55 protein-coding genes (1 of these 55 running past the window's edge) are annotated in these 57,671 nt (G+C 42.9%); 28 read left to right on the forward strand and 27 right to left on the reverse strand.

Annotated elements, in window-relative coordinates:
- Positions 1–153: 153 nt before the first annotated feature.
- From asd to pncB, 3 genes are all read right to left on the reverse strand, one after another.
- Positions 154–1,005, reverse strand: coding sequence for an archaetidylserine decarboxylase (asd, locus tag J2Y37_RS14025; protein ID WP_121929078.1), 852 nt, complete (start codon positions 1,003–1,005; stop codon positions 154–156).
- Positions 1,002–1,850, reverse strand: a complete 849-nt coding sequence (locus tag J2Y37_RS14030; RefSeq protein WP_349033210.1) for a rhodanese-like domain-containing protein — start codon at positions 1,848–1,850, stop codon at positions 1,002–1,004. Before J2Y37_RS14030 ends, asd begins: the two co-directional genes overlap by 4 nt.
- A 381-nt stretch (positions 1,851–2,231) precedes the next feature.
- A complete protein-coding gene (gene pncB / locus J2Y37_RS14035) occupies positions 2,232–3,428 on the reverse strand; it encodes a nicotinate phosphoribosyltransferase (RefSeq protein ID WP_349033247.1) in 1,197 nt (398 codons plus the stop codon).
- Positions 3,429–3,579: 151 nt separating this feature from the next.
- Between pncB and dtd the strand changes: the two genes are divergently transcribed.
- Complete coding sequence (dtd, locus tag J2Y37_RS14040) at positions 3,580–4,020, forward strand: D-aminoacyl-tRNA deacylase (RefSeq protein ID WP_004673562.1); 441 nt, start codon at positions 3,580–3,582, stop codon at positions 4,018–4,020.
- Positions 4,021–4,069: 49 nt separating this feature from the next.
- Here dtd and J2Y37_RS14045 read toward each other — a convergent pair whose 3' ends face one another.
- From J2Y37_RS14045 to serB, 3 genes are all read right to left on the reverse strand, one after another.
- Positions 4,070–4,549 carry a hypothetical protein gene (locus J2Y37_RS14045; RefSeq protein ID WP_004673563.1) on the reverse strand — a complete coding sequence of 160 codons (480 nt, stop codon included), beginning with the start codon at positions 4,547–4,549 and terminating at the stop codon, positions 4,070–4,072.
- Between the two features lie 142 nt (positions 4,550–4,691).
- Complete coding sequence (gene aciT / locus J2Y37_RS14050; RefSeq protein ID WP_004673565.1) at positions 4,692–5,027, reverse strand: ciprofloxacin tolerance protein AciT; 336 nt, start codon at positions 5,025–5,027, stop codon at positions 4,692–4,694.
- A gap of 409 nt (positions 5,028–5,436) precedes the next feature.
- A complete protein-coding gene (gene serB / locus J2Y37_RS14055; protein WP_004673567.1) occupies positions 5,437–6,657 on the reverse strand; it encodes a phosphoserine phosphatase SerB in 1,221 nt (406 codons plus the stop codon).
- A gap of 81 nt (positions 6,658–6,738) precedes the next feature.
- Between serB and J2Y37_RS14060 the strand changes: the two genes are divergently transcribed.
- From J2Y37_RS14060 to glmS, 8 genes are all read left to right on the forward strand, one after another.
- Complete coding sequence (locus J2Y37_RS14060) at positions 6,739–8,013, forward strand: hypothetical protein (protein WP_004673568.1); 1,275 nt, start codon at positions 6,739–6,741, stop codon at positions 8,011–8,013.
- A 308-nt stretch (positions 8,014–8,321) separates the two neighbouring features.
- Positions 8,322–9,443, forward strand: coding sequence for a bifunctional 3,4-dihydroxy-2-butanone-4-phosphate synthase/GTP cyclohydrolase II (gene ribBA / locus J2Y37_RS14065; RefSeq protein WP_004673570.1), 1,122 nt, complete (start codon positions 8,322–8,324; stop codon positions 9,441–9,443).
- 11 nt (positions 9,444–9,454) lie between these two features.
- Complete coding sequence (gene ribE / locus J2Y37_RS14070) at positions 9,455–9,925, forward strand: 6,7-dimethyl-8-ribityllumazine synthase (protein ID WP_004673571.1); 471 nt, start codon at positions 9,455–9,457, stop codon at positions 9,923–9,925.
- 3 nt (positions 9,926–9,928) lie between these two features.
- Positions 9,929–10,378 carry a transcription antitermination factor NusB gene (gene nusB, locus J2Y37_RS14075; RefSeq protein ID WP_005194123.1) on the forward strand — a complete coding sequence of 150 codons (450 nt, stop codon included), beginning with the start codon at positions 9,929–9,931 and terminating at the stop codon, positions 10,376–10,378.
- A 15-nt stretch (positions 10,379–10,393) separates the two neighbouring features.
- Positions 10,394–11,311: a thiamine-phosphate kinase gene (gene thiL, locus J2Y37_RS14080; protein WP_349033211.1), complete on the forward strand. Its 918-nt coding sequence runs from the start codon at positions 10,394–10,396 to the stop codon at positions 11,309–11,311.
- Positions 11,289–11,810 (forward strand): phosphatidylglycerophosphatase A, encoded by a 522-nt coding sequence (locus J2Y37_RS14085; RefSeq protein ID WP_241323483.1) that lies wholly within the window; start codon positions 11,289–11,291, stop codon positions 11,808–11,810. Before thiL ends, J2Y37_RS14085 begins: the two co-directional genes overlap by 23 nt.
- 22 nt (positions 11,811–11,832) lie before the next feature.
- Positions 11,833–13,197, forward strand: coding sequence for a bifunctional UDP-N-acetylglucosamine diphosphorylase/glucosamine-1-phosphate N-acetyltransferase GlmU (gene glmU, locus J2Y37_RS14090; protein ID WP_349033212.1), 1,365 nt, complete (start codon positions 11,833–11,835; stop codon positions 13,195–13,197).
- Positions 13,198–13,209: 12 nt separating this feature from the next.
- A complete protein-coding gene (gene glmS, locus J2Y37_RS14095) occupies positions 13,210–15,048 on the forward strand; it encodes a glutamine--fructose-6-phosphate transaminase (isomerizing) (RefSeq protein ID WP_349033213.1) in 1,839 nt (612 codons plus the stop codon).
- A 71-nt stretch (positions 15,049–15,119) separates the two neighbouring features.
- Here glmS and J2Y37_RS14100 read toward each other — a convergent pair whose 3' ends face one another.
- From J2Y37_RS14100 to pncA, 3 genes are all read right to left on the reverse strand, one after another.
- Positions 15,120–15,758: a YitT family protein gene (locus J2Y37_RS14100; RefSeq protein ID WP_349033214.1), complete on the reverse strand. Its 639-nt coding sequence runs from the start codon at positions 15,756–15,758 to the stop codon at positions 15,120–15,122.
- Positions 15,759–15,971: 213 nt separating this feature from the next.
- The gene (locus J2Y37_RS14105; RefSeq protein WP_349033215.1) at positions 15,972–16,436 is read right to left on the reverse strand and encodes an Lrp/AsnC family transcriptional regulator; all 465 of its coding nucleotides are present in this window, start codon (positions 16,434–16,436) and stop codon (positions 15,972–15,974) included.
- Positions 16,437–16,528: 92 nt separating this feature from the next.
- Positions 16,529–17,203: a bifunctional nicotinamidase/pyrazinamidase gene (pncA, locus tag J2Y37_RS14110; RefSeq protein WP_349033216.1), complete on the reverse strand. Its 675-nt coding sequence runs from the start codon at positions 17,201–17,203 to the stop codon at positions 16,529–16,531.
- 252 nt (positions 17,204–17,455) lie between these two features.
- Between pncA and dapA the strand changes: the two genes are divergently transcribed.
- The 3 genes from dapA to purC are packed head-to-tail and all read left to right on the forward strand — an operon-like array spanning position 17,456 to position 19,724.
- Positions 17,456–18,349, forward strand: coding sequence for a 4-hydroxy-tetrahydrodipicolinate synthase (gene dapA, locus J2Y37_RS14115; protein ID WP_241323478.1), 894 nt, complete (start codon positions 17,456–17,458; stop codon positions 18,347–18,349).
- A gap of 12 nt (positions 18,350–18,361) precedes the next feature.
- Entirely contained in the window at positions 18,362–18,967 is a 606-nt protein-coding gene (locus J2Y37_RS14120; protein WP_349033217.1) for a lipoprotein-34 precursor (NlpB), read from the forward strand.
- Positions 18,968–19,004: 37 nt separating this feature from the next.
- Positions 19,005–19,724, forward strand: a complete 720-nt coding sequence (gene purC, locus J2Y37_RS14125; RefSeq protein WP_349033218.1) for a phosphoribosylaminoimidazolesuccinocarboxamide synthase — start codon at positions 19,005–19,007, stop codon at positions 19,722–19,724.
- 78 nt (positions 19,725–19,802) lie between these two features.
- Here the strand turns inward: purC and yddG are convergent, their stop codons facing one another.
- The 5 genes from yddG to J2Y37_RS14150 all read right to left on the reverse strand — a co-directional run bounded on the left by yddG (position 19,803) and on the right by J2Y37_RS14150 (position 25,006).
- On the reverse strand, positions 19,803–20,705 hold the full coding sequence (yddG, locus tag J2Y37_RS14130) for an aromatic amino acid DMT transporter YddG (protein WP_349033219.1): 903 nt from the start codon (positions 20,703–20,705) through the stop codon (positions 19,803–19,805).
- The gene (locus J2Y37_RS14135) at positions 20,705–21,985 is read right to left on the reverse strand and encodes a replication-associated recombination protein A (protein WP_349033220.1); all 1,281 of its coding nucleotides are present in this window, start codon (positions 21,983–21,985) and stop codon (positions 20,705–20,707) included. Before J2Y37_RS14135 ends, yddG begins: the two co-directional genes overlap by 1 nt.
- A gap of 83 nt (positions 21,986–22,068) precedes the next feature.
- Positions 22,069–23,256 (reverse strand): class C beta-lactamase, encoded by a 1,188-nt coding sequence (gene ampC, locus J2Y37_RS14140; RefSeq protein WP_349033221.1) that lies wholly within the window; start codon positions 23,254–23,256, stop codon positions 22,069–22,071.
- A 25-nt stretch (positions 23,257–23,281) separates the two neighbouring features.
- Positions 23,282–24,451 (reverse strand): PQQ-dependent sugar dehydrogenase, encoded by a 1,170-nt coding sequence (locus J2Y37_RS14145; RefSeq protein ID WP_349033222.1) that lies wholly within the window; start codon positions 24,449–24,451, stop codon positions 23,282–23,284.
- 102 nt (positions 24,452–24,553) lie between these two features.
- Positions 24,554–25,006: a YcgN family cysteine cluster protein gene (locus J2Y37_RS14150; RefSeq protein ID WP_349033223.1), complete on the reverse strand. Its 453-nt coding sequence runs from the start codon at positions 25,004–25,006 to the stop codon at positions 24,554–24,556.
- A gap of 187 nt (positions 25,007–25,193) precedes the next feature.
- Here J2Y37_RS14150 and J2Y37_RS14155 point away from each other — a divergent pair, with 187 nt between their 5' ends.
- The 7 genes from J2Y37_RS14155 to J2Y37_RS14185 all read left to right on the forward strand — a co-directional run bounded on the left by J2Y37_RS14155 (position 25,194) and on the right by J2Y37_RS14185 (position 30,369).
- Positions 25,194–25,352, forward strand: coding sequence for a DUF1328 domain-containing protein (locus J2Y37_RS14155; protein ID WP_004656956.1), 159 nt, complete (start codon positions 25,194–25,196; stop codon positions 25,350–25,352).
- A gap of 174 nt (positions 25,353–25,526) precedes the next feature.
- The gene (locus J2Y37_RS14160; protein ID WP_349033224.1) at positions 25,527–26,264 is read left to right on the forward strand and encodes a dienelactone hydrolase family protein; all 738 of its coding nucleotides are present in this window, start codon (positions 25,527–25,529) and stop codon (positions 26,262–26,264) included.
- 367 nt (positions 26,265–26,631) lie between these two features.
- Positions 26,632–27,681: an A/G-specific adenine glycosylase gene (gene mutY / locus J2Y37_RS14165; protein ID WP_349033225.1), complete on the forward strand. Its 1,050-nt coding sequence runs from the start codon at positions 26,632–26,634 to the stop codon at positions 27,679–27,681.
- 31 nt (positions 27,682–27,712) lie between these two features.
- Positions 27,713–28,249 carry a M23 family metallopeptidase gene (locus J2Y37_RS14170; RefSeq protein WP_349033226.1) on the forward strand — a complete coding sequence of 179 codons (537 nt, stop codon included), beginning with the start codon at positions 27,713–27,715 and terminating at the stop codon, positions 28,247–28,249.
- A gap of 9 nt (positions 28,250–28,258) precedes the next feature.
- Positions 28,259–28,504 carry a hypothetical protein gene (locus J2Y37_RS14175; protein ID WP_004673616.1) on the forward strand — a complete coding sequence of 82 codons (246 nt, stop codon included), beginning with the start codon at positions 28,259–28,261 and terminating at the stop codon, positions 28,502–28,504.
- Between the two features lie 251 nt (positions 28,505–28,755).
- On the forward strand, positions 28,756–29,310 hold the full coding sequence (locus J2Y37_RS14180; protein WP_349033227.1) for a DNA-3-methyladenine glycosylase I: 555 nt from the start codon (positions 28,756–28,758) through the stop codon (positions 29,308–29,310).
- A 33-nt stretch (positions 29,311–29,343) separates the two neighbouring features.
- Positions 29,344–30,369 (forward strand): NAD(P)-dependent alcohol dehydrogenase, encoded by a 1,026-nt coding sequence (locus J2Y37_RS14185; RefSeq protein WP_349033228.1) that lies wholly within the window; start codon positions 29,344–29,346, stop codon positions 30,367–30,369.
- Here J2Y37_RS14185 and J2Y37_RS14190 read toward each other — a convergent pair.
- Positions 30,366–31,793 (reverse strand): PLP-dependent aminotransferase family protein, encoded by a 1,428-nt coding sequence (locus J2Y37_RS14190; RefSeq protein WP_349033229.1) that lies wholly within the window; start codon positions 31,791–31,793, stop codon positions 30,366–30,368. The genes J2Y37_RS14185 and J2Y37_RS14190 overlap by 4 nt on opposite strands.
- Before the next feature lie 91 nt (positions 31,794–31,884).
- Here J2Y37_RS14190 and J2Y37_RS14195 point away from each other — a divergent pair, with 91 nt between their 5' ends.
- Positions 31,885–32,295, forward strand: coding sequence for a hypothetical protein (locus tag J2Y37_RS14195; RefSeq protein ID WP_349033230.1), 411 nt, complete (start codon positions 31,885–31,887; stop codon positions 32,293–32,295).
- Here the strand turns inward: J2Y37_RS14195 and J2Y37_RS14200 are convergent.
- Positions 32,243–33,145 carry a LysR substrate-binding domain-containing protein gene (locus tag J2Y37_RS14200; RefSeq protein WP_349033231.1) on the reverse strand — a complete coding sequence of 301 codons (903 nt, stop codon included), beginning with the start codon at positions 33,143–33,145 and terminating at the stop codon, positions 32,243–32,245. The genes J2Y37_RS14195 and J2Y37_RS14200 overlap by 53 nt on opposite strands.
- A 135-nt stretch (positions 33,146–33,280) precedes the next feature.
- Here J2Y37_RS14200 and dkgB point away from each other — a divergent pair, with 135 nt between their 5' ends.
- Positions 33,281–34,087, forward strand: a complete 807-nt coding sequence (gene dkgB, locus J2Y37_RS14205; protein WP_349033232.1) for a 2,5-didehydrogluconate reductase DkgB — start codon at positions 33,281–33,283, stop codon at positions 34,085–34,087.
- A 1-nt stretch (position 34,088) separates the two neighbouring features.
- Complete coding sequence (locus J2Y37_RS14210; RefSeq protein WP_349033233.1) at positions 34,089–35,276, forward strand: MFS transporter; 1,188 nt, start codon at positions 34,089–34,091, stop codon at positions 35,274–35,276.
- Positions 35,277–35,317: 41 nt separating this feature from the next.
- Here J2Y37_RS14210 and J2Y37_RS14215 read toward each other — a convergent pair whose 3' ends face one another.
- The 6 genes from J2Y37_RS14215 to J2Y37_RS14240 all read right to left on the reverse strand — a co-directional run bounded on the left by J2Y37_RS14215 (position 35,318) and on the right by J2Y37_RS14240 (position 43,422).
- Complete coding sequence (locus J2Y37_RS14215; RefSeq protein WP_004673632.1) at positions 35,318–35,968, reverse strand: START domain-containing protein; 651 nt, start codon at positions 35,966–35,968, stop codon at positions 35,318–35,320.
- Between the two features lie 98 nt (positions 35,969–36,066).
- Positions 36,067–36,888 (reverse strand): 4-hydroxy-tetrahydrodipicolinate reductase, encoded by an 822-nt coding sequence (gene dapB / locus J2Y37_RS14220; protein ID WP_005194172.1) that lies wholly within the window; start codon positions 36,886–36,888, stop codon positions 36,067–36,069.
- Positions 36,889–37,420: 532 nt separating this feature from the next.
- On the reverse strand, positions 37,421–38,536 hold the full coding sequence (gene dnaJ, locus J2Y37_RS14225) for a molecular chaperone DnaJ (RefSeq protein WP_004673636.1): 1,116 nt from the start codon (positions 38,534–38,536) through the stop codon (positions 37,421–37,423).
- Positions 38,537–38,680: 144 nt separating this feature from the next.
- Positions 38,681–39,058 carry a hypothetical protein gene (locus J2Y37_RS14230; protein ID WP_004673637.1) on the reverse strand — a complete coding sequence of 126 codons (378 nt, stop codon included), beginning with the start codon at positions 39,056–39,058 and terminating at the stop codon, positions 38,681–38,683.
- A gap of 132 nt (positions 39,059–39,190) precedes the next feature.
- Positions 39,191–42,319, reverse strand: a complete 3,129-nt coding sequence (locus J2Y37_RS14235; protein ID WP_349033234.1) for an efflux RND transporter permease subunit — start codon at positions 42,317–42,319, stop codon at positions 39,191–39,193.
- A gap of 2 nt (positions 42,320–42,321) precedes the next feature.
- The gene (locus J2Y37_RS14240; RefSeq protein ID WP_241323465.1) at positions 42,322–43,422 is read right to left on the reverse strand and encodes an efflux RND transporter periplasmic adaptor subunit; all 1,101 of its coding nucleotides are present in this window, start codon (positions 43,420–43,422) and stop codon (positions 42,322–42,324) included.
- Between the two features lie 163 nt (positions 43,423–43,585).
- Between J2Y37_RS14240 and J2Y37_RS14245 the strand changes: the two genes are divergently transcribed.
- From J2Y37_RS14245 to J2Y37_RS14260, 4 genes are all read left to right on the forward strand, one after another.
- The gene (locus tag J2Y37_RS14245) at positions 43,586–44,209 is read left to right on the forward strand and encodes a TetR/AcrR family transcriptional regulator (RefSeq protein WP_349033235.1); all 624 of its coding nucleotides are present in this window, start codon (positions 43,586–43,588) and stop codon (positions 44,207–44,209) included.
- A 164-nt stretch (positions 44,210–44,373) separates the two neighbouring features.
- Positions 44,374–47,055, forward strand: a complete 2,682-nt coding sequence (gene ppc, locus J2Y37_RS14250; protein ID WP_349033236.1) for a phosphoenolpyruvate carboxylase — start codon at positions 44,374–44,376, stop codon at positions 47,053–47,055.
- Between the two features lie 311 nt (positions 47,056–47,366).
- Complete coding sequence (locus tag J2Y37_RS14255) at positions 47,367–48,662, forward strand: solute carrier family 23 protein (protein WP_349033237.1); 1,296 nt, start codon at positions 47,367–47,369, stop codon at positions 48,660–48,662.
- A gap of 114 nt (positions 48,663–48,776) precedes the next feature.
- A complete protein-coding gene (locus tag J2Y37_RS14260; RefSeq protein WP_349033238.1) occupies positions 48,777–49,673 on the forward strand; it encodes a LysR family transcriptional regulator in 897 nt (298 codons plus the stop codon).
- A gap of 9 nt (positions 49,674–49,682) precedes the next feature.
- Here J2Y37_RS14260 and J2Y37_RS14265 read toward each other — a convergent pair whose 3' ends face one another.
- The 3 genes from J2Y37_RS14265 to ilvD form a co-directional block, all read right to left on the reverse strand.
- The gene (locus tag J2Y37_RS14265; RefSeq protein ID WP_349033239.1) at positions 49,683–50,414 is read right to left on the reverse strand and encodes a sulfite exporter TauE/SafE family protein; all 732 of its coding nucleotides are present in this window, start codon (positions 50,412–50,414) and stop codon (positions 49,683–49,685) included.
- Positions 50,415–50,567: 153 nt separating this feature from the next.
- Entirely contained in the window at positions 50,568–51,857 is a 1,290-nt protein-coding gene (locus tag J2Y37_RS14270; protein ID WP_349033240.1) for a hypothetical protein, read from the reverse strand.
- Between the two features lie 134 nt (positions 51,858–51,991).
- Positions 51,992–53,821 (reverse strand): dihydroxy-acid dehydratase, encoded by a 1,830-nt coding sequence (gene ilvD / locus J2Y37_RS14275; RefSeq protein WP_004637289.1) that lies wholly within the window; start codon positions 53,819–53,821, stop codon positions 51,992–51,994.
- A gap of 211 nt (positions 53,822–54,032) precedes the next feature.
- On the opposite strand from ilvD, the gene fmt reads away from it, so the two are divergent.
- Positions 54,033–54,995, forward strand: a complete 963-nt coding sequence (fmt, locus tag J2Y37_RS14280; protein ID WP_349033241.1) for a methionyl-tRNA formyltransferase — start codon at positions 54,033–54,035, stop codon at positions 54,993–54,995.
- Positions 54,992–56,299 carry a 16S rRNA (cytosine(967)-C(5))-methyltransferase RsmB gene (rsmB, locus tag J2Y37_RS14285; RefSeq protein ID WP_349033242.1) on the forward strand — a complete coding sequence of 436 codons (1,308 nt, stop codon included), beginning with the start codon at positions 54,992–54,994 and terminating at the stop codon, positions 56,297–56,299. The genes fmt and rsmB overlap by 4 nt, the downstream gene beginning before the upstream one ends.
- 58 nt (positions 56,300–56,357) lie before the next feature.
- Here the strand turns inward: rsmB and J2Y37_RS14290 are convergent, their stop codons facing one another.
- Together J2Y37_RS14290 and J2Y37_RS14295 are read right to left on the reverse strand one after the other, a co-directional pair.
- Entirely contained in the window at positions 56,358–56,474 is a 117-nt protein-coding gene (locus J2Y37_RS14290; protein ID WP_004673659.1) for a methionine/alanine import family NSS transporter small subunit, read from the reverse strand.
- A gap of 9 nt (positions 56,475–56,483) precedes the next feature.
- Positions 56,484–57,671, reverse strand: partial view of a sodium-dependent transporter gene (locus J2Y37_RS14295; RefSeq protein WP_004673661.1) — the 3' portion only. 291 nt of this gene lie beyond the right edge of the window; 1,188 of the gene's 1,479 nt are visible here — the last part of the coding sequence; its start codon lies beyond the right edge, outside the window — the gene reads right to left on this strand; it ends in the stop codon at positions 56,484–56,486.

The raw sequence follows: 57,671 nt of genomic DNA on the forward strand, positions 1-57,671 counted from the left end.
TGTTGGTTTTATTTTTATTGTTTATATCATCTTTTTTTCAGCTTTTGACCTTTTATAAGTATTTCTAAAATTAACATAATACGCCTTATGCGAAATATGTAAAAAAAGCCTCTTAATGAGTTTAAGGGGCTTTTTATAATTTAATTTTAAAACTTAAACCGAATGACCCAACCGCTCACCCATCACAACAGCCGAATTGGCTTTAAATTGTTCTTCCCACACCATCTTGTCTTTTTCAAACAATACCACTGCGGTTGAACCGAGATAGAAACGGCCAAGTTCTGCGCCTTTCTCAAGTTTCATTTGATGATGTTGTAACTCAACACGACCTGTAGGTTTTACTTTACCTGTTGCAACAGTCTCAATCCCTGCCACAATCATTGCACCCACTAAAACCACAGCCATACGACCAAGCTCAGTATCAAATAAACACACCATGCGTTCATTACGCGCAAATAAACCAGGAATGTTTTCCGCAGTCACTTGGTTCACTGAAAATAATTCACCCGGAATATATAAGGTTTCCGTCAATGTGCCTGCCAATGGCATATGCACACGGTGATAATCTTTAGGTGATAAGTAAACAGTCGCAAATTGACCTTCATGGAATGGCTTCGCCAATTGCGGATCACCAATCAATTTTTCAACAGAAAAACTCTGACCTTTGGCTTGAAAAATATCACCCGCTTCAATTTTACCAAGCTGTGAAATCGCACCATCCGCAGGGCAAACAACACTATCTGCTCGCTCATCTACACCACGTACACCATTTTTTAAGGCACGGGTAAAAAATTCATTGAAAGACTTGTATTGCAAGGCATTGCTTTGCTCAGCAATACTCATATCAATACCATATTTTGCTTTGAATGCTTGAATAACAGCAGTTTTCACCAAAACATTTTCACTTGCGGCAACCTTGCCAATAACACGACTGAGCTGATGTTGCGGTACTAAATTTTGTGCTTTGATAAAGAATTGTTTTTTTAAATCTGCTGCAAAACTCAAGACGGTGACTCCCCTGAAATAATAGGACTATCGAGGCGATTGCCCCATTCACTCCACGCACCATCGTAGGCTCTGACTTGCCAATTGAGCAATCTCGCCAAAATATACGCCAAGCCTGAACGGTGATGCGACTGACAATACACCACGACAGGTTGTTGTAAATCAAAGCCTAATTGCTCTAAACGTTGTTGAGTGCGTTCAAGCGAGTGTAATTTTAGATGATTTTCACGATTAAGGGCAGTACTCCACTCAAAATGCATTGCATTTGGGATGTGACCGCCGCGTCGCGCAGCTAAACGCAGACCTGTATATTCTTCATGGCTACGACAGTCCCACAACTGAATATTGTGTTCTTGAACCTGTGCTAATAATTCATTGTATTCAATACGGTGTTGTTGCACAGCATTCAAATCCACCTGTACACGTTCGCGAACAGGAATAACTGTTTCAACGTCAGTGGTCGTTGGCAAACTTGCACCTAACCAAGCGTGAATGCCGCCATTGATTAGACTGGTGCGAGTAAACCCAAGGCAATGTAAATTCCAGATCAAGCGCCCTGCCCAAGCCCCGCCTTCATCGTCATAAACCACTACATGATGCTGAGGTGAAATATTTAATTTTTCAATTAAGGCTTTTAAACCCTCTACATCGGGCAATACACCATTGGCTTGTTCATTTTGCGCAACTAAATATTTAGGCTGTAAATGAATCGCATGGGGAATATGCAACTGTTCATAAACCGATGCCCGACTTAAATCAATCACACGAATCAATTCATGCCCTAAATGCGGAACAAGTTGTTCAGGTTCAATCAGTAAACCGAGTTTAAAATCAATGTCAGTCATTGTTATGGAATCTTGTGATCACAGCATTGTGATTGATTTTAGCATAGCTCACTTTTTATCTTCGTCTGATTTTTTGCATTCATTGAGCTGGAAAGGAGATATGGGCTAAGAGAACCTCTTTTTTATTTAATAACTTAATTCCACTAAAAAATAAAACAATACTCACTCTTAAAAATCTAATCTGATATTTACTATCGAGACGGCGGCATGGATGCCGCTCGTTTGGCTGTGATACAAGGAAGTATCATCAGCCAAACAAATGGTTTTGCCTACTTTTCCCAAAAGAAAAGTAGGTCGAACCGAAGGTTTATCCTAATATTTAAATCATGCTTAGCAATAAACAGCAGTCACAATAATCTGAATGAGAAATTAACTTTTATTTTATTCAATCTCAAACACCTGACGCAAATACGCCAAGAACGTCTCGTTATCACTCATGGTTTTACCTGAACTATCCGAGATTTTGGCTACAGATTGGCGATTACACTCCACCAATTTCAACACAATATTCAACGGTGTCTGCCCCATATCATTGGTCAGATTGGTTCCTATTCCAAAACTAACTTGGAAACGATCTTTAAAATACTGATGTAATAACCATGCCTTTTCTAAATCAAGACCATCACTAAAGGTCAGCATCTTGGTCTTGGTATCAATTTTTAATTTACGATAGTGAGCATAAGCTTTGTCGCCCCACTCATACGGATCACCACTGTCATGGCGCAAGCCATCAAACAACTTGGCAAAATACAAATCAAAATCACGCAAGAATGCATCCATACCGACCACATCGGTCAAGGCAATACCAAGATCTCCCCGATACTCTTGTACCCATGCTTCTAGCGCCGCTTTCTGGAAATTGCGTAATCGCACATCCAATGCCTGAAAGGCTTGTAAAAACTCATGTGCCATGGTTCCGATGGGGCTAATACCGAGTTCTTTAGCTAACAGCACATTACTGGTTCCACGGAATACGGTTGGTGCAGCAGTATGAAACGCTTGTACCACATGCTTCTGCCATTCAAAACTATAACGGCGACGTGTTCCAAAATCTGAAACCAAAAAGGGTGGATCATTTTCTTGTTGTAATTCAGCATACTGTTGCAACTGAATCAACTTCTGCTGTAACCGACGCTCACCTTCAACCCAAACATCATCATGACGAATACGGCGGAAATACAGTTCATTGACGATGGCCAAGACAAAAATCTCAAACATCATCGCTTGGACCATGGGTCCTTCGATTCGAATATCTAAACGCCCAGCGTCATCAACACTGGCCTGAATAAAACGACGTTTCAGTTGGAATAGTTCTAGATAATCAACGAAATCACTTTTGATAAAACGCAATGAACGTAAATATTGCAGCTCATCTTCTGCAAATTTCAAATCGCAGAGCAAATCCAGTTGATGATTTAAATCAGCTAAAATTTCTGCCAAAGGATAAGCCGTATCTTTTAAATTTCGACAACGAAATAAATAAACACTATGCGTTTGCGGAAACTGATGTAACACCACTTGCAACATGGTGAATTTATATAAGTCGGTGTCGAGTAAAGATCGAATAATGGCAGACATAGGTGCTGGTTTTAACCCATTCTTTTGCAAATATATCTCGTTATACAACCAAAGCGCTGCTGTTGGATAGTAGACTTTTGCTGCAAAGTCACTTTTTAATCAAGCTTCTCTGCTAAAATCTCCTGTCTTTTTTCAATTCTCTTTCAATGTTATGCGCGCAGTTATTCAACGAGTCCTCGAAGCCAAAGTTGTAGTTGACGGTCAAACGACTGGTGAGATTCAACACGGTTTATTGGTGTTTTTAGGCCTCGGTAAAGAAGATACCTTAGAGAAAGGGCGAAAGTTGATTGATAAGATTCTAAAATATCGAATCTTTGATGATGAACAAGGCAAAATGGGCTGGAATGTCAGCCAAGCCAAGGGTGGGATTTTATTGGTATCTCAATTCACCCTCATGGCACAAACCCAAAAAGGCTTACGACCCGATTTTGGACCTGCTATGCCACCGACTGAAGCCAAAGCGCTGTATGAACAATTGGTTGAGTATAGCCGTCAACAATTTGAACAGGTTGAAACAGGGGTTTTTGCAGCGGATATGAAAGTGCACTTAATCAATGATGGTCCAGTGACTTTTAACTTAGAAATCGAATAATTCCAAACAATAAAAAAACGCCCAAATTGGGCGTTTTTTTATAGCTTTTTTATCTGCCCGTTTTTTCTTTAATAAATGCACGAACTTGACGAAGCTTCTGTTTTACAGGTTTTGGCACTTTAGGTGGAATTAATTTCGCAGCTTGGTTGAACCACACCAACAAACTAAAATCACCTTCCATTTTAATACTGCCATCTTGCATCCCAGTCATGAACGCAGTTGGATCACCTTTCACTAACGTTTTTACACCTTGCTCACTATCAGCAAATTGTAAAATAAAATCAGCTTTTTCTGGGCTACCTGCAACTGTCTCAATCTTGCCATGGTTCACAAGGATTTGACGCGCCAATCCTAGATCAGTTCCGATTTGAATACGGAATTCGCGATCATGTACCAACTCAATAAACTTCGGGCTAGTACGTGCTAATTGCTTCATACGTAACGCCAAACCTGCCACTAACAAATCAAGTGGATCAGTACTTACATCAACAATAGGTAGCTTAACCACAGGTAAAGAAGAAAGCTTCATGACATTTATGCCTACAGTATATGGTGGAAATTAAGACAATCCGTATCCTAGCACAATTGTAGAAAGGTCGGTAAAAGCTTTGTCACAGAATACAACAAAGGCATGCTGAGCATGCCTTTGTTGTTGTTCAAATTATTATAAATTATCGGCTAGAACATTGTTGCTGATCGTCCTTATATACTGGTGTATGTTCAATATACTGACGATTTGCTAACTGTTTTTGTGCTTGTTTGTCTTCACGTAAAAGGATAAATGTAACCGTCACCATCGCGAGGCTCAGGGCCGTCAGATAACTATAAGCGACTGATATTTCGAAGATGGTTTGCACACCAAAGCGTACCACTTCTAACAGTCCCCAACAGAGCATACCTGCCAACATAAAACCTAACCAACGACGATAAGGAGAAAAGAAAACAGCAATAACTGCGACAGCGATTAAGCCAAATCCAACCCACATGGTGAAATTCGCTGCTTCCATAGGAACCTCCGTCTTAAAAAAGATGGTCTGTATTCTTGTTCAGACCTCATCATAATTGTTCTGTATCTCTAACAGTACTTCGTATTGCATTTGCGTCTTTAAGCATTATGGAGTGTTTTTTTTAGAAAAAAAGAGCCTGAAATTAACCACACGACACAAGCTGTCGCAATATGCTTTTGTCATTACATTTTTTTAAATTACAAAAGTCCTGAATTTCCATATAGCATCAATTGCAGCGTGTCATTACAAAAAAATAGACCTCAATTCAGATGTATAAAAACTTTTTTCTGAATTTTTTTATCGTTGTTTTTCTATACATTTAGACATAAATATGAAGAAAAAAAGACAGGATAAAAATGCACAGTGCCGCTCAAAAAGCGGCACCATTTTAATGCAATTATCACTGTGTTTAAGCACGATTCAGATCTTTATCGTGCATTCCTAATAGATACAGCACCCCATCCAAACCCACACTAGAAATGGCTTGATTGGCATTTTGACGCACCAACGGTTTCGCGCGGAAGGCAACCCCTAGCCCAGCGATCGAAAGCATCGGTAAATCATTGGCGCCATCGCCTACCGCCATCGCTTGTTCAAGTGAGATCCCCATCCGTTCAGCCAATTGGCGTAACAATTCAGCTTTACGTGCGCCATCAACGATTGCGCCTTGGACTTCACCTGTGACGATGCCATCTTGTACATCTAAGATATTGGCGTGAACTTCATCAATTCCAAGTTTTTCTTGCAAGTATTCAGCGAAATACTGAAAACCACCAGATAAGATCGCAGTCTTATAACCCAATGATTTTAATGTCGTAATCAGGCGTTCAGCACCTTCAGTAATAGTCAAACGTTCTGCAATCTTAGGTAGAACCGAAGCATCTAAACCTTTCAATAAAGCAACGCGAGCACGAAAGCTTTGTTGAAAATCTAATTCACCTTGCATAGCACGCTCTGTAATTTCAGCAACTTGTGCGCCTACACCCGCTTCTAAGGCGATTTCATCAATCACTTCTTGCTCGATTAAGGTTGAATCCATATCAAAGCAGACTAAACGACGATTACGGCGATAAGCATTGTCTTCTTGCACTGCGACATCAATATTCAATTCGCCAGATAAACTTAAACAGGCAGCACGCATGGCTTGTGCATCTAGCATTTGGCCACTTAAACCAAACTGCACACAGGCACGACGAGGAAAATGACTTTCTTCTTCTAAAGCCAAACGACCTGACAGTCGGGTAACTGTTTCGATATTAAAGCCCTGACCTGACACAATATTTGTGACGGCTTGCAAGTGTTCTGCGGTTAATTCTGGCGCAAGCGCTGTGACAATATAACGTGTTCTACCACCTTCACTGACCCATTGCTCATATTCTGCGTTGGAGATTGGTTTAAATCGAACAGTTAAGCCAATATCATGTGCTAAAATCAGGATCTCTTTCATTGCTAATGCAGTTGCAGTCTCATTATCCGAAGCAACAACAATCCCTAAAGTGAGTTGATTGTGGATAACGGCCTGTCCAACATCGAGTATTTGCAAAGAATGTACGGATAGTACTTGCATTAATCGAGTAAACTGATTCGGTTGATCTGGTCCTAAAAAGGATATAAGAATGATTTCTCGCATGAATTGACTCGTGTTTGAGCGACAACTATTGTGTAAGAATCATAGCATAACCCATGAATCTATTTGCCTTGGAAATTTAACTTGAATGCGCCTCGCCAAGGGCTATTTGCTAGCCTACTGATCGTAAGTTTTGCATTGCATACCTTTTTATTGGTGATTGCAACGACTCATCAACTCAATGAAAATCGCGCCAGCCAAGGACAGCTGATGACCAGTCAGCTGGTGGCAGATAGTCTTGCAGAACTGGAACCCGCCAATACTGTTTCACTGGCATTGGTTGCCAATCGTTATGCCACCAATCCAAGCGTTGCATCGATTCGTATTTTGAATGCAAATCAGCAAGTGCTGGCGACCAGCGGCATGGCCAAAACACGTCAAGGCGAAGTATTCGTCCGTGATGCATTGCAAAATGAAAAGAAAGTTGGAACGGTTGAAATTACCTTAATCCAAGCCAGTATTGGTGAAATCCTACGTACCCAATGGTTGGCGATCTTTGCATCCTTATTTATACATTTCCTCATTTGGTTGGCTTATCGTGTCATTGCTCGACCAACACGCAGTGAATACCTAGCGCGTATCAATCAAGAAAATCATCTTAAACATGAGATCCAGCGTTTAACCCAAGCACTTGCGCTCGAAAAACAAAATACCATCACCTTAGTGGCTCAAGCGCAACAACAAACCAAAGCACAAGCCAAACCGCGTGTTGAAAAAACGCCAATAGATCCATCTCAAATGAATCATCAAGCTTTGGCGCTCAATATTCAGTTTTATGATCCAAAGCAGCTTTTAAATAGTGTCAACCAGTCTGTTTCGGTGCCTTATTTCAAATTGTGCCAATTGTTCTTAGATAAAAGTATCGATCTCTGCGCCAAGCATTATCAAATCGATGCAGCTCAAATTTGCGTGGTACAAGAGTTCAATGCCGAAGGTGCAACCTTATCGACCACCTCGGAACAACCACATGCACTAGAATGTTTGATGATGGTTGGTGCGGTATTCCAGTTATTGGCCGAAGTGCTTTACAAACGCTATCGTGAAGATAAACGCTTTGCGCTACAAACCCGTGGTGCTGTTGCTAGCGCTGTTGATGCAATGCAACTGGATGCAATCGAAGCCGCAAAACGTTTAACCCAACATTTACATGCCAAAGAAGCGGCCTTACACCTCAACCACGATCAGCTCAAAACCGTTCAACATCGCTATGAATTGGTTGCGATGCCGAATCCAAGCAATATCATGACGCGTCATGCTTTTATGATTAATGGTATGAATGAAGAATGTGCGACCTTGGCACAAACGATACGTACTGAAATCCTGATGGGGAAAAAAGCCAAAGCTGCGACAGAATCTTAATACGCATACTTCATATAAAGAACTGTCATCTCGTTTTATCCGCCATCATTCAAGACTTTGCGCCTCCCCTGACGCAAAGTCTTGTTCGTTTTACAATACCTGAGCAAGAGCAAAGCACTGCTTTGATCGCAGCGCAAGGCGAAGCTCGATGACAGAAATATTTTTTTTGCTGCAATGAGCGCTATAGCTCCTAAGGTGAAATATCAACAGCCGCTAAGAAGCACAGGCGAAATTTTTTAAAATGCGTTAAACTATGTCAGATTTATCGAATACTAGTGCCTTAAAAGGCAGCAAAAAGGTGAAAACGAATGCCGCTAAGTTGTGTTGAAGAGCTTGTCGCAGATATTCGTGCAGGCAAAATGGTCATTCTTATGGATGACGAAGATCGTGAAAATGAAGGTGATTTAGTCATCGCTGCGACGCATGTGCGTCCTGAAGATATTAACTTCATGATCACCCATGCACGTGGTTTGGTCTGCCTGACCCTGAGTCGCGAACGCTGTAAACAACTCAACCTCCCGCTGATGGTTGACCAAAACGGCGCACAGCATGCAACCAACTTTACGCTTTCAATTGAAGCGGCGGAAGGCATTAGCACTGGAATTTCTGCGGCTGAACGTGCCCATACCATTCACGCTGCAGTTGCTGCACATGCCAAACCAAGTGATATTGTACAACCAGGTCATATTTTCCCATTAATGGCTCAACCGGGCGGTGTACTTCATCGTGCTGGACATACCGAAGCAGGTTGTGATCTGGCTCGACTTGCAGGTTTAGAACCTGCCTCTGTCATTTGTGAAATTATCAATGATGATGGCACCATGGCACGTCGTGCGGATTTGGAAATCTTTGCTGAAAAACATGGTTTAAAAATTGGAACCATTGCAGATCTGATTCACTACCGTATGACCAATGAACAAACGGTAGAACGTCTGTCACAAGAAAGTATACAAACTGAATATGGTACATTTGAACTGTATAAATACCGTGAGCTTGGTAATCCAGATATTCATTTAGCTTTAGTCAAAGGCGAACCAAAGCAAGGTGTGACCACTGTCCGAGTACATGGTTTCAGCCCAATTCGTGACTTGTTAAAGCTAAATAAAGCAGATGGTTCTTCTGCTTGGAATTTAGATCTTGCCCTTAAAACCATTGCAGCAAGCGAACGTGGCGTTTTAGTTTGGATCGGTCAGGACCATTTACAAGATTTGGGTCATGCTTTCGATCAGTTAAATCAACCAAAACCGCTCAAATCAAATGCTGCACTTTCACATCAATATCAAACCATTGGTGTAGGCGCACAGATTTTACGTGATCTAGGCGTTGAAAAAATGAAGTTGTTGAGTTCTCCACTTCGTTTCAATGCCCTATCAGGATTTAATTTAGAGGTCGTGGAATACATCACTGCCGATCAAATCACAGCAAAATAATCGAGGTTGCTATGGCAATTCGCCGAATTGAAGGTTTATTACATCTCGCAAGCGAAGGTCGCTATGCGATCTTAGTGGGTCGTTTCAACAGCTTTGTGGTTGAACATTTACTTGAAGGTGCTATCGACACTTTAAAACGCCATGGCGTTTCAGAAGAAGCCATCACCGTGATTCATGCACCGGGTGCATGGGAACTGCCTATTGTTGCGAAAAAACTCGCTGCATCAAAAAACTTTGATGCGATTATTGCATTAGGTGCGGTGATTCGTGGTAGTACACCACACTTTGACTTCGTTGCAGGTGAATGTGCCAAAGGCTTAGGCGTTGTTGCACTTGAAAGCACAATGCCGGTGATCAATGGTGTCTTGACAACGGATAGCATTGAACAAGCAATTGAACGTTCTGGTACGAAAGCAGGTAATAAAGGTAGCGAAGCTGCACTTACTGCAATCGAAATGGTTAACTTATTAAAGGCAATTTAAAGCATGTCGCAAACACTTCAGGCCGCTTATGCAGCGAAACGCAAAGCACGTCGTTTTGCTGTACAAGGAATTTATGAATGGCAAATGAGTCATAATCCTGTCCATGAAATTGAAGCACGTACCCGTGTCGAAAATGCCATGCATAAAGTTGACCTTAACTATTACCATGAATTGCTCACGCAAGTGGTTGCTCAACATGACGCTTTAGATGAGTTACTTATTCCAGTCCTTGACCGTGAGTTAAACGCACTGGATGGTGTTGAACTTGCAACGTTACGACTCGGTGCTTATGAACTTCGAGATCACCTCGAAGTTCCGTATCGTGTGGTGCTGGATGAAGCAATTGAATTAGCAAAACACTTTGGTGGTGCTGATAGTCATAAATACATCAATGGTGTATTAGACCGTTTATCATCAAAATTACGTGAAGCTGAAAAACAGCAAGCAAAATAATAGGCTTGATGTTCTATGGCTGAGTTTTCGATCATTGATCAATATTTTAAACGCACATCAAAGCTTGATGTCAGTTTAGGCATCGGTGATGACTCAGCCATTGTTACCCCACCACCCTCACAACAGTTAGTGATCTGTGCAGATACACTTGTTGCGGGTCGGCATTTCCCCTTAGACACCTCAGCCCACGCCATTGGCTGGAAAAGTGTGGCCGTCAACTTATCTGACTTGGCTGCAATGGGTGCAAAACCACATAGTATTTTACTTGCTTTAAGCCTTCCGACGATCGACCATGATTGGTTAGCCGAATTTAGCCGTGGGCTATTTGACTGCTGTGACCAATTTGGGGTTGCATTGATTGGTGGTGATACTACTCAGAGTACGCAACTGACGATCAGTGTGACTGCACTCGGCTGGATTGAACACGGTCAAGCGATTACTCGATCTGGTGCGCAAGTCGGCGATTATATATGTATTAGTGGTCAACTCGGTGATGCTGCCTACGGATTACAACATTTAGGTCATCCTCTACAACAACGCCTCGACTATCCAACGCCACGTTGTCATTTAGGACAACAGCTCAAAGGCTTGGCATCCAGCATGATTGATATTTCAGATGGACTTGCACAAGACCTTGGTCATATTCTTAAAGCATCCAAGTGCGGTGCTAAATTATTGCTCGATCAGCTACCGATAGATAAATCACTAAAAGAACAAAATATGCGGCAAGCTTGGCATTATGCGCTGGCTGGTGGCGATGATTACGAACTATGCTTTACAATATCACCGCAAAATTATGAGAAACTGTTGCGACAACACTTAGATGTTCCGCTTACAATAATCGGCGAAATTGCCCAGCAAACTGGATTGCTATTTGAGTATATGGGCGAGATTTACCCATTGGATGTTCATGGATACCAACACTTTGCATAAACCACCCATTCGCTTCAATCAAATGACTTGGTATAACCGCTGCATCGTTTTCTGTGGTGTTGGCTTTGGTTCCGGTCTCAGTCCTAAAGCACCGGGTACTTTTGGTTCAGCTTTCGCCTTGCTGTTTGTCCCACTTTGGCTATATCTTGGTTTATCGGCAAGTATTGTGGTGGTTTTATTGATGTCGCTGATCGGCATTTATATCTGTGGACATACCGCCAAAGTCCTCAATGTACATGATGATGGCCGTATTGTATGGGATGAGTTTGCTGGCCAATCCATCGCCTTACTACCTTTACTGTATTTACAACAACTAAATTGGCTCTGGGTTCTGGTCGGATTCATCTTGTTCCGCATCTTTGACATTTGGAAACCATTCCCAATCAATTGGGTGGACCAAAAAGTGTCTGGTGGTCTAGGCATCATGCTAGATGACATCATTGCTGGAATTTGGGCAGCGCTTTGTATTTTTATTATTCACTTTTATTTTCTAACTTAAGCTATTGATATTAGAGTTAATCATGTCAACAACAGTTATTATTCTTGCAGCAGGGAAAGGAACGCGCATGCGTTCACAACGACCAAAAGTATTACAACCACTCGCGGGTCGTCCACTGCTCGGTCATGTAGTTCAAACAGCAAAAAAGCTACAGGCTCAAAATATTATTACCATTTATGGACATGGTGGAGAACTGGTCAAACAAAGCTTTGCTGAAGAACAAATTGAATGGGTTGAACAAGCCGAACAACTTGGAACAGGCCATGCCGTTCAAGTGACTTTGCCCGTTTTACCTCAAGATGGCGTTTCTTTGATTCTCTATGGCGATGTGCCTTTGGTTCGTCAAAGCACCCTTGAGCAACTGCTTGAGGCCTCCAGTCAATCTGGCATTGGCATGATCACGCTCAATGTTGAAAATCCAACAGGCTATGGTCGTATCGTTCGCCAAGCAGGAAAGATTCAAGCGATTGTTGAACATAAAGACGCGAATGAAGAACAGCGTCAAATTCAAGAAATTAACACGGGCATTTACTGTGTCAGTAATGCCAAATTGCATCAATGGTTACCAAAACTATCCAACAACAATTCACAAGGTGAATATTACCTGACCGATATTGTGGCGATGGCGGTTGCTGATGGTTTAGAAATTGCATCTATTCAACCTGAATTGGCATTTGAAGTTGAGGGTGTCAATGATCGTTTACAGCTTGCAACCCTAGAGCGCCAATTTCAGCAACAACAAGCCAAAGAGCTGATGCAACAAGGTGTGCATTTGATTGATCCAAGTCGTTTCGATTTGCGTGGTCGCTTGATCTGTGGTCAAGATGTACTGATTGATGTCAATGTTATCATTGAAGGTGACTGCGAACTTGGCGATAACGTCCAGCTCGGTGCAGGATGTATTTTAAAAAATACACGTATTGCTGCGGGCACCCAAGTTCAAGCTTATAGTGTATTTGAAAATGCGGTTGTTGGTGAAAATGCACAGATCGGGCCTTTTGCTCGTCTACGCCCCGGTGCAAAATTGGCCAATGAGGTGCATATTGGTAACTTTGTTGAGGTTAAAAACTCGAATATCGGTCAGGGTTCTAAAGCCAACCACTTCACCTATTTAGGTGATGCGGATATCGGTGCGGATTGTAATATCGGCGCTGGCACGATTACCTGTAATTATGATGGTGCAAATAAACATCGGACCATCATTGAAGATCAGGTCTTTATTGGCACCAATAACTCACTCGTTGCACCGATCAAAATTGGTCAAGGTGCTACCACTGGTGCTGGTTCAACCCTAACCCGAGATGTAGCTGGGCATAGTTTAGCAGTCGAACGATCTAAGCAGTTTGAAAAAGCGAATTATCAACGTCCCCAGAAGTTGAAAAAATAAGAGGATAAAATTATGTGTGGTATTGTTGGTGGCGTTGCTGAACGTTGTGTAACCGATATTCTCATTGAAGGTCTTAAACGTCTCGAATATCGTGGTTACGATTCGGCAGGTTTAGCATTATTAAATAATCAAAAAATCTTACGTGAACGCCGCGTAGGAAAAGTCGCCAATTTAGATGAAGCGGTCTCTGAACAAAAATTAACGGGTAATATCGGGATTGCACACACGCGTTGGGCGACTCACGGCAAACCGACTGAGAACAACGCTCACCCACATGTATCAGGTAATGTTGCAGTGGTTCACAACGGTATTATTGAAAACTACCAAGAACTCAAGGATGCATTACAAGCACAAGGCTATGTGTTTAGCTCTCAGACCGATACTGAAGTGGTTGCACATCTGGTCAATGACGCACTGAAACAAACGGATAGCCTATTAGAAGCGGTACAAAAGGTTACACCTCAGCTTAAAGGCGCGTATGCGTTGGGCATTATTCACACTGCACATCCAGATGAACTCATTACTGTACGTGAAGGTTCACCGCTTGTCATCGGTGTGGGAATTGGCGAGAATTTTATTAGCTCAGACCAATTGGCATTATTACCTGTCACCAATCGCTTCGTTTATTTAGAAGAAGGTGATATTGCACGTTTAACACGTAGCAGTATTGAGGTTTTTGTTAATGGTGAGGCTGTTGAACGTCCTGTAAAAGAACTGGATGCAACCGTAAGCAATGTATCCAAAGGCGCATATAAGCACTTCATGCTAAAAGAGATTTATGAGCAGCCTGAAGCGATGCAGCAAACCATTTCTCAAGCATTGAATGGCAACACCCTGCGCGAAGATTTCCTCAGCCAGGCCAATGCAGATTTTAGTAAAATTCAACAAGTACAAATCATTGCCTGTGGTACCAGCTACCATGCGGGGATGATCGCAAAATACTGGTTTGAGCAGTTGATTGGGGTATCTTGTCAAATTGAGATTGCCAGCGAATTCCGCTATCGCAATCCTGTCATTGTCGCAAATACTTTATATCTCTGTATCTCTCAATCAGGCGAAACAGCAGATACTTTAGCGGCATTACGTGAAATACAAAAACGTGCGAAAGCGCAAAATATCGACATTAGTACCATGACGATTTGTAACGTTGCTACCTCATCAATGGTTCGTGAGACAGATCATCATTTATTGACGTTGGCAGGCCCTGAAATTGGGGTTGCATCAACCAAAGCCTTCACCACACAGCTTGCGGCATTGATGTTACTGATCCTCAAAGTAGGACAAGTCAAGCAACAGCTTTCTGCGGCACAACTCACTGAAATCATAGCGGCATTGTGGCACTGTCCGAAAGTCATTTTAGACACATTACAGTGTGATACCGAAATCTTACGTTTATCCACACTGTTTGTTGAGAAAAATCACTGCTTATTCTTAGGCCGTGGTACCCATTTCCCAATCGCGCTTGAAGGTGCGTTGAAACTGAAAGAAATTTCATATATCCATGCCGAAGGCTATGCTGCGGGCGAGTTAAAACATGGACCACTGGCGTTAGTGGACAATGAAATGCCAATCGTGATTTTAGCGCCAAAAGATGAAATGCTCGATAAATTAAAATCGAATATGGAAGAAGTACAAGCGCGTGGTGGCGAATTGTTTGTGTTTGCGGATGAAAATAGCGGCATTCAAGGCAAAGATCGTCAACATGTCGTGCATATTCCAACGATCAATGAATGGTTAGCACCAATTGTTTACAGTATTCCTGTGCAACTGTTGTCTTACCATGTTGCAGTATTACGTGGGACCGATGTCGATCAACCACGTAATCTCGCCAAGAGCGTTACTGTAGAGTAATCAAACAGATAGAAGGAGGCTTTAAGCCTCCTTCTGTTTTTATCAAGCTGCAAAAAAAATCTAAAAAAATACTAAGCTACATAACGACTGGTTTTATGATTCAGTAAAATAATCGAATTTAGAATCACCGCACCAAAAATTGAAATCAAAATTAACTTCCAATCCACAAAAAATAATGACACCAACAAGATCATCACATCGATCCCCATCTGCGCCTTTCCTGCTGGAATCTTAAAACGTTCTTGTAAATAAAGAACCAGTAGATTGATTCCACCCAAGCTTGAGCGATGGCGAAACAAAATCAAAAAACTCACGCCCATCAACACATTAGCAAAAACAGTCGCATAAATCGGATGCACCGTTGAGAGCTGAACAAAATGAGGAATGGTTTCAGTAAAACCTGCCAATAACGCCACGGCAATAAAGGTCTTGAGCACCAAGGCAAGCCCCATTTTCTTATAAGCAAAATAATAAAATGGAATATTGATCAGAAAAAATAAAATACCAAACTGAATGTCGGTAATGTAATGAATCAACAAAGATAAGCCCGCTGTTCCACCCGTCATAATCCCTGCTTGCTTCAATAGCACCATGGCAAAAGACAAGATAAATGTTCCAATCAACATCGCCAATGCATCTTCAATCTTTGAGTGTTGTTCGATCACAGGCGTGACAGGACTTACCAAAGATACATTTTGATCGGTATTCATAACGGTACAACTCAACAGGAGAACAACAAAGGGAGAGAGATCTTTCAAGGAAAGACATGGCATATTTGATCATTTTTATTATTTTTTCGCAATTTATTCTTATATTTTCGTCATAAATGCAATTTATATTCAGAATAATGATTTTAACATGTACTGCCCTATCTTAATGCAAAAGACTGTTTTGTACTGATTTCATGTCATTGCCTGCTATTTTTATTTCATTGCAATCCCATTCTCTTTAAGTTTTTCCAAGACAATTGACGTATTTAAATTACTGACACCAAAATCACTCGACGACAAAATCCCAATCAGCTTGACCATCTCATCTAAGTTTTTAACCGCAACCTTGAGTGCAAAATCATAACTCCCCGTCAACTTATGAATATCTTTGACCGCAGGCTCATGTAAAAGAAAGTCCACAAAGCGATCATGGGTTGCATCATTATAATTCTGCAACTTTACTTCAATAATACCCATGATTGGGGCTGGATCAGCGCATAAAGCAACCTGAGCATAATAGCCTGTGATTATTTTTTTCTGCTCAAGATAAATTCGACGACGTGAACATTGTGAAGTCGACAACCCAACTAATTCAGCTAATTCTTGATTGGCCAAACGACCATTTAATTGTAAATGATGAATAATTTTCTGGTCAAAATCATCAAGTTCTTCGATCATGAAACTCTCAGTTATCCTGTTACATCGCCATATACACGATGAAAATGTATCGTGAGGAGCAGTTTAACGTTTTTAGCGCAAGTCTCACAAGCTCATGGCAAAATCGCCGAGGATTGAATCCGTTGAATGCCCTTCGCCAGCATCGCTTGCCAAGCCTGTTGCAATGAACCATTTAAATCTATTGCTTTACATGCATCTTCAACCACATAGGTTTTAAAACCAAAATGTACCGCATCCAAAGCCGTCCACGCCACACAAAAATCCGTAGCAATCCCCACAATATAAACGGTGTCAATTTGATGCTCTTTTAAGTAGCCATTTAATCCTGTCGGTGTCTTGCGATCAGCTTCCATAAAGGCTGAATAACTATCAATGTCCTGATGACATCCTTTACGAATAATGAGCTGAGCCGTTGGTATATTTAGCTCAGGATGGAATGCCGCATCATGCGAACCTTGTACACAATGTTTAGGCCACAACACTTGCGTTCCATAAGCCAACTCAATGGTTTCAAATGGCACTTTATTAGGGTGATTTTCTGCAAACGAAATATGCTGCTCAGGATGCCAGTCTTGAGTCAGCACCACATGTTCAAAGCTTGGCGCGAGTTGATTAATCAGTGGAATAATCTGATCAGCATCGGCAACTGCTAAGTTTCCACCAGGCGTAAATCCATTTTGTACATCCACCACGATAAGTGCAGTATGTTTCAAGTGTAGTTGCATTTGATCATCCCACATTCCAGCTAAAGCTTCCTTTTGTACCATACGCTGCTCTCAAGCATCTGACTACAACTCTGATTATTTTATAAGATGAAAATCAGTCAAGCGAAAGATGCATTAAAGTTTCTTACAGTTTAACGAAAGCGTATTGTTCTTATGTCTCCGATCAGTCATAATTTGCATAATTGTCATTCAACGTGGCTTAATTGTTGAACGACCAATCAAAATACTGCATCCATCCAATATTTCGTTTTAATTACTTCAATCTCGGATGGGAAAATAGGATATTTTTTTAAAATGACTCAGCTAGCACAAAATATACAAGGCTCAATTGTCGCAATCGTTACCCCAATGTTTGAACATGGTGGTGTAGATTGGAAGAGCCTTGAGAAGCTTGTTGAGTGGCATATCCAACAAGGCACACATAGTATTGTTGCTGTTGGAACAACAGGCGAAGCGTCTACATTAAGCATGGAAGAACACACGCAAGTCATCAAAGAAGTGGTTCGTGTTGCCAATAAACGTATTCCAATTATCGCAGGCACAGGTGCAAATTCGACTCGTGAAGCGATTGAACTCACCAAAGCTGCAAAAGAACTCGGTGCAGATGCCGCACTGTTGGTGACACCATATTATAATAAACCGACCCAAGAAGGCTTATATCAACACTATAAAGCAATTGCTGAAGCTGCTGATATTCCACAAATTCTTTATAATGTTCCAGGCCGTACTGGGGTAGATTTGCAAAATGAGACTGTGATTCGTCTTGCAGATGTTCCAAACATTGTCGGAATCAAAGATGCCACAGGCGACCTCCCACGTGGACAAGCGCTAATTGAAGGTTTAAATGGTAAAATGGCCGTCTATTCAGGTGATGATGAAACTGCTTGGGAACTGATTTTACTCGGTGCGAAAGGCAATATTTCTGTTACTGCGAATGTGGCACCTAAACAAATGAGCGATGTTTGTGAAGCGGCATTGGCTGGCGATAAAGCAAAAGCACAAAGTTTGAATCAACAAATTGCAAATCTACACAATATTTTGTTTTGCGAATCAAACCCAATTCCTGTGAAATGGGCTTTGCATGAGATGGGATATATGAGCACAGGTATTCGCCTACCATTGACCCCGCTTGCAGAACAATATCGTGAACCTCTCCGCACAGATTTAAAAACTGCGGGAATTATTTAATACGAGCAATTTATGATGCAATTACGTGTTGGTGTTGTCCTAGTCATTTCAGCGTTAAGTTTAGCTGGTTGTGGCCGTTTTGCCCTCAATAATCATTCTTTGGATTATAAGAAGGCAGAAGCACTTGAACCACTTAAATTCCCTGAGGGCGCAACGGTTAGACCATTTACACCTTTGTATCCTGCTCCAACAGTTGATCCATTGGCGATCGAACATGCACCAACGTTTGAAAACAAAACTGGCAACCGTTATGCACTTCCTCGTCCAGATGGTATCCAAATACAAACGAGTAATACCGAAGAGAGTATGACCGCGCTTGGTCGTCCTCAGTTAGTGATGGATGGAAATAGAAACCCATTACTGAAAGTGGAAGGCCCAACCGCTGCAGCGTGGCAATATACCTTTGCAACGTTAAATAGCTTGAACTACAAAGTGATTTCACAATCAAACAATGGTTATGAAGCCACGATTCAAGTCAATGAACAAAGCTATTTATTGAAGCTTTCTGCAGTAGGCTCAAACAATACCGTTGCCCTCTTCAAACTTGACACAACCTTTGCAGAGCAAGCCATTGCAACAGAAGTGTTAACCCAGATTTACCAAAATTGGCCAGCCTAGTCGTTTATTAGGCATATTTTTTCAAAAAGGTTCCCCCATGTTAAAACAAACCTTGCTCTATACTGGTAAAGCAAAATCTGTATATGAAACAGACAATGCCGACCACCTGATTTTAGTCTTTCGCGATGATGCCTCTGCGTTCAATGGCGAAAAAATCGAGCAATTAGATCGTAAAGGCAAGGTCAACAACCGTTTTAACGCCTTCATCATGGAAAAATTGGCTGAAGCGGGTATCGAAACACATTTTAAGAAGTTACTTTCACCAACAGAAGTTCTGGTGAAAAAACTTGAGATGATCCCTGTTGAGTGCGTGATTCGTAACTACGCTGCTGGTTCATTGTGCCGTCGTTTAGGCGTTGAAGAAGGCAAAGTGTTAACACCACCAACTTTTGAATTGTTCTTTAAAGATGATGCGCTTGGCGATCCAATGGTCAACGAATCTCAAGCGATTGCTTTAGGTTGGGCGACTGCTGACCAACTTGAAAAAATGAAAGAACTCACTTACCAAGTCAATGATGTGCTTAAAGCATTATTTGATGCGGGTAATATGATTCTGGTTGATTTCAAACTTGAGTTTGGTGTATTCCATGACCGTATCGTACTTGGCGATGAATTCTCTCCAGATGGTTGCCGTTTGTGGGATAAAGATACCAAGAAAAAATTAGATAAAGACCGTTTCCGCCAAGGTTTAGGTGGTGTGGTTGAAGCATATGAAGAAGTGGCGACGCGTTTAGGCATTAATTTAGACGATCTTTAAGTCACTCTGAAATGTCAAAAAAACCAGCTTCGGCTGGTTTTTTTATGGCTGTTAGAACATATCAGGATTAGGTTTTATTTATACATCTTTAGCATGCGAATGTTGTGCCCTTGTCGACATCCAACATAAGATCGAACCCAAACACACCATAAAAGCGCCATACCAAAAAGATAAGCCCAGTGGGGTATTTAACAGGATCGCGGCAAAAAATGCAGAAAATACTGGAATAAAATAAGAAGCCCCAGCCAACAACGTGACATTGCCATGCAAAATGCCAATATTCCATGCCGCATAACCAAAGCCCATAGCTGCGGCTGCAATCAGCAAAATAATTGAAGCTTGCCATTCAAACTGGAACGCACCTCCCCCCATGAGTAGATATTTAATCCAGAGCACAATCGCAACCAGAATAAAAAATAGGGTGATGCCATTACTGCCATTGGCAATTCTTGCGGTAAGTGTGCAATAGGCTGCCCACAAAAGCGTTCCAATAAATGCCAACCCATAACTCAGTGGATTGTTTTGAATATTCTGCCACATGCCTATTACATCAAAGCCTTGCTCACCACCTAAGACCCAACAAATGCCTAATAGTGAGATGATAAAGCCTGGAATGATCAGGAAATTGGCTTTTTGTTGATTAAAAACAATGGCGGCCACCATAGTAAATGTGGGCCATAGATAATTTACCATTCCCACTTCGATGGCTTCTCTATTGGTGTTGCTATAGCCAATCGAAAGTGATAGACAAATTTCGTAGGCCACAAATAAAACACTGCCCCAAATTAAATATGTTCTAGGGAATGTTCTGAGGCTGCTCCAACCAACCGAGACAAATAGAAAGATTGAAGCGAGCGTATAGATCAGTGCTGCACCACCCACTGCGCCAAAATGACTACTGACATCCTTGATCAAAGCAACGATCAAGCTCCATAAGAAGATCGCAAGCAATCCAATGAGTGTGGCTTTTTTGGGGTTCATTACTGCTGCTGTTGTTCTTGCTGCCAACGACGTTGTTGTAAACGTTCGGCCTCAACCTCACGTTTATTTCGCGCTGATTCATACAACTTCGTACCTTTCAACTCAGGTGGCAAGTATTCCTGCAACACAAAATGTTCTGGGAAGTTATGCGGATAATGATAATCCACACCATAGCCCTGTTGTTTCATCAACTTGGTTGGTGCATTACGCAAATGCAATGGTACTGGTAGATTTGCAGTCTTTTCAGCCAACTCTAAAGCACGATTAATCGCTAAATAGGTGCTATTACTTTTCGGGCTGGTGGCTAAATAAACGGCGGTCTGTCCTAAAATAATACGCGCTTCTGGCATGCCCACAGCCTGTACTGAACGGAAGCATTCACCTGCCAGTAATAATGCATTCGGATTGGAGTTGCCAATATCTTCCGAGGCAGCGATTAACATCCGACGCGCGATAAAAACAGGATCTTCGCCGCCTTTGAGCATGCGTGCCATCCAATACAATGTTGCATCTGGATCACTGCCGCGAATAGACTTAATAAATGCCGAAACCACATCATAATGCTGCTCACCCGATTTGTCATAACGCGCAATATTTTGCTGCGCTACTTTAATCACAATGGCGTCAGTGACGATATTTTCGATATCAGCCTCAAATGTGCTGGCGATCAAATCAATCAGGTTCAATGCTTTACGAGCATCGCCCGCAGCAAATTGAGTCAGCGCATCGTATTCTTCAATTTGAATGAAACGTTCTTTTAAGAATTGATCGCTTTGAATGGCTTTGTTCAGCAGTGTTTGAATCGCATCCGCGTCCAGACTATTGAGGGTATAGACCTGACAGCGTGATAAAAGTGCACTGTTGACCTCAAAAGAGGGATTTTCAGTGGTTGCACCAATTAAGGTAATCTTGCCTTTCTCTACGGCATTGAGTAAGGCATCTTGTTGCGATTTATTGAAACGATGAATCTCATCAATAAAGACTACAGGTGTCAAGTTGAGTAGATCACCACTTTCCGCAATCACTTCACGTAGCTCTTTCACGCCTGTATTGAGCGCAGATAAGCTGATAAAAGGACGATCTACCGCTTGCGCCAATAATAATGCGATCGTGGTTTTCCCCACGCCGGGTGGCCCCCAGAAGATAATCGAAGGTAGATGCCCCTGATCAATCATTTGACGTAACGGTGCATTTTCACCGAGCAAATGATCTTGTCCAATAATTTCGGACAAGTCACGAGGACGTAAACGTTCAGGTAGAGGAATATGCGTATCGGACATTATCAATGGCTTTATGCTGTTTTACCGTAGTCTATTGTGTCTGACTCAAATCTACAATTTGAATCTGCGATCAACTGATCATTCTATCGAACTTGTTTCAGTTGAATGAGCTGTTCGATGCTTCGATAGCTCGCTTTAATGCGTTCATCATTTGGGAAATTGGTATTGGCGAGCATCACAATCCCAATTTTTTGTTGCGGAATAAACGCAGCGTATGCACCAAAACCATTGGTCGCACCTGTTTTATTAAAGAACGTTGCTGGTGAAGCGATCTTCGGCTGTTTGATTGGGGTAACAGCATGGCTTTCCAATGCCATTTTGCTGGAATTCCCGTCCAATAACGTCTCTAATTTGACAGGATAGGCATACTGTTCCCAGCCTAAGCCTTGAGTCATTGAGCCCACTTTAAAATAACCAACATGGGTATTTTCAATGGCTTTACGGATGGGCTGTTTCAGCTGTTGCACATTGATCTGTGCATCCAGAAATTTTAGCATATCCGAACTACTACTTTTCACGCCATAGGCTTCTGCATCCAGCATACCCGCAGAAACACGCATGGCTTGATCAGCTTTATATCCCCATGCGTACTTCGACATGTGCTGTTCTGGTACATTGATAAAACTTTGTGTCATTCCCAATTGAGGAAAAAGCGTTTTCTCAACCAATTCTGCATACGGTTTTTTCATCGCCAAAGCCGTAACATAGCCCATCAAACCAATACTCGGATTGGAATACTGCCGTGTCGTCCCTACTTGGCTTTTCGGCTGCCATGTTTGGTAATACTTCAACATATCCTGCTGTTTCACGACCGAATCAGGAAACTGGAGTGGGAAGTCACCCGCACTGTAAGTGCCAAGGTTGAGTATGGTGGCACGGTTGACGGCGGTATTTTTTAATTCAGGAAAATACTTGGCAGGATGATCAGAGAAAGATAATCGCCCTTGTCCCTGTGCATAACCCGCTAAGGTTGCATTAAACGTTTTACTGACTGAACCTAATTCAAATAAAGTATCGTTGCTAACAGCTTGTTTACTTTGCTTTGAAGCCAGACCATAGTTGATGAAATAATGTTGACCGTCCAAGGTTACTGCAACGGCCATACCTGGAATTTTATATTGTTCTAACAATGGTTTAAATTGTTGATCAAGCACCTGTTTGACCTGTTGCTCACTCAACTGTTGCGCCCAAAGAGGTAAACTGCAAGATAAGAGTCCTGTGAGTACAAGAACTTTTTTTGCAGATAGAGAGCAAGGTTTTGACTTTAACATTGATTACTTCACTTTAAGTTAAAATTTAATTGGAATTGAGTTTGAGTAATTTGGCTTGAGGACCATCCTCTATCACCCAAATCGAGCCATCTTGAGCTTGTTGCAAGCCTCGAATACGTTGTTTCATATCCAGTCGCTGAACTTCTTGTACAGGTCGAGTATTTAAATCCACCACCACAATGGCTTTAGAGGATAAGCCACCGATTAGGGCCTTTTGCTGCCATAAAGGAAACGCTTTGCCTGTATAAATGATCATGCTTGAGGGCGAAATAACCGGCGTCCAATCAATTTCAGGTGCTTTAAATTCTGGGCGAGTTTGATGATCTGGAATCTTCAAACCTGAATAGTGGTCTCCATTCGAGACAATTGGATAACCGTAATTTTCACCTTTGACAATGAGGTTCAGTTCATCGCCGCCTTCAGGGCCCATTTCGACCACCCAGAGCTGTTGTTTCGTATCAAATGCCATGCCGAGTGGGTTACGGTGCCCAAGGGACCATATTTCCGCAGTCACGCCACCTTGTTGGCTAAATGGATTATCTGCCACCGCTGTTCCATCATCATTCAATCGTAAAACTTTCCCCAGATTACTTTTCATATCCTGCGCTGGATCAAATTTTTGTCGTTCTCCTGAACTGACCCACAACTTGCCATCAGAACCAAATAGCATGCGATGACCATAATGTCCCTGTCCTGAGACTTTAGGCACTTGTTGCCATATTGTTTTTACATCCGTAAGTTTCGGTTGTGCTGGATTTGATAAATCAAGTTTCGCTCGTGAAATCACAGCGCCATAGCCACCTTGCCCTTTGGTCGCGTAACTCAAATAGATCCAATGGTTTTGCTGAAATTTCGGATGTAAAACAACATCACCTAAACCACCCTGACCGCCATAACTCACCATCGGAATACCTTGCACATCCAGACTTTGCTTAGTTTTCGGGTCAAATATTTTTAATTTTCCTTTGCGTTCAATAAGCAATATGCGTTGGTCAGGTAAAATAGTCATCGCCCACGGTTCATTGAATTGAGCAATGGTTTCTACATGATAAGATTGTTGTTGGATTGCTGTTTTTGAGCTCTGCTGTGCAGCATTCGGTTCTGGCGTTTTAGAGTTGGTATTATTTGCACCGCAGGCTTGTAAAAATATAAAACCACCACATAAAAGTGGGGTTGCGACTCGCTTCATCATCATTTTATATCTCCCTCTTATTTGTTCTAATAGTACGGGGATTGACGAATAAAACTGCTGTAAAAGTGTTGTTTTTATTTATAAAGAATCCATTTGCAATCCAGATCAACGCACCCAACGAACAATATAGTCTTCGATCTGTTCTTCATCGACATCACTTTCTGAAATACATCGTCCTGCTGCCGATTTCTTGGCCCGAATAACGCTTTGTCGTGAACCAGTATTTAGATAATGCCATGAAGGTAGGTTTTTCCCTTCGCTTAAACGACGATAAGCACAACTTGGTGGTAACCATGTGATGGTCTGCAATTGTTCAAGCGTGAGCTGAATACAGTCAGGAACATGCTGCTGACGCTGTGCATAATCAGAACAACTGGCTGTCTTACAGTCCAATAACTTGCACGCCACTTTGGTATAAGCGACCTCAGCCGTTTCCTCATCTTCAAGCTTAATCAAACAACATAAACCACAGCCATCGCACAATGCTTCCCACTCAGCATGCGTGAGCTGATCAAGTGTGTATTGTTTCCAAAAATTTGGACGAAGTTCGATGGACATACCAAGACTTTCAGTTTAAGCGAGCTTTTTATTATAGCATTCATCCATCATTAACTTGGTTTTCAAACAGATTATCCGATTAACATTTCTTAATCTATTCAACATTTCAACCACAGAAACACCACATTTAGCTCAAAAAACACACGCTATAGTGGAAACATAACGATAAATTAGGAGGAAACACATTATGTTCCGTTGGGCCATTATTTTTGCAGTAATCGCACTGATCGCCAGTTTATTAGGTTTCGGTGGTGTTGCGGGCTTATCAAAAGATTTTGCAGTTATTTTACTAGTCGTTGCTGTTATTTTGGCAATCGTTGGTTTCTTATCTAGAGGTAAAGTCTAGATATTTATTAACAATGAATAAAAAAGAAGAATCTCGGTATTCTTCTTTTTTTATGCTTCATCATTTTCCTCTTAGTGAGCCAAGACCTCAAAATTTGTACATTGGCGAGGTCTTCAATTTTCCGATTTTATGCTTTAATCGATACATTCTAAAAATACAGATTAGGATTTAAAAATGAGCTTCCCGATTACCACACGTGAAATTGAATACACCGCTGCCGATGGTCAACGTTTGATTGGTTATTTTGCAGCTCCAGAGATTGATATGCCAATTGCAGGTGTCATTGTTGCACCTGAATGGTGGGGCCGTAATGAATATACTGAGCAACGTGCCCGTGAGCTTGCTGAACATGGTTACGCGGCTTTAGCGATCGATATGTATGGTGATAAAAAAGTCACAACTGTTGTTCCTCAAGCATCTGAATGGATGAATCAGACTTTTGAACATGCCGATACCATTGTCCGTCGTGCGCAAGCGGGTTTAGCAACACTAGCAGCTCAACCTGAGGTTAATGCTGAGAAACTGGCGGCTATTGGTTTCTGTTATGGCGGTAAGGTTGTGCTTGATTTAGCGCGTTCGGGTGCAGATGTAAAAGCAGTCGCAACCTTCCATGCAGTGCTCAGTCCTAAAGCGCCAGCACAGAAAGATCAAGTTAAAGCTGAGATCTTAGTGCTTCATGGTGAACTCGATAGCATGGTGACTTTAGATGACGTAGCAATTTTCCGTCAGGAAATGCATGATGCTCAGGTGGATCATGAGGTGATCATCTTTGAAGATGCTAAACATGGTTTCAGTAATCCACTCGCTGATGAACGTGCCAAAGCCAACAATGTTGACTTGGGCTATAACGCTGAAGCAGAGCGTCAAGGTCTTGAAGCGATGTATGAGTTGCTGGATAAACATTTAAAATAATCGGTAAATAATTGGCTAGATGATTTTTCAAAACTTAAATCCTAGTTAACATCATCTTGATATCTAAACCCTTGATAACAGTTGCTCTTGCAAAGGCGGCATGAATGCCGCCTGTTAGACTGCCTTGCTCTGCTTTCAAAGGGTTGCTTTAAAATTGCTCAGAATGTAATGTCAGTCCAATAAAGCATTTTTGCTTACTTTTCATCCTTGAAAAGTAAGGCGAGCCGCAGGCTGATGAAAAAATTACATGCCGCCGACCCACAAGTAAATATTTCGGCTTATTATCAGCAAATGTTTAAGAGAATTTAAATTAGAACGTCGTTCTATTTCCGCTATACTACTCTTCTGCTTTTTAATGTTCTGATTCATGCCTGATTTCTCATTTTCCGATGCACTGCTGACTTGGTACGATCAACACGGTCGCCATGATTTACCTTGGCAAGTTGCGGATGATCCCTACAAAGTGTGGGTATCAGAAATCATGCTACAACAGACCCAAGTCAAAACCGTTCTACAATATTTCGATCGCTTTATTGAGCGCTTCCCGACCGTAGAAACCCTTGGTCAAGCCAGTTGGGATGATGTTGCTCCGTACTGGGCAGGATTAGGTTATTACGCCCGTGCGCGGAATTTGCACAAAGCCGCAGCGATCGTCAGCCAACATGGAAAGTTCCCCGAAACATTAGAACAATGGATCGAACTCCCTGGTATTGGGCCATCTACCGCAGGTGCGCTGATGTCACTTGGATTACGCCAATATGGCGTAATTATGGATGGCAATGTGAAACGTGTTTTAGCACGGTTCTTTGCGATTGAAGATGATTTATCTAAGCCAGTGCATGAGCGTGCTTTATGGAACATTGCCGAGCAACTATGTCCACACGAGCGTAATCATGACTATACCCAAGCGATTATGGATTTGGGTGCAACCGTTTGCACACCGAAGAAACCATTGTGTTTATATTGCCCGATGCAACAACATTGCCAAGCCAATCAACAAGGCTTAGAACAACAGCTTCCTTTCAAAAAAGCCAAAAAGCCTGTCCCTGTCAAAACGGCTGATGTGCTGCTGATTCAATCAGGTGATGAATGGTTATGGCAACAACGTGAATCCCACGGTTTATGGGGTGGCTTATATTGCTTACCAATCATTGAGCAAGCAACCGAATTACAACAGATTGAGCGACACTTCAAACTTCAAGCTCAAGTATCATCTGTACAGATAAGCCATAGTTTCACTCACTTTACTTGGCTATTGCATGAAAAACTGTTCCACGTGGAACATGATCAAAAGGAACAACTCAGTATCGAACTCGGTGGTATCTGGTTAAATCCTGCCGCTGCGATTGCCAAAGGCGTTCCCACAGCCATGAAAAAATTGATTACTGCGAAACCAAAGGCAGAAGACCTTAAGTAAATGATGATCTGTCCAATGACAAGGAGTTGATGTGCATCATCCAATCCGCTATACGGTTCTTGGTGTATTCATGGTGTTTCTTTCAGCGTGTAGCACTGCGCCAAAAAAACCAACACCATTGCCAAGTGCGCAACTGAACAAACTTCAAACAATGCGTTTAGACAGTCGCTTGCCCATCCCTGTCAAAGGAGTAAGTCGTAGTGAATTACGAGATACTTGGGGTGCTGCGCGTAGTCAAGGTCGTCGCCATGAAGGCATTGATATCATGGCAGAGCGTGGTACGAAAGTGTATAGTGCAACCGATGGGCTGGTCGCTGATTTACGCAATAATAATCTCGGTGGCAAAGTCATTTGGATCCGTGGACCAGCAGGCTCATGGCATTATTACGCACATTTAAATGGGCATAAACGTGGTCTCAATGTCGGCGATTATGTCCGTAAAGGTGATTTCATTGGTTATGTCGGCAACACGGGCAATGCACGCCACACTGCCCCACATTTGCACTATGGCATTTATTTAAATGGCAAAGGACGTGGTGCAGTCAATCCATACCCTTATTTACGTTAGGAACACGCAATGTCAGAAGTATTAATCGAACGGCTGGTTGAATTTGCAGAGTCTGGAAATCAGCAAAAAATCATCATCAATGGAACCAGTTATCAAGGCTGGATCATGGAAATCACTGAAGATGCATTATTGATTAGTACAGGCTTTGCAGATAAAACAGGCAAAGACTTTTGGCTTAAATTTGCGGATTTAGACAGCGCTGAATTGTATTATTGGGATACACATGCTGATGAATGGCTGGTATTTAAAATTTAATTAAATCGATTAAAGCCGAGCAATGAATAACGATTATAGAGATGGCATGGATGCTACATCTCACCCTGAAAAACTTGCGAAGCTTTGACTACTTTTCAGATTATGTCTGAACAAAATTAAAATATATTTCAACTAAAGTGCATGATCATGTGGGCTGATGATAGAATCCAATAATGATTCAACAAGACATCACATAGATTCTTAAAAAAACCCATCAAAAACGAATTTCATAAAAAATAAGGAGTGGTTTCATGTCCCCTCAACGTTGTGGTTGGTGCTCTAACGATCCACTCTATATCGCTTATCATGATGAAGAATGGGGCAAAGCTGAGCATGATGAAGCCCGCTTATTTGAAATGCTCTGTCTCGAAGGACAACAGGCCGGCTTATCATGGATTACCGTACTGAAAAAACGTGAAAACTATCGCTCACATTTCTTCCAATTTCCGATTGCAGAAATCGCCGCACTGACAGATGATCAACTTGAAAACAAACTCAGCGATGCTGGTTTGATTCGTCATTTGGGCAAACTCAAAGCCATCCGAGACAATGCTATTGCTTGGCTCAAACTCAAAGATGAAGTTGATGATGTGGCATCTTGGCTATGGAGCTTTGTTGATCAGAAAATCTTAGAGAATGATGTCGTAAATTATCGCGAAGCCCCTGCACAAACTGAGATCAGTCAAATACTTTCCAAAACACTGAAAAAACGTGGTTTTAAGTTTGTTGGACCAACCACCTGCTATGCGTTTATGCAAGCTGTAGGTATGGTCAATGACCACGAAAATGACTGCCATTTTAAATAGTTTCTTTCAAATTTTCCTTCAATAGGAGTTGCTATGAGCAATAACCTCATTCGTGCTTATGCTGCAATGCAAGCAGGAGAACAACTGGTTCCTTACCAATTTGATGCAGGTGAATTACAAGCGCATCAAGTCGAAGTCAAAGTGGAATACTGTGGTCTGTGCCATTCCGACCTGTCTGTGATTAATAATGATTGGCGCTCTACAAGCTATCCTGCTGTTGCAGGGCATGAAATTATTGGCAGCATTGTTGCGCTTGGCTCAGAAGCCAAAGGACTCAAAATCGGTCAACGTGTCGGCATTGGCTGGACCGCGGAAAGTTGCCAAGCCTGCGATCCATGTATTGGCGGCAATCAAGTGCTATGTACAGGTGAAAATGTAGCGACCATCGTGGGACATGCTGGTGGATTTGCAGAGAAAGTCCGTGCAGGTTGGCAATGGGTCATTCCCCTGCCAGAGGATTTAGACCCTGAAAGTGCAGGACCATTACTTTGCGGTGGGATTACGGTTTTTGATCCTTTACTTAAGCATAAGATTCAAGCGACACATCATGTTGGAGTGATTGGTATCGGTGGCTTAGGTCATATCGCGATTAAATTACTCAAAGCGTGGGGCTGTGAAATTACTGCATTTAGCTCCAATCCTGATAAAACCGAAGAACTCAAAGCCATGGGCGCAGACCATGTGGTGAATAGCCGTGATGCGCAAGCGATCAAAGCCCAACGTGGTAAATTTGATTTATTACTTAGTACGGTAAATGTGACGCTGAACTGGCAAGCCTATCTCAATACACTTGCACCGAATGGCTGCCTACATTTCTTAGGGGTGACTTTAGAACCGATTCCTGTTTCCGTTGGAACGCTCATGAACGGGGCCAAATCAGTCACCTCTTCTCCAACAGGCTCCCCTTTGGCATTGCGTCAACTGCTACAGTTCGCAGCCCGTAAACAGATTGCACCGCAAATTGAGTTATTCCCAATGTCTCAACTCAATGACGCGATTGAGCGACTTCATTCAGGTCAAGCACGTTACCGCGTCGTGCTCAAAGCCGACTTTGACTAACTCAGAGCTGGTTTCAAGCTCTGTCTAACCCAATCCGCCAACTGTTGAATCGCTTGGCGGATTTCTTCTGTAAAGGCATGTCCTGCATTTAAGCGTAGATAATGTTGATAGCGCTGATCTTCACCAAATACCTCTCCAGGTACAATATTAATGCCCTTGCTTTGCGCTAAATAGTACAGCTCCAAACCTGTAATCGTGTTTGGCAATTGCATCCACAAAGCATAACCGCCTAGAGATTGGCTTAATGCAATTGGAATGCCTTGAAAGGTCTCTAGAATACAGGCACGATATTGTTCCACCTGCTGCATCAGCTTAGGTCTCAACTGATCTAAATGCTCGCGATAAGCACGACTATAAATAAAATCTGCCAACCCGAGCTGTAAAGGTGTATTCACCCCAATATTATTCGCCAAAAATTGAGGGCGTAGATGCTCAAGTTGTTGCCCCAAGCAAAACCAGCCGACACGGTAGGCACTGGATAAAGACTTCGATACCGAACCACACAAAATCACGTAGCCTTTTCGATCCCAGTGCCGAATCGGTAATGGACGTTCTTTTTGATAACTACATTCTGCATAAATATCATCTTCCAAAATAAAACATTGATACTGCTCAGCCAGCTCAGCAATCCGCTGTTTCTGTTGATTGCTCAAACAATAGCCCAATGGATTTTGAAAATTGGCGGTCAACAAGCATAGCTTGGCACTACCCTGCTGCATAAAGAATTCTAAGCGCTCTAAGTCAATACCACGATGATCCGCAGGAATTTCAATAATTTTGCGTTTCAATCCTGCAAGCAACTGCAACTGACCATTAAAAGTCGGCGTTGGAATCATGATGCTATCGCCTTCTTTGCTCATCTGTTGAATCAGTAAAGAAATCGCAGGCAAACAACCATTGCTAATAAAAATATCGTCGGCTGCGATGTACACCCCATCCTCACGCCAGTGGTCAGAGAGTGCCTGACGTAATTGCTCATGCCCCTGTTTATTGCAATACAAAAAGTCTTCAGGCTGACAATGCTTCAATGCTCGTTGCAAAGAACGGCGCAAACCATCGACAGGAATCAAATGCGGAGAAAGTTGAATCGCACCTAATGGGGTTAAATGACTTTGAATTGAGGCAGTCTGAATTTGATTCTGCAAATCCAAATTGGAAACTTGCCGAGCCATGGACTCAAATTGAGGGCTATCTGGAATGGGACTTTGATATTGTCTTGAACTGACAAAATAGCCAGATTTTGCTTTCACATAAATCAACCCTCTTGCTTCCAACAATTCATAGCATTGTTGTGCAGTGCTTAAACTCACTTTTTGCTGACGTGCAAATTCTCTTAAAGAACTCAACTTATGTTGCGGCTGTAATTCATGCTGATAAATTTTGTGTGCAAGCTGTTCTGCAAGGCGTTGATATTGAAAAGTCATTTTCTGTACTGCTTTTTTAAAAATTTCTGTATCTGTATTGGTTTATACAACACCATTAAGCTATAAAAATCAACTACAGGAGGATAAGGCAATGAAAAATAAACTCTTATTTATAGTATGTAGCATCCTATTTACGGGCTGCCAATTTACCGATCAGAATGCTTATCAACAGCAACAGGTCTGTAAAAGACTTGCTGAGGGGTATTTAACCACGCAAAACCAGCAGAGCTATGAGTTTTGGAAACTCGAACAAGCCGCGACCCATGAGCAACAAAGTACGCTCAAATTGACCTATAAAAAACCTAATGAAAATGGGCTGATTTTGTCGGGTGTATATTTGCCTACCATTGAACTTGAATGTACTTTAAAAAATCAGCAGATCATGGTTTCTGTCATCCAAGCCAAAGGTGTATTAGTTCCAGTCTTGAATGTACAACTTCAGAATGAGGCTATTGGCAAACCGAAAAGCCCTGACTTAATTGCTCAGTCAAAAACTCAATAAATAAACGGACACGCTTCGGCAGATGTTCTTGTTGATAATAAACCGCATGGATGCTTTGGTATGAATGCTCAATTTGATCCTCAAATAGCGCTTCTAAATGACCTTCTTTTAGGTCTTTCCATATCTCATATTCTGATAGCCGTGCGATTCCCTGCCCCCGCAAGCATAATTGTCGCACGGTCTCCCCGCTAGATGCCTTCATTTGAGCTTTTGCCAAGAAATACGCATGATCCACTTTAATCGGCCATGTATTGATATAGGCAGGGCGAGTAAAGCCAATCAGATCATGATCAGACAGTTGTTTTGGCTGATCTGGTCTGCCTTTACGTTTCAGATAGTCAGGGCTGGCAACAATATAGACTCGACTTTTACACACCAATTTGGCATGTAAACTTGAATCATGCAGTTCGCCGAAACGGAATGCCACATCGGTTTTATGTTCGAGTAAATCAATCACCAAATCATTGCTGTTTATTTCTATTTCAATATTGGGATAGCGTTGTCTAAATCCATGCATCAACGGCGCAATCACATGCAAGATAAAAGGCGTCGCGGAATCAATCCGTATCAAACCAGAAGTCGCTTGATCTGATCGTTGTAAAGCCTCTTCTGCGGCATTTAAGTCATTGAGTATTTTACGGGCATGATCGAGAAACTGCTGCCCTTCTTGGGTAAGTTTTAATTTACGCGTGGTTCGCTCGACTAAAGTCACTTCTAGTTTTGTTTCTAAACGACTTAACGAACGACTCAGCCCAGATGAGGTCTGCCCTAATTTTTCTGCGGCGGCAATAAAAGAACCCGTGTCCACAATACTAATAAAAGCAACCAATTCCTCTATTGTTGATTTCATTGCAACGCTCAATTGTTGATAATTAATCAACTATATTTTGCAAATTCCTCTATTTTTTAGCAACAATAATCGTCGCAAAATTGCACCTATGAACTGGATACGCTCAGTTGAGCAAAACAAGATAAGGTGAATAATATGCATATCCCAAAATTTGGTTTAGGTACTTTCCGTCTTAAAAATCAAGTGGTGATTGATTCTGTTAAAACGGCCTTGGATGTCGGCTATCGTGCGATTGATACCGCACAAATTTATGAAAATGAAGCCGAAGTCGGGCAAGCAATCGCTGAAAGTGGGGTTTCACGCCAAGATGTGTTCTTAACCACAAAAATCTGGGTCGATAATTTTGCAGAAGATAAACTTATTCCAAGTTTAAAAGAAAGCCTACAAAAGCTGCGCACTGATGCCGTTGATTTGACCTTGATTCATTGGCCTGCTCCGCGATTGGGTGTCTCTATTCCCACCGTGATGCAATTGCTTTTGGAAGCGAAGCAGAAAGGTTTAACCAAGCAGATTGGTATCTCAAATTTCAATATTGCCTTAACCCAGCAAGCAATTGAAAGCATTGGGGCAGAACACATTGCCACCAATCAAATTGAATTAAGCCCTTATTTACAGAACCAAAACTTGGTCAATTATCTGGCTGAACAAAACATTGATGTGACCTCATATATGACACTTGCCTATGGCAAAGTGCTAAATGATCCGATCCTACTTGAAATCGCCGCACGGCATCAGGCAACCACAGCACAAGTGACATTGGCTTGGGCATTACAACAGGGTTATGCGGTGATCCCATCTTCAACCAAACGTGAAAATCTGATTAGCAATTTGAAAGCACAACAACTACAGCTCAGTATTGAAGAAATGCGGATGATTGCACAACTTGAACGTAATGGCCGCGAGGTCAGTCCTGAAGCATTTGCGCCTGAATGGGATCAATAATATGAGCAGTCGCATTAATCTTCCTTTGCTGGCGCTGGCAATTGGTGCATTTGCGATTGGGACGACCGAGTTCTCGCCTATGGGACTATTGCCCAATATTGCCAACGATCTGGGCGTGTCCATCCCCAGTGCAGGCATGCTGATCACAGGTTATGCATTGGGCGTAATGCTTGGTGCGCCGATCATGACCTTGTGGTTCGGCGGCTTTGCTCGTCGTAATGCACTCATTCTATTGATGGCGATCTTTACCATCGGTAATCTGATCGCAGCGTTTGCTCCGAATTATATCAGCCTCATGGGCGCACGCCTGATCACCAGTCTGAATCACGGTGCATTCTTCGGCATTGGCTCCGTGGTTGCCGCCAGTGTCGTTCCAACACATAAACAGGCCAGTGCGGTTGCAACCATGTTCATGGGACTCACCATTGCCAATATCGGAGGTGTACCACTTGCGACGTGGGTGGGGCAAAATATCGGTTGGCGAATGTCTTTCCTTGCGATTTCTGTACTCGGCGTTATCACCATGTTATCGCTTTGGAAAGCCCTGCCTGTTGGCTCTGTTGGACAAAAACCCAATATAAAAATGGAACTCAGCGTGCTGATCCGCCTGCCAGTGATATTGGCATTGCTCACCACCGTGTTTGGGGCTTCAGCGATGTTTACCCTATATACCTATATCGCGCCAAGTCTAGTTGAGTTCACTCAAGCATCACCATTCTTTATCACCATGATGCTGGTCCTCATCGGGATTGGTTTCTCAGTGGGTAATCATTTCGGCGGTAAATTTGCTGATTTATCGATTGATAAGACCTTAATTGGCTTCTTGCTGTTATTGATCGTACTGATGCTCATTTTCCCGATCCTCGCACAAAGTCAGTTGGGTGCTGCGATTGGTTTGGTGGTTTGGGGTGCAGCAGCCTTTGCGATTGTTCCACCCTTACAAATGCGGGTAATGTCCGTTGCCCATGAAGCATCAGGACTCGCATCTTCAGTCAATATTGGCGCTTTTAATCTGGGCAATGCCATTGGTGCGGCCGCAGGTGGGATAGTACTTAGTCTCGGTTTAAACTATGCCGCGGTTTCCATGATCGGTGCGGTATTAGCAGGCATTGGTTTAATCTTGGTGTTCATTCAAATCAAACTCTCACGCAAACACAACGTCCAATATCATCAATGCCCTCAAGCTTAAATTAAAAAAATACCTGATTTAAATCATAAATCAGGTATTTTTTATTTCAACAAATCAGGTAATTTTGGTTGTTTATATAATGGATGATGCACTTCTTTTTTCATTTTCATCAGCATTTGATAAGGCTGTTGCTGTACAAACATATTGACAAAACTCAACGGAATCGCCCCTGCTGGATCAGCATAACCACTGGTGGAAACTTTGACCTTATTTTCCGCGACTTTCTGAAAAGTCCAATCACCCTCATAGCGGCTCAAGCGGATAATGTCAGGCTGTTCAGGATAATCATACTTAATCGCTTGATTCTTAATACTAATGCTACCATCCGCATTTTTACTCATTTTGCCTTTAATCACCACATCACGGTCTTTGAGGGGAAAGGGAAAATCCAGCACCATATACAGAATAAATTCACCTTTTTTCTCGTCACGAGACAACAGTTGTGCTTTGCCGACATAAGGTACCCATTTCGGTGTGCGCTCAACATCCAACACCACCGCCACCGCACGCTCTAGCGGTACGTCAAACGTGGTTTCAGCTTTATACTGAAACACAGGATTATTTTCTGTTTGATAGGTCCAAACCTTAATATCATTGCGATGTAGGCTAAGTTTTGCAGTTTCTGCTGTCGCACTTACAACTACGCTGGTGATACTCAGTAGCGCAGCAAGAACAATCTGTTTTTTATTCATGTCATGCTCAATTGTTTTAATGATGGTGAGAACTTGCTGAACTTTGGTCTGGATGCAAAGCTCAACAAGCTCTTTTTATAGTGCAAAAAAGTAAAATTTTATACTTGAATATCGTTAAAACCTAAAACATCTTTCATGTCATATTTACGTGCTTCACGTCCCACCACCCATGCAGCAGCACGCACAGCACCAGAAGCAAAGTTCATACGATTGGTGGCTTTGTGCGTCACTTCAACACGCTCACCTTCACCAATAAACATCACTGTGTGTTCACCCACGATATCCCCACCACGAATGGTTTCAAAGCCAATGGTTTGACGATCACGTGGACCGGTATAACCTTCACGACCATAGACCGCAACTTCTTTTAAGTTACGTCCTAAGGTATCTGCAATTGCCTCACCCATCATAAATGCAGTACCAGAAGGCGCATCGACTTTATGGCGATGATGCGCTTCAATAATCTCGATATCGACCGTATCACCAAACACTTGAGCCGCCAATTCCAATAGTTTAATTGAAACGTTGACCCCAACGGAGTAGTTGGCTGCGTACACAACAGGTGTTTGTGTCGCTGATTCGTCTAAAAATGCCTTCTGTTCATCTGACATGCCCGTAGTGCCAATCACCATCGCAACGCCTGCTTCACGACATAATTTGAGATGCTGTTCAGTTGCCACAGGTGCGGTAAAGTCGATCACCACGTCACAATCTTTTAAAACTTCATTCAAACTTCCCACCACCTTGACACCGATGCTGCCCACACCTGCAAGCTCACCTGCATCCGCACCGACCAAGCTGCTTTCAGGACGCTCAACTGCGGCTGCAAGTTGGTAGCCTGCTTGTTGCACAGCTTGAATCAGAATACGCCCCATGCGTCCGCCTGCACCCAAGATTCCTATGCGTGGAGAAGTTGACATAATTTTTCCCAAAGTTTGTGTTTCATGTTTCGTACTATAACCTGAGTTCAATATAAAATCTCGTCTGAAATATGATACTCAATAACGTCATCCACAACCTGCATGGTTTCAGAAAGATGGATGGTTATGTACGATTGATAGATCTAGATAAATGCTAGAAGTGAACAGGTTTTGTGGATGACAATGGTTTTGCCTACTTTTGCCGAAACAAAAGTAGGTCGAGCCGAAGGCTTATCCTAAAATAGGATGAGAACTCGGCACGACTCCGTTAAGCCTATACAGCCTCATAAGTAAGAAATCAGCAGATATCTTTTGTATAGGCAATTTATTACTTTTGAAGGATCAAAAGTAAACAAAAATCCTCTGTTTGGCTGATGGTACTTCCCTGATACCACAGCCAAACGGGCGGCATCCATGCCGCCAGCACAATAGTAAATGCTGGTTATAATTTCTTATAAATCAAAGAACCTTGAGTTCCTAAAAAATTCCCACAAAAAAACCTGCCGAAGCAGGTTTTTTCTGTTGATGTCGATTAATCAAATAGACGATCAAAGAATGATTTTTTCTTTGGAGAAGAAGTACTGTCTTCACCATCAAAAGAAATCTGTAATTCTTTTAACAACTCACGCTGACGGCTGGTTAAGTTCACAGGCGTTTCAATCACAATACGGCACAGTAAATCACCTTGCATACTGCTGCGCACTGGACGGACACCTTTGCCACGTAAACGGAACATTTTACCCGTTTGCGTACCTTCAGGAATTTTTAGGCTGACACGACCATCAAGGGTTGGGATCTCAAGCTCTTTACCCAAAGCAGCATCCGCAATACTGACAGGAACATCCATATACAGATCAGCGCCATCACGTTGGAAAATTTCGTGTTCACGCACCACAACTTCAACGTACAAATCACCTGATTGACCATCACGAATGGCTTCACCTTTACCGGTTAAGCGTACGCGATCACCATTGTCCACCCCGGCAGGAATGGTCACTTCTAAGGTCTGCTGACGATCAGCAACACCTGAACCATGACATGCATGACACGGATTTTTAATGATTTTACCTTGACCACGACAGGTGCTACAGGTTTGCTGAACAGAGAAGAAACCCTGCTGCATACGCACTTGACCTGCACCGTGACAGGTACGGCACGTTTCTACATCATTCGGGTTTTTAGACCCTTTTCCATCACAGACATCACAAGGGGCTGGCGCAGTAAAGGTAATGGTCTTTTTAATCCCCTTAACAGCTTCCTCAAGCGTGAGTTCCATGACATAGCGAAGGTCTGAACCACGACGTTGACGCTGTTGTTGACGACCACCGCCACCAAAAGCACCACCAAAGATATCGCCAAACTGGCTAAAAATATCCTCCGCGCTAAATCCGCCGAAACCACCGCCACCGCCGCCGAAACCGCCTTCGAAAGCGCTATGTCCAGCACGATCATACATGCTGCGCTTTTCACTATCGGAAAGCACTTCATAAGCTTCAGAGGCTTCTTTAAATTTGTCTTCTGCTTCAGGGTTGTCTGGATTACGGTCTGGGTGATACTTCATCGCCAACTTACGATAGGCTTTTTTGATCTCATCATCACCTGCGGTTTTCGAAACGCCTAAAACCTCATAATAATCACGTTTAGCCATGGTTGGCGGTGCTCCTCACGGAATTAATTCAATTTCTACAAACAAATAGGCTCTGCTGGCATTTTATTTATAAAAGCCAACAGAGCCTTAATAGGGGCTGTACGATATTTTTACAAGGTCTAATACAATAAAAAAAAGACAAAATTAGAAAACAGCTTTATTTTTAAAGTACTTAGCAACACCTTTTAGCCATGCATTCAACAAAAACAACCATGCAATCAGACTAAATACCACACCTGTGACCGTTGTCGCTGTGACCCAGAGCGTGCTATCCCACGCAACAAAGAACAGTGGGATAAACCATAGCGCTGCAAATAAGGCCATGAGAATAAATAACAGCACATTACGCATAATCCAAAGTGCGTGCGCATGTATCCACACCTCAGCATTATCCACAACTGCAACTTTTCGCGCTAATACATATGCAAAAGCAGCAAATACGATTGTAAATAATGCAAGAAACATGAACACGTAAGAAATCGCCACGTATCGGCGATGCTGCTCAATATTACCTTGCCCCATGCGCTATATCACCTCATTCATCACATTTTGCCAAATCAGCCATGCAATGGAATTCCATTATTTTTTTGGTCTTAAATATAGATGCTACTATATTGAAATTTTCAATATTTCGCACCTCTATTCACAAAATAATTATGTTAGATCTGCTGTTTTCTTGACCTTAAACCACGCTGCGTACAGTGCAGGTAAGAAAAACAAGGTCAGTAGAGTCGCAACAATCAATCCGCCCATAATCGCAACCGCCATTGGACCAAAGAAAATACTGCGGGATAAAGGAATCATCGCCAACACCGCAGCCATTGCAGTGAGGACAATTGGGCGAAAACGACGCATGGTCGCGCCAATAATGGCATCCCATGCAGCGTGCCCTGCTTGTATGTCTTGCTCAATTTGATCAATCAAAATCAACGAATTTCGCATGATCATTCCAGAAAGTGCAATCGTACCGAGCATCGCAACGAAACCAAACGGTTTGTTGAACAATAATAGAAAAGCCACTACCCCGATCAAACCCAACGGTGCGGTTAATAAGACAATCGTTGCTCTAGACATGCTGCGTAACTGAATCATCAATAGCGTCATGACCACTGCCAAAAATAACGGCATACCCGCGTTGACGGAACTTTGACCTCGTGCTGACTCTTCTATCGTTCCACCGACCTCGAGCAGATAGCCACTTGGCAACTCTGCACGTATCGCTTGCATCGGATCAGCCAATTGTTGAACCACAGTTGCAGGTTGTAACTGGGTTCGAATATCAGCCCGTACCGTAATGGTTGGCAGGCGGTTACGATGCCAAATTAAACCTTCTTCAAAACGTGATTCAATTTGCGCGATTTGCGCCAATGGCACAGTCGTACCATTGCTGGTTGGAACCGATAAACTGGCCAAAGAAGCCACTTCTGCACGCTCGGTTTGATCACCACGCAAACGGATCTCAATCAATTCTCGTTTTTCACGATATTGATTCATGACTGTACCCGTTATCGAAGCATTCAAGAAATTGGCCAAATCAACACTAGAAACGCCCAATTGCCGTGCACGATCTTGGTCAATTTCAATCGCAATGATTTTGCTTGGCTCGCCCCAATCCAAATGCACATTGGTGGTATTTGGATCTTCACTCACAACTTTAGAAACCTGCTGTGCCCATTGACGTACTGTGCCCAAATCTTCACCCGAGATACGGTATTGCAATGGATAGCCTACTGGCGGACCATTTTCCAATAAAGAAACACGCGTCCGTACCTGCGGCAATAAGGCTTTAATTTGTGTCTCTAAAGAACGGCGAATCTCATCCCGATCATCTAAAGAGGAAGCCAATACCACAAATTGGGCAAAGCTTGCTTGTGGCAACTGTTGGTCTAATGGTAGATAAAAGCGTGGCGACCCTGTGCCAACATAGGCCACATAATTATCAATCCCGTCTTGTTTGGATAGGAATTGTTCCACCTTTTGCACAGCTTGTTCAGTTGCCGTCAGTGACGCACCTTCTTCCAGTTTTAAATCCACCAAAATTTCCGCACGGTTTGACGGCGGGAAGAACTGTTGAGGGACCAGTTTAAACATCATCACCGACAGCACAAAAATCCCAACGGTAATGGCGATCACCGTCTTACGATAGGTAATACAGATTTCGACCACATGGCGGAAAGACTGATAAAACTTGGTCTGGTATGGATCATGCTGCCCTGCATGGGCCTGTACCACAGGTGCAGGTTGTTTGCGCAATCTCGCCCATAAGCGTAGATACCATGCCGCTTTTTGCTGTTGCTTGCTAAAATCGGGCAGTAATTTTTCACCCAAGTAGGGCACAAATAAAACCGCTGCAATCCATGACACTACCAAGGCAATGGTCACCACTTGGAAAATGGAGCGCGTGTATTCGCCCGTACCTGATTGCGCTGTCGCAATCGGTAAGAAACCTGCTGCGGTAATCAGTGTTCCTGTCAGCATTGGAAAAGCTGTGCTTTGCCATGCAAAGCCTGCGGCTTTGAGCCGACTGTAGCCCTGCTCCATTTTAATCGCCATCATTTCAACCGCGATAATGGCATCATCCACCAACAGCCCCAATGCAAGAATTAATGCACCAAGCGAAATCTTATGTAACCCAACATCAAATAAAGACATTCCTGCAAAAGTCATCGCAAGAACTAAAGGAATCGACAGTGCAACCACTAAACCCGTACGGAAACCTAAGGAAAAGAAACTGACCAATAAAACGATAATCACCGCTTCAGCCAACACTTTTAAAAACTCTTGAATACTGCGTTGCACCGCCACGGGTTGGTCTGACACTTTTTGCAGTTTCATACCCAAAGGCAGGCTTTTTTGTAGCTGGTTAAATTCAGTTTCTAGGTTTTTACCCAGTGCGATAATATCGCCGCCTTTACGCATCGAGACCGCAATCCCAATGCCATTTTCACCCATAAAGCGCATTCTTGGCTGAGCAGGTTCGCTGAAACCGCGGTAAACATCTGCCACATCGCCCAATTGAATGGTTTTATCACCCACTAACAGCGGCATTTTTTTCAAATCTTCGACGCTGTGTAAATGTCCACTGACGCGAAGTTGGATACGATCTGTGCCTGTTTCAAAAAAACCAGCACTGGCCATGTCATTTTGTTTTTGAATCGCTTCTTGAATCGCAGTGACAGGAACACCGAGTTGTACGGCTTTGGTATTGGACAGTTCAATCCAAATGCGTTGATCTTGTAAGCCGACCAAATTGACTTTGCTCACATCCTTGACCCGTTGCAATTGCAGTTGCAAACGGTCGGCATACTCTTTCATGACGGCATAATCAAAATCTTTGCCTGTCAGCACATAGATATTGCCGAAGGTATCACCGAACTCATCATTGAAAAAAGGACCTTGCACACCACTAGGCAGTTCTGAGCGAATGTCATTGACCTTCTTGCGCACGTTATACCAGACATCAGGAATTTGACTCGATGGCAGGCTGTCCTTCGCCACGAAAGTCACCAAAGACTCTCCAGGGCGTGAATAGGCCATAATGCGGTCATATTGACCCGTGGTCATCAATTCTTTTTCAATCCGATCTGTGACCAGTGTCGAGACTTCTTTGGCGGTTGCCCCAGGCCAGAAGGTTTGTACCACCATCACTTTAAAGGTAAACGGTGGATCTTCACTTTGCGCCAGCTTGGAATAAGACATCACGCCGACAATGCCCAATAGCAGCATAAAGTACAGCACAATCCCTTTATTGTTTAAGGCCCATTCCGAAAGGTTAAATTTCATGATTAACCTCCCGCTTTGATGCTAACTTCGCGATTTTCACGATCAATCGGATGAATTTTTTGCTGATCACGCAACAAATGTACGCCGCCAACCACCACCCAATCGGTTGCTTTTAAACCAGACAAAATCGGCACACTGTCACGTCCATAAGTACCTAAAGTGACAGGAACTTTACGTAAGGTTTGATTGGCATTGACCACCCATAAATAGGCTTGCTGATCTGTCGCGGTGACACTCGACAACGGCACACTCAAAACATTGCTGTCCTGACTGACAAAAAATACGCGGGCGCTTTGTCCAAGCTGAATACTAGACTGACCTTCTAACAGTGAAACTTTGACGGTAAATGTCCGTGATTGAGCTGCTGCAGGTGAAACTTCACGAACTTTTGCAGCAAAACGAGCTTCTGGCTGAGACCATAAAGTTACCCAAACCGCCTGACCGACTTTGATGCCACTCACCGCCTGTTCTGGTACACCAAAAACCACCTCACGCTCGCCATCAATCGCCAACTGATAGGCCGCCTGTCCTGCGGCGACCACTTGTCCCGTTTCAATTTGACGCTCGGTAATGACTCCGTTTTTATTAGAAATGAGCTGGTTATATCCCGTTTGATTGGCGGAAACTTGGTAATTCGAGCGTGCTTGTTGCAAATTTGCTTGTGCAGATTCGTGTTGATTTTTTACCGCATCGAATTGTGAGCGACTGACGGCATTGACAGGCAACAGTTGCTGATAACGTTGATATTCTTCAGCGGCAATTTTAGCTGCTGCCTGTGCACTTTCCAATTGTGCCTTGGCTGCGTTCATTTGCAATTGCGCATCTTTTACATCGAGTTTTGCTAAGACTTGCCCAACCTTGACTCGATCACCCACATCGACATAACGCTCCGTTACCTGTCCCCCAACGCGGAATGCCAATGCTGTTTGTTGTTTTGCCTGTACATCACCTGCATAGCTTTTTTGATCGGTGTGATTACGACTCGGTTGGGTCACCATGACATAAGGAATTTCCTCCGTCTTGGGAACTTCTTTTTGGCATGCTGATAAAGTGACACTGCTGAGGACAAGCAACCCCACAATTACATGATTTAGCAGATTCATCTCTGTTTCGCTCTTATTCAAATTGATTTTTTAAGGCACAATAAAGTCTATTGACAGCAACCATCATAAATTGTTTAATTTTTAATTAATATACCCATGAGTACACTAATTAAAAATTAAATCTAGTGTTTTGATTTTGAATTAAATTAAAAGAGAACATAACGTGCAAATCAGCAGCGGCCGCCCCAAAGATTTAGAGAAAAGAGCCAAAATATTACAGGCTGCGAAATCTATTTTTTTAAAATTGGGCTATCACGCAGCCAATATGAATCAAATCGCCAAAGAAGCTGGAGTGACAAAACTCACGGTATATAACCACTTCCAAGATAAAGCCAACTTGTTTATTTGTGCGATTGAGGAAACCTGCGAAGAATCGATTTGCGCCAAAGAATTTGTACTCACAGCTGAAACCAATTTTGAGCAAGCGCTGTATTTAATGTGTCACCGTGCTTTAAGTATTATTTATTTACCTGAAGCACTGAAACTTGATCGGGTTCTGTTTGAACTTGCTGCTGAGCAGAGTCCATTAACACAACAATTTTTTGATGCCTCACATACTCGGATGTGCAATGTCTGGTGTGATTTCTTTCAGCAAGCCATTGCGCTTAAATTCATTCAAGCAGACGAGCCGCTTGCGCAAACAGAATTAATCTTGTCACTGATGTTAGGTACACGTCACCATCGAGTTTTATTGGGCTTAGACGCAGTGCCCTCAATCACTGAAATCGATCAGACCATTCAGCAAGCAATCGCACTTTTTTTGCTTAAATATCAAGCTAAAATTTAGAGAATTTTCACATTTCTTTGCATTCTGCACTTGGATTGTCTCTCAATCACGCTATAGTCGAATAGTCAGTGGTGCTGTTGTATGCCACTGGTACTTTCGACATGCGCCATATACGGCACAAGATTTTTTAGACAATAACAAGCGATGGTTGAGGGAGAAATAGCATGGTTCAGCAAATTACTGCTCCATTACGTGAAGATGTCCGCTTATTAGGCAATTTGCTTGGCGAAACCTTAAAGCAACATGCTGGGCAAGAATTGTTTAATCAAGTTGAGCAAATTCGTACCCTCGCCAAAGACGCACGTGATGGTCAAATCAAAGCAGAAAAACAGCTTGAACAATTGTTTCTCAACTTAAAAGACGAAGAAATTTTGCCGCTGACGCGCGCATTTTCTCATTTTCTCAACTTTGCCAATATCGCTGAACAATATCACGTAGTACGCAGCCGTCGTCAGGCTGAGTTTGATGAGCACGCCCCAAATCCAAATCCACTCTCGCATTTATTTGAAAAATTCAACGCCAAAAAGATCAGTCCACAACAACTGTTCCAACAAATTTGTGATTTAAAAATTGAATTGGTCCTTACCGCTCATCCGACCGAAATCAGCCGTCGTACCTTGATTCAAAAATATGATGATATTACTGATTGTTTGTCCCAGCTGGATCAACAGAAGCTAACACCAAGAGAACGCCAACACAGCGTTGCCACCCTCAAACAACTGGTTAGTTCCGCTTGGCAAACTGATGAGATTCGCCAGCACCGCCCAACTCCTGTGGATGAAGCAAAATGGGGCTTTGCCACCATTGAGCAGAGCTTATGGAATGCTGTACCAAAATTTGTGCGTGAACTGAATGAATTGACACAACAGCATTGCGAACAGTCTTTACCGATGACCATTGCACCGATCCGCTTTGCCTCATGGATGGGGGGTGACCGTGATGGCAATCCCAACGTCACCCATCAAGTGACTCAAGAAGTGCTGTGGTTATCGCGTTGGCAGGCGGCTGATTTATATCTGCGTGATATTGAAAATCTGCGTTGGGAACTGTCGATTCAAAGCTGTTCAGCAGAATTGAGCCAAGCTTTGGGTTATGAACATCCTGAACCATATCGTGAATATTTACGCAGTACCCGCGAACGCTTAAAAGCAACCCGTTATTGGTTGGCGCAACGCCTACAAGGTCAAGAGGCGGATGATAGTAATATCATCAAAACCACAGAGGAATTACTCGCACCTTTACTGCTGTGTTATCGCTCGCTGATGGACAGCAACTTAGCTGAAATCGCCAATGGACAATTGCTTGATTTCATCTATCGGGTCAACTGTTTTGGGATTGAACTGCTCAAACTGGATATTCGTCAGGAATCAGGACGACATCGCCAAGCGATTTCAGCCATTACTGAATATTTAGGCTTAGGCAATTTTGAATCTTGGACCGAACAAGCACGGCAGAATTTTTTAATTCAGGAATTACAAAGCAAACGACCATTATTGCCTAAATTTTTAGATGAACCCGAAGGCAGCCTGATTCAGCATCCCGATGTACTCGAAGTCTTTGCCACCATGCGTACCTTGGCAGAACAGCCGAGTGAGAGTTTGGGTGCCTATATCATTTCAATGGCAGAATACCCAAGCGATGTACTGGCGGTTTTACTTTTGCAAAAAGAAGCAGGCATACAACAAGCTTTAAGGGTGGTGCCATTATTTGAAACGCTCAAGGACTTGGACGGCGCAGCCAAAACCATGAACACCTTATTCAATATGGATTGGTACAAACAGCACATCCAAGGCAAACATGAAGTGATGATTGGCTATTCGGATTCTGCCAAAGATGCAGGGTTTATGTCAGCCAATTGGGCGCAGTATCGTGCACAAGAAGAACTGACTGCTATTGCGAAAAAACATGGTGTGCAACTGACCTTATTCCATGGTCGTGGTGGCTCGATCAGTCGTGGTGGTGCGCCAACCCAACAAGCTTTATTTTCTCAGCCACCAGGGTCAATCTCAGGGGCAATTCGAGTCACCGAACAAGGTGAAATGATTCGATTTAAATTCGGATTGGAAGGGATCGCTCTACAAAACTTAGAGATTTATACCGCTGCGACACTTGAAGCAACCTTGTTGCCACCACCTGAACCAAAGCAGGAATGGCGTGCTTTGATGAATCAAATGACAGATTTATCAGTACAGGTCTATCGTCAAACCGTGCGTGAAAATCCAAATTTTGTCCGTTATCTACGTACCGTCACCCCAGAACTAGAGTTGCAAATGTTGCCACTGGGTTCTCGTCCAGCGAAACGTAAAGTCACTGGTGGGATTGAATCGTTACGTGCGATTCCGTGGGTATTTGCATGGACACAGATTCGCTTGATGTTACCTGCATGGCTTGGAACGGGTACGGCGATTAATCAAGTACACGAGCAACATAAAAACACACTGGATGAGATGCTGGAGCAATGGCCTTATTTCCAAACCTTAATTGATATGTTGGAAATGGTGTTGTCGAAATCCGATGCGGATATTGCACTGTACTATGAATCACACCTCACCCAAGATCAGGACTTAAAAGTATTGGGTGTTGAACTACGTCAACGATTACAAAATGCAGTCGATACCTTACTCAGCCTGAGAGGTGAATCAAAACTGTTGAGTAATAATGAAGTGCTGGATCAATCGATGCAGGTGCGTAAACCCTATTTACTGCCGCTGCATCTATTACAAGCCGAATTGATGAAACGTCGTCGTGCATATTTGACTGAACATCAAACCGAACATAGCCCTGTCGATCATGCTTTAATGGTCAGTATCGCGGGAATCGCTGCGGGCTTGCGCAACACGGGCTAATAGGTCATTTTCCTCAGCGCCATCAACAGAGACCACTGCTGTTGATGGCTCAATTGGCAAAATATGCCATTTTTTATAAAATTTTAGAAAAAAAATTCAAATATTATTTTGAAAATAAGATGCTTAACTTTTCAAACAATTTAGCCAAAATAAACAATAAATCCGATAAGTTATTTTGAAGTGTATTTTACCAAAAGGTAAAAATATGAATAGATAAAGTGTTCGCCCCAAGATTCTTAAAACATTATAGGTGAAAGCACGATTTAAGACAGAGTATCATACGCGCTGATATCTCCTTATGAGTCTAATTTATGTCAAGTTGGTTCCCAAAATGGCAGCCGTATCAGGGCAAGATTGATCATCGCCCTGTTGCGACCAATGAATATTTACCGCCCTTACAAAGTGCGGTGTTAGGGGTTCAGCACGCATTTGCCATGTTTGGTGCGACGGTACTAGCGCCGTTGCTGATGGGCTTTAGTCCTAACCTTGCCATTTTAATGTCAGGGATTTGTACCATCCTGTTCTTCCTGATGACAGGTGGTCGTGTTCCCAGTTATTTGGGTTCGAGTTTCGCCTTTATTGGCGTAGTTGCGGCCGCAACTGGACATATCACAGGCTCGGGAGCGAATCCCAATTTATCGGTCGCTTTGGGCGGTATTATCGCCTGTGGGGTACTGTATACCTTGATTGGTTTAGCCGTCATGTTGACCGGGACACGCTGGATCGAAAAATTGATGCCGCCTGTGGTGACAGGGGCTGTGGTGATGATTATTGGTTTAAACCTTGCACCGATTACCATTAAAAGTGTGGCAGGTCAGCCTTTTGAGATGTGGATGGCATTGATCACCGTACTGTGTATGGGTCTGATCGCCGTTTTCACCAAAGGTTTATTACAGCGTTTATTACTTTTGGTTGGTTTATTGATGGCCTATGCCATTTATGCCATTGCAACCAATGGTTTAGGTCTCGGCAAAGCCATTGATTTCTCGCAAATTGCTGCTGCACCTTGGTTTGGTATCCCAAGCTTCTCAAATCCGACCTTTGACCTCAACGCCATGCTGATTATTGCTCCAGTTGCCCTGATTTTAGTGGCAGAAAATCTCGGGCATATCAAAGCCGTTGGTGCGATGACGGGTGAAAACCTGACGCCTTATTTGGGCAAAGCATTTGTGGCTGATGGTGTTGCCACGACCTTATCAGGCAGTGTTGGTGCACCAGGCATGACCACATACGGTGAAAATATTGGTGTGATGGCCGTCACGCGTGTGTATTCAACCATCGTGTTTGTGATCGCGGGGGTATTTGCGATTTTCTTGGGACTTTCACCTAAGTTTGGTGCGGTGATCAGTACCATTCCAACCGCAGTGCTCACTGGTGCTTCGATTGTGGTATTTGGTTTGATTACCATCGCAGGAGCGAAGATCTGGATCGAAAATAAGGTCGATTTTTCGAATAATAAAAACCTGATCGTTGCCTCCGTGACCATCATTCTCGGGGCAGGTAACTTTGAATTGCTGTTTGGAGATTTCAACTTGGGTGGTATTGGTACCGCGACCTTTGCTGCGATTTTATTAAATTTGCTTTTTAGTTTAAAAGATAAAAACTAACCCCGAATCAAGGCAGCGCACTCGCTGCCTTTTTTATGCTGATCTTGATCCGCCATCTCCTTTTTTACCGTATTTTTAGTATGATGACTGTTTACACTTCAATGTGTTCAGCTCATGCGTTTTGATTTTTTTGATTTACAACTGCTTCTTCATATTGTGGCAACAGGTAGCCTAACCCAAGGTGCAGATCGTGCTGCCATTTCTTTACAAGCAGCCAGTGAACGGATAAAAAAACTAGAGCAATACTTTGAAACACCGTTATTTATTCGACACAATGCAGGTGTCGAACTGACCACGGCAGGTCATGCTTTGGTGGAACATGCCAAAAAACTCAACGCACAAAAAAATAAACTTGAACAAGACATGCAACGCTTTCGTCAGAAAAGCGCCGAGTCATTGATTCTGTGGTGTAACTCCTCTGCGCAGAGTGAATATCTTCCAGCCTTATTACCCCAATACTTGATGCATTATCCGCATATCAATATTGACTTACACGAAGCGGAAAGCTCAGAAATTGTAGATGCACTCACTAAAGGCATCGCTCGATTAGGCTTGGTTTCAAGCTTTTTTGACACTCGTCATTTACATACTCAGGATTTTGCTAGCGATCCCTTGGTACTGATCTGCCCAGATTCGCATGTGCTGACCCAGCAGGCACAACTCAACTTAGTCGATGCCTTGGCGTATGACTTTATTGGTCTCATGCCACACCATTCACTACAACAGTCTATTGAAACTCAAGCCAAACTATTAGGCTTCAACATCCACTACCGCTTGCGTTTACCGAATTTTGCCGCGATTGCAGAAGTGGTCGCAAAAGGGGTCGGTGTTGCGATTATGCCTGCACGTGCAGCTCAACGTTTACAAGGTATTTATCATTTTCAAGCGATTCAACTACTGGGCGCTTGGGCCAATCGTAAGCTTCTACTTGCCAGTCAAGACTTTGAGCAACTTCCGCAAAGCTATCAAGACTTTTCACAATTCCTTTTAGTACATAAACCACAGGATTAGCACAGCATCTTAATGCGCGATCATATAGCTGCCCAATGCCAATAATCCCATAAAGAACAACTGACGGAATTTCTGCTCATTCAATTGGTAACGCACTTTTTTTCCGAACCACATGCCGATCAAAGCTGCGACCAATGCCACCGAAGACCATCGATAGTCTAAAGCCCCACCTGTAGTCGGGTGATAATGTAAAAAGATCGCCAAACAAATCGTGGAAACGGTAAAGGTCAGCCCTAAAGCCTGTACCAGTTCATCACGTTTTAAATGTAAAGACTGCAAATACGGCACGATGGGAATAATAATAACCCCTGTCGCGACGGTGACTGCACCGCCGATATAACCAATGAACGGAGAAAGCCAACGCTCATGCCCTGCCAGATCAGGTAGCTTTTTGGCACATAAACCATAGAGTCCATAAATTGCCAACATACTGCCCAATAAAATCTCACTGCTCTGTCCTTGACTCTGGTTCAAGGTGGGCAAAAAGCTCCAAATAGAGCCGAGGATGATGCCCAATAACAAAGACCAGAAACGACAGATAAATGACCAGACCTGACCTTCAGCAAAAAGCTGCCAAATATTGGTCACCATAGAGGGTACGATCAAAAGTGAGGCCGCCTGAAATGGACTCATTGCGATGGTGAGTAATCCCATCGACACCGCAGGCAAACCCAAACCGATCATGCCCTTTATCATGCCAGCGAATGCAAATACTGCCGTTACAATAATCAAAAAGGTCATGATCTATCTCCGCATTCATATACAGCTATGCTACGGAAATAATTGAAATCGCGTATTCTTGTTTTTAGGAGCATGGCTCAATTATACGTTGAGGCCAAATACTTAAGTGTAGCTCCTCCACGCTTAATTTTTCTCTGTTGGACGCTAAGCCTTCTAGCCTTCTAAACTGTCATTCTTATATTTTTCTTCCAACACATTACTGATAATACTTTCAATCATCCAAACACGGTATAAGCTATTAAACACGTAACTTTGCCCATCAATACGTAACTCTAAAACGGGAAAATCAGGTTGATGCTTCTGCTGACACAATTCATCATTTTGTTGTAATAAAGCCTCAATATCTTGTTCGGTAATGCACTCAATTTCTAAACGCTTTTGCATGCGCTGGAAATGTGCTTTAAAAGAAAGGTCTTTACCACGTGTCCACACGCCTTCCAAAATCTGATGAATGCAATCGACCTGTTGTTCTTCTGCCACACTATAGAACAGCTTTGCCATTTCATAGCTGGCTTCTTTGGTTGGACGGCAAAACGGGGTGAATGCCACTTCCGTCCGCTTTGAAACACGGGTTGCCAGTCCCCAATCAAACCAATCTCGACCTTGATAGCTTAACGGGTAGACTTTGAGCTGAATATTATAATAATCAGCAAGTTCTGCTTTAATATAATCCAACAACAACCAACTCATCGGGTCTTCAAGCGCAATATAGAGATCTAACTCTGGATGTAAGGCTTGCACTTCTGCCAATGCTTCACCATCGTTGATCAAATGCTCACGCCACTCGATGTGATTAATCAGAAAAATAGGCGTTCCCGTCAATAATTTTTGTTGTTTTAAACGGCGCGTTAAACGCAATAAATCATCAACGGCTTGATACTTGCGTTCACTAAACTCGAAATAACTAGCTGAAACAGGCACATCCTGAAACATTCGTTCAGGAAAATCTTGTGGGGTTTGGTGTTGTTTCGCCATCGCATATAAGGTGCGTAATTTTCCATATTGCTGTTGCCATAACATATGGAAAACATCTTCCAGCAAATGTAAAAAATTTTGTTCTCGTAAAGGCGTATTTCTTAGAATGGTTTCAGCTTGTTGTAATGCTTCTGGACTTGGAATTTCTGGGGTTTCGTCAAAGCCAAAACGGTGCTGTTTGGCTAAAATCTTGGCATCATTGAGACAGTATCGTTGCCAATCTTGTGCAGACATGCCATTGGGCGGTTCAGCATCTTGTTTTGAAATAATGACTTTTAACGGTTTAAGCTCATCGCTCAAAATCTCATTAAGCTGAGCCAACTGTTGTACCGCAAGATAGCTATACACATCATCTAAACGTAGATAAATACTTAAACCCTGTTCCGTGGGTAATACCGCCTGACGAGAAGGTTTCTGATAAAACCAGCTCGATCGGATGGGATCAAACCAACGACGTAACAAAGACATGTCGATTGCCTCTTGATAGAAATCTCCCCCTAACCCCTCTTTAAAAAACAGGGGAACTACACGAGTTTAATACTTGAATATAATTCGTGGAAGTCCCCCTTTGAAAAAAGGGGGACTTAGGGGGATTTGAAATTTTACAAAACGCGTACTGCGCCTTTTGCTGCGCTGGTTGAATGCATCGCGTAAATCTTGAGTGCCTTAGACACTTTACGTTTACGTTCTTCTACTGGATGCCAACCTTTGGCTTCTTGAACCGTACGGCGATGTGCCATCGTTGCATCATCCACATCTAAATGGATGGTACGATTTGGGATATCGATTTCAATGGTATCACCATCTTCAACCAAACCAATTGCTCCACCTTCCGCAGCCTCTGGAGAAACGTGACCAATCGATAAACCCGAAGAACCACCCGAGAAACGACCATCGGTAATCAAAGCACAGTCTTTACCTAAGCCTTTAGATTTCAAATAGCTGGTTGGATACAGCATTTCTTGCATACCCGGTCCACCACGTGGCCCTTCGTAGCGAATCACCACGATATCGCCAGCCACAATTTTATGCTCTAAAATCGCTTCTACCGCAGAATCTTGACTCTCAAAAACGCGCGCAGTGCCAGTAAATTTAAGGATCGAATCATCCACACCTGCTGTTTTTACGATACAGCCATCCAACGCGATGTTGCCGTAAAGCACAGCCAAACCGCCATCTTTAGAGAAGGCATGCTCAGCATTACGAATCACGCCATTTTCACGATCACCGTCCAAAGTTGAATAATAACGATTTTGTGAGAATGCCACTTGGGTTGGAATACCGCCCGGAGACGAACGATAGAACTCATATACATCGGCATCTTCGGTACGGATAATATCCCACTTGTCCAATGCATCTTTCAACGTTGGTTCATGTACGGTTGGACATGATGTCTTTAACAAATTGGCACGATCAAGCTCACCTAAGATCGCCATGATGCCCCCTGCACGGTGGACATCTTCCATGTGTACGTCTGATTTTGCAGGCGCAACTTTAGATAACACAGGCACTAGACGAGAGAGACGGTCGATATCATCCATGGTGAAATCGACTTCAGCTTCGTGAGCAGCAGCCAACAAGTGTAATACCGTATTGGTTGAACCACCCATGGCAATATCTAGGGTCATGGCATTTTCAAATGCATCTTTGGTTGCAATCGAACGCGGTAAAATGCTGTCATCGTTTTGTTCATAGTAGCGTTTTGCCAATTCGACTACCAAGCGCCCTGCTCTCAAGAACAATTTTTCACGATTTGCATGGGTAGCGACGATTGAACCATTGCCCGGTAAAGATAAACCCAAAGCTTCAGTTAAACAGTTCATCGAGTTCGCTGTAAACATGCCTGAACACGAACCGCAAGTTGGACAAGCTGAACGCTCAAACGCGGCAACTTCTTCATCGGTATAACTTTCATCTGCCGCAACTACCATCGCATCAACGAGGTCAATCGCTTTTTCATTGCCACGGAATTTGACTTTACCCGCTTCCATCGGACCGCCAGACACGAAGATCACAGGAATATTCAAGCGCATTGCCGCCATGAGCATACCCGGTGTGATCTTGTCACAGTTCGAGATACACACCATTGCATCCGCACAATGAGCATTGACCATATATTCAACAGAATCTGCAATCAAATCACGTGATGGCAGCGAATAGAGCATGCCATCATGACCCATGGCAATGCCGTCATCGACTGCAATGGTATTAAATTCTTTTGCAACACCACCTGAAGCTTCAATTTCTCGCGCAACCAGTTGCCCTAAATCTTTAAGATGCACATGACCTGGAACAAATTGGGTAAATGAGTTGACCACCGCAATAATAGGTTTGCCAAAATCTTCATCTTTCATGCCCGTCGCACGCCATAAACCACGCGCGCCAGCCATATTTCTTCCATGTGTTGATGTTTTCGAACGATAATCAGGCATTTTGTATTCCCAACAAGTTTGTGCTCGAGACGAATAGGACATTCTCTCTGGCGAAATGATACTGAGCTAAGCCCATCATACTACAAGTTATCGTTTAACAGATGACCACTGAAGCTATCTTTTTTTGCTCAAAGGCAATTGATAGCATCTGATTAGGGGCTAGTGGCTTTTTCGCTTATAATTTGCAGTAAGTTTTTTTCGGAATGCATTTGTGAAAATCATATTTGCTGGTACGCCTGAATTTGCTGCAACGGCATTGGCGGCATTATTAAAATCATCACACCAGATTGTTGCAGTTTATACTCAACCTGACCGCAAAGCAGGTCGTGGGCAGAAGTTAACACCTTCCCCAGTCAAGCAACTTGCACTTGAACACGGTTTACCTGTTTATCAACCTTTGCATTTTAAAGCTTCGACCGAAGAAGGCTTAGCGGCTCGACAAGAGCTTGCTGCACTTGGCGCAGATGTGATGGTGGTTGCGGCTTATGGTTTGATCTTACCTCAGGCGGTTTTGGATACACCTACATACGGTTGTCTCAATATTCACGGTTCATTACTACCGCGCTGGCGTGGTGCTGCCCCGATTCAACGCGCCATTGCCACAGGTGATGCAGAAACTGGCATTACCATCATGCAGATGGCAGCAGGCTTAGACACTGGCGATATGATGTATAAAACCTATTGTCCAATTACAGCAGAAGACACATCTGCCAGCCTGCACGATAAACTGGCGACTCAAGGTGCAGACGCGATTTGTACCGTGCTCGAATCAGAGCAAAGCCTACAAGACTTTATTGCCAAACGTGAAGTACAAGACGAAGCGCTGACCGTGTATGCACATAAGCTGGTCAAAGCAGAAGCGCGTATTGATTGGACGAAAAATGCCGTTCAAATTGATCGGAATATTCGCGCTTTCAATCCTTGGCCTGTGGCATTTATTCAACTGGATGAAAATAATGCCTTACGTGTTTGGGGCTCAACCCTTTCTCCTCACAGCAAAGCAGACGCGCAAGTCGGTGAAATTATCGCGATGGACAAACACGGTGTCCATGTGGCCTGTGGTGAAAACAGCGTAGTATGCTTAACCAGCCTGCAATGGCCCGGCGGTAAAGCACTCAATCCAGTGCAAATTGCACAAACCCAAAAATTGCACCTTGGACAAATTCTCCCATGAACCAATCGAATCAATCATCTGCAAAACATTTGAATCTGCGTGCACAAGTGGTCAAAACACTTTTGGCTGTTCAAAATGGGCAATCTTTGGCTTCCGTGTTGAATCAACATATCAATATCGTTTCTGAACGTGACCGTGGTTTATATCACGAACTTACTTTAGGTTGTTTACGCCAGTGGTATTCTTTAAAGGCAATTACCTTACCCTTGCTGACAAAACCATTAGACAATGAAGCACTGGAAAGTTGTTTATATCTTGGTTTGTATCAAATTTTATGTACTCGTATTCCTGTACATGCTGCGATTTCAGAAACTGTAAATGCTGCTAAGCAACTCGGTTTCGAGCCAATGAGTGGTTTGGTCAATGCGATTCTGCGTCGTGTTTCACGTGAAACAGATGAATTTCAAACAGCGTTGAATAATACGCATGGTTTACCTAGTTGGTTATTCAAACGACTTAAAAAAGATTGGCCTGATCAATTTGATGAAATCTGTCAAAACTTAAAACAAGTCGCACCTCTGACCCTGCGCGTCAATGAACGCCAAGTCAGTCGTGACGAATATTTAGAAATTTTGGATGAAGAACAAATTGATGCTCGTCCTTGCATGCTTTCAAATGTTGGTATTGTTTTGGAAAAAACGGGCAACATTACCCATCTACCGGGTTTCGAAGAAGGCGGTTTTTCTGTTCAGGATGAACATGCACAATTATGCGCGACCCTTTTACCGAATTTAGATGGTAAAGTCGTTGTCGATGCCTGCGCTGCACCCGGTGGTAAAACAGCACATATTCTTGAGCGCTATAATCCTAAAAAACTGATTGCGCTTGACCATGATGCAAAACGTTTATTACGTTTGTCTGAAAATATAGAACGTCTTGCCTTAGATCAAACCGAGGTTGAGATTGTTACAGCAGATGCAACCACTTGGCAGGCACCAGAAGCCGTCGACTGTATCGTGCTCGATGCACCGTGTTCTGCAACAGGTGTAATTCGTCGCCATCCAGATATCCGCTTGTTAAGACAATCGACCGACATCGCGCAAACTGTGGCATTGCAACAGCAAATTTTGCAACAGATGTGGCAACAACTCAAAGTGGGTGGCACGCTGTTATACATTACCTGCTCGATTCTAAAAGTTGAAAATGAACAGCAAATGGCAACTTTCTTTGCTGAACATAGCAATGCTGAAGAAATCAAAATCGAAGCAGACTGGGGTATTGAACAGACCTATGGTCGTCAGTTATTACCTTACCTACATTCAGGTGATGGCTTCTATTATTGTTGTATCCAGAAGATCGCCTAACATAAACAAGAAAGCCATACATCAATGTATGGCTTTCTTTATTCTGATCAACGCATTGTTATACGCTATCATCTTTTTGTTCGGGATGACGCATCAAATGTATAATTGAAAGCACCAATCCGCCCCACAACAATCCAATTGCAATGATCATCATGATTAAAGCTGAAGTATTCATCGTCATCTCCTAGCGATTCTTTAAGCTGCTCATAAACAATGCACCGATCGCACAGAATAAAATACAGCCCCAACCAAACCAAAGCTGTAAGCTCATTGCATAATCGCCATAGCCTTTTTGCAACAATGCACTTAATGCAAGCCCAAGGGTAGAAATCAAAACAACTGGGGTAATGATGGTTAAGGTGAATTCCCAAACCCCACCCAATTGGATGGTAGATACACGATTGACATGCTGCTCTAGATCTTTCATCAGTGAACGCTTGAACCATGACACCATAATGATCGAAACCAAAGCACCTGAGACAATGCCTAGATTATTAATAAAGTGATCAATAATATCGACCAGTTTAATCGCGTTGGCACTTGAGAATAAGAAAATAGAAACTGCGCCAGTACCACCACCAATAATGGTCACGGCTTTAGCACGACTCCATTTCAACTTGTCCTGCATCGCTGAGATCGGTACTTGTAAAATACTGACCATCGATGAAACACCAGCAACGAAGAGCGAGCTAAAGAATAAGATCCCGAATAACTCTGCGCCTGCACCTAAGCTTGAAATAATCTTAGGGAACGCAATAAATGCCAAGCCAATACCACCGCTCACCACATCTTGTACGCTTGTTCCTGCGGCATGTGCCATGAAACCAAGGGCTGCGAAAACACCAATACCTGCCAAGATCTCAAACGAAGAGTTAGCAAAACCAATCACCAAACCTGAACCCGTCAAATTGGTTTTTGGTTTTAGGTAAGAGGCATAAGTCACCATGATCCCGAATCCAATCGAAAGCGAGAAGAAGATATGACCATAAGCCGCTAACCAGACTTTATAGTTCTTCATAGCTTCCCAGTTTGGGGTAAAGAAGGCATTTAGACCATCTACAGCGCCCGGTAAACGCAAAGCTTGAATCACCAAAATACCAAACAATACCAATAAGATCGGCATGAAAATACGGTTCGCAAGCTCAACGCCTTTACGAACACCACCATACAAAATAAACAGTACTAAGGCCCAAACACCGATTAATGGCCAAAACAAATGACCAATAAACGTCAGATCAAAAGTGGCGGCTTGAGAAGTCGCCAAGAATTTGTTAAAGAAGAAATTTTCTGGGTCTGTACCCCAGCTTTGACCGAAGGAGAAATAAATATAACTTCCTGCCCAAGTCAGTACACTGGCGTAATAAAGCGCAAT

This window comes from Acinetobacter sp. 3657 (assembly GCF_031456775.1).
Lineage (GTDB): Bacteria > Pseudomonadota > Gammaproteobacteria > Pseudomonadales > Moraxellaceae > Acinetobacter.

What these genes read in the sequence shown, in the direction of transcription:
- glmS (WP_349033213.1), top strand. Translation starts at nt 13,210, where the DNA reads ATGTGTGGTATTGTTGGTGGCGTTGCTGAACGTTGTGTAACCGATATT.
- aciT (WP_004673565.1), bottom strand. Translation starts at nt 5,027, where the DNA reads ATGGAAGCAGCGAATTTCACCATGTGGGTTGGATTTGGCTTAATCGCT.
- J2Y37_RS14160 (WP_349033224.1), top strand. Translation starts at nt 25,527, where the DNA reads ATGAGCTTCCCGATTACCACACGTGAAATTGAATACACCGCTGCCGAT.
- J2Y37_RS14180 (WP_349033227.1), top strand. Translation starts at nt 28,756, where the DNA reads ATGTCCCCTCAACGTTGTGGTTGGTGCTCTAACGATCCACTCTATATC.
- J2Y37_RS14085 (WP_241323483.1), top strand. Translation starts at nt 11,289, where the DNA reads ATGGATACCAACACTTTGCATAAACCACCCATTCGCTTCAATCAAATG.
- J2Y37_RS14175 (WP_004673616.1), top strand. Translation starts at nt 28,259, where the DNA reads ATGTCAGAAGTATTAATCGAACGGCTGGTTGAATTTGCAGAGTCTGGA.
- J2Y37_RS14045 (WP_004673563.1), bottom strand. Translation starts at nt 4,549, where the DNA reads ATGAAGCTTTCTTCTTTACCTGTGGTTAAGCTACCTATTGTTGATGTA.
- J2Y37_RS14190 (WP_349033229.1), bottom strand. Translation starts at nt 31,793, where the DNA reads ATGACTTTTCAATATCAACGCCTTGCAGAACAGCTTGCACACAAAATT.
- J2Y37_RS14260 (WP_349033238.1), top strand. Translation starts at nt 48,777, where the DNA reads ATGCGTTTTGATTTTTTTGATTTACAACTGCTTCTTCATATTGTGGCA.
- dapA (WP_241323478.1), top strand. Translation starts at nt 17,456, where the DNA reads ATGACTCAGCTAGCACAAAATATACAAGGCTCAATTGTCGCAATCGTT.
- ilvD (WP_004637289.1), bottom strand. Translation starts at nt 53,821, where the DNA reads ATGCCTGATTATCGTTCGAAAACATCAACACATGGAAGAAATATGGCT.
- ribBA (WP_004673570.1), top strand. Translation starts at nt 8,322, where the DNA reads ATGCCGCTAAGTTGTGTTGAAGAGCTTGTCGCAGATATTCGTGCAGGC.
- J2Y37_RS14235 (WP_349033234.1), bottom strand. Translation starts at nt 42,319, where the DNA reads ATGAAATTTAACCTTTCGGAATGGGCCTTAAACAATAAAGGGATTGTG.
- dtd (WP_004673562.1), top strand. Translation starts at nt 3,580, where the DNA reads ATGCGCGCAGTTATTCAACGAGTCCTCGAAGCCAAAGTTGTAGTTGAC.
- J2Y37_RS14200 (WP_349033231.1), bottom strand. Translation starts at nt 33,145, where the DNA reads ATGAAATCAACAATAGAGGAATTGGTTGCTTTTATTAGTATTGTGGAC.
- pncA (WP_349033216.1), bottom strand. Translation starts at nt 17,203, where the DNA reads ATGGTACAAAAGGAAGCTTTAGCTGGAATGTGGGATGATCAAATGCAA.
- yddG (WP_349033219.1), bottom strand. Translation starts at nt 20,705, where the DNA reads ATGAACCCCAAAAAAGCCACACTCATTGGATTGCTTGCGATCTTCTTA.
- mutY (WP_349033225.1), top strand. Translation starts at nt 26,632, where the DNA reads ATGCCTGATTTCTCATTTTCCGATGCACTGCTGACTTGGTACGATCAA.
- J2Y37_RS14155 (WP_004656956.1), top strand. Translation starts at nt 25,194, where the DNA reads ATGTTCCGTTGGGCCATTATTTTTGCAGTAATCGCACTGATCGCCAGT.
- J2Y37_RS14270 (WP_349033240.1), bottom strand. Translation starts at nt 51,857, where the DNA reads ATGTCTTTGTTACGTCGTTGGTTTGATCCCATCCGATCGAGCTGGTTT.
- J2Y37_RS14265 (WP_349033239.1), bottom strand. Translation starts at nt 50,414, where the DNA reads ATGACCTTTTTGATTATTGTAACGGCAGTATTTGCATTCGCTGGCATG.
- ribE (WP_004673571.1), top strand. Translation starts at nt 9,455, where the DNA reads ATGGCAATTCGCCGAATTGAAGGTTTATTACATCTCGCAAGCGAAGGT.
- purC (WP_349033218.1), top strand. Translation starts at nt 19,005, where the DNA reads ATGTTAAAACAAACCTTGCTCTATACTGGTAAAGCAAAATCTGTATAT.
- J2Y37_RS14240 (WP_241323465.1), bottom strand. Translation starts at nt 43,422, where the DNA reads ATGAATCTGCTAAATCATGTAATTGTGGGGTTGCTTGTCCTCAGCAGT.
- J2Y37_RS14030 (WP_349033210.1), bottom strand. Translation starts at nt 1,850, where the DNA reads ATGACTGACATTGATTTTAAACTCGGTTTACTGATTGAACCTGAACAA.
- J2Y37_RS14210 (WP_349033233.1), top strand. Translation starts at nt 34,089, where the DNA reads ATGAGCAGTCGCATTAATCTTCCTTTGCTGGCGCTGGCAATTGGTGCA.
- J2Y37_RS14195 (WP_349033230.1), top strand. Translation starts at nt 31,885, where the DNA reads ATGAAAAATAAACTCTTATTTATAGTATGTAGCATCCTATTTACGGGC.
- dkgB (WP_349033232.1), top strand. Translation starts at nt 33,281, where the DNA reads ATGCATATCCCAAAATTTGGTTTAGGTACTTTCCGTCTTAAAAATCAA.
- J2Y37_RS14150 (WP_349033223.1), bottom strand. Translation starts at nt 25,006, where the DNA reads ATGTCCATCGAACTTCGTCCAAATTTTTGGAAACAATACACACTTGAT.
- ampC (WP_349033221.1), bottom strand. Translation starts at nt 23,256, where the DNA reads ATGTTAAAGTCAAAACCTTGCTCTCTATCTGCAAAAAAAGTTCTTGTA.
- J2Y37_RS14135 (WP_349033220.1), bottom strand. Translation starts at nt 21,985, where the DNA reads ATGTCCGATACGCATATTCCTCTACCTGAACGTTTACGTCCTCGTGAC.
- J2Y37_RS14120 (WP_349033217.1), top strand. Translation starts at nt 18,362, where the DNA reads ATGATGCAATTACGTGTTGGTGTTGTCCTAGTCATTTCAGCGTTAAGT.
- J2Y37_RS14290 (WP_004673659.1), bottom strand. Translation starts at nt 56,474, where the DNA reads ATGAATACTTCAGCTTTAATCATGATGATCATTGCAATTGGATTGTTG.
- rsmB (WP_349033242.1), top strand. Translation starts at nt 54,992, where the DNA reads ATGAACCAATCGAATCAATCATCTGCAAAACATTTGAATCTGCGTGCA.
- glmU (WP_349033212.1), top strand. Translation starts at nt 11,833, where the DNA reads ATGTCAACAACAGTTATTATTCTTGCAGCAGGGAAAGGAACGCGCATG.
- pncB (WP_349033247.1), bottom strand. Translation starts at nt 3,428, where the DNA reads ATGTCTGCCATTATTCGATCTTTACTCGACACCGACTTATATAAATTC.
- J2Y37_RS14230 (WP_004673637.1), bottom strand. Translation starts at nt 39,058, where the DNA reads ATGGGGCAAGGTAATATTGAGCAGCATCGCCGATACGTGGCGATTTCT.
- serB (WP_004673567.1), bottom strand. Translation starts at nt 6,657, where the DNA reads ATGCGAGAAATCATTCTTATATCCTTTTTAGGACCAGATCAACCGAAT.
- J2Y37_RS14255 (WP_349033237.1), top strand. Translation starts at nt 47,367, where the DNA reads ATGTCAAGTTGGTTCCCAAAATGGCAGCCGTATCAGGGCAAGATTGAT.
- J2Y37_RS14185 (WP_349033228.1), top strand. Translation starts at nt 29,344, where the DNA reads ATGAGCAATAACCTCATTCGTGCTTATGCTGCAATGCAAGCAGGAGAA.
- J2Y37_RS14215 (WP_004673632.1), bottom strand. Translation starts at nt 35,968, where the DNA reads ATGAATAAAAAACAGATTGTTCTTGCTGCGCTACTGAGTATCACCAGC.
- dnaJ (WP_004673636.1), bottom strand. Translation starts at nt 38,536, where the DNA reads ATGGCTAAACGTGATTATTATGAGGTTTTAGGCGTTTCGAAAACCGCA.
- thiL (WP_349033211.1), top strand. Translation starts at nt 10,394, where the DNA reads ATGGCTGAGTTTTCGATCATTGATCAATATTTTAAACGCACATCAAAG.
- dapB (WP_005194172.1), bottom strand. Translation starts at nt 36,888, where the DNA reads ATGTCAACTTCTCCACGCATAGGAATCTTGGGTGCAGGCGGACGCATG.
- J2Y37_RS14105 (WP_349033215.1), bottom strand. Translation starts at nt 16,436, where the DNA reads ATGATCGAAGAACTTGATGATTTTGACCAGAAAATTATTCATCATTTA.
- ppc (WP_349033236.1), top strand. Translation starts at nt 44,374, where the DNA reads ATGGTTCAGCAAATTACTGCTCCATTACGTGAAGATGTCCGCTTATTA.
- J2Y37_RS14100 (WP_349033214.1), bottom strand. Translation starts at nt 15,758, where the DNA reads ATGAATACCGATCAAAATGTATCTTTGGTAAGTCCTGTCACGCCTGTG.
- nusB (WP_005194123.1), top strand. Translation starts at nt 9,929, where the DNA reads ATGTCGCAAACACTTCAGGCCGCTTATGCAGCGAAACGCAAAGCACGT.
- J2Y37_RS14145 (WP_349033222.1), bottom strand. Translation starts at nt 24,451, where the DNA reads ATGATGATGAAGCGAGTCGCAACCCCACTTTTATGTGGTGGTTTTATA.